Genomic DNA, 43,326 nt, shown 5'->3' on the forward strand with positions numbered 1-43,326 from the left:
AGCGGCGGGCATCTGTTTCGCATCGACGCGACGGTGGTCGCGCCCTTGCGCGCCGCGCGCAACGTTGCGTTGCCGACGGTCGCATCGATAGCCGAAGCGCTCGGCAAAAGGAGTCAGCGATGAGCCTTGCGCGGCTCAGGGGCGGCATCGTCTACGATCCCGCGAACGGCGTGAACGGCGAGCGCCGCGACGTGTATTTCCGCGACGGCCGCATCGTCGACAACGCGCAGAACGCACCCGTCGACGACGATTACGACGCCACCGGCATGATCGTGATGGCGGGCGGCATCGACCTGCATTCGCACATCGGCGGCGGAAAGACCAATCTCTCGCGCTTGCTACTGCCTGAAGATCATCGCAACGATCCCGCGCGCGAACGCGAGTCCGAAGGCAGCTATCTGCGGCTGCCGTCGTGCGGCGTCTGCACGCCGGGCACGCTCGCCACCGGCTACCGCTACGCCGAAATGGGCTACACGGCCGCCTTCGAGCCCGCGATGATGCCGTCCAACGCACGCCACACGCACCTCGAAATGGGCGACACGCCGATCATCGATCACGGCGCGTACGTCATGCTCGGCAACGACGAACTGCTGCTGCAGATGCTCGCCGCGCGCGACGGCTTCGAGCGGCTGCGCGACTACGTCGGCTGGACGATCAACGCGAGCAAGGCGCTCGGCGTGAAGGTGGTGAACCCCGGCGGCATCTCGGCGTTCAAGTTCAACCAGCGCTCGCTCGACGTGGACGAAGCGCATGTGCACTACGGCATCACGCCGCGTGACGTGCTGCGCACGTTGTCGCGTGCGCTGACCGAGTTGCGCGTGCCGCATCCGTTGCACGTTCACGCGAGCAACCTCGGCGTGCCCGGCAACATCGACTCGACGGTCGCGACGATGGACGCCGCCGACGGCCTGCCGATCCACCTCACGCATATCCAGTTCCACAGCTACGGCGTGGAAGGCCCGCGCAAGTTTTCATCCGGCGCGCGCACGATCGCCGAGGCGGTGAACGCGCGGCCGAACGTCTCGATCGATGTCGGGCAGATCATCTTCGGGCAGACCGTGACCGCGTCCGGCGACACGATGATGCAGTTCAAGAACGCACCGCTCGGCACGCCGCGCAAGTGGATCGTCGGCGATATCGAATGCGATGCGGGCTGCGGCGTCGTGCCGTTCCGCTATCGGGAGCAGAGTTACGTGAACGCGCTGCAATGGATCATCGGGCTCGAAATCTTCCTGCTCGTCGACGATCCGTGGCGCGTCTCGATGACGACCGATCATCCGAACGGCGGCCCGTTCACGAGTTATCCGCATCTGATTCGGCTGCTGATGGACAAGACGTTTCGCGACGAACAGCTCGACCGCCTGCATCCTGAGGCGAAGGTCGCGAGCGCGCTGCCTGAATTGAAGCGCGAACTGTCACTCTACGAGATCGCGATCATCACGCGCGCCGGTCCCGCGCGCCTGCTCGGCCTCAAGGATCGCGGGCAGTTGGGCGCGGGCGCGGCGGCAGATATCGCGGTGTATCGCGACGAGCCGGATCGCGAGCGCATGTTCACATCGCCCGCTTACGTGTTCAAGGACGGGCAACTCGTCGCGCGCGACGGGACGCTCGTCGCCACGCCCACAGGCGGCATCCACTTCGTATCGCCCGACTTCGATCGCGGCATCGAGAAGACGCTGCGCGCCTACAGCGACGCGAATCTCACCGGCAACTTCGCGCACGCCGCAATCAGCGACGACGAAATCTGCGCGTGCTGCCGGGGCGGCCGTCTGCTGCCGGTCGAATGCCTGACGACGACATGAGCGCCATGCAGATCAACGGCACGCTCATCGACGACACCTTCGCGGAAGCCTTTGCGATGAAGGCGACGCGCCTCGTCATCACCGCGCACACGCCGAAGTGGGCGCGCAACGCGGCGCTCTCGCTGACGGGCTTCGCGACCTCCGTGATCGATTGCGGCTGCGAGGCGGGCATCGAACGCGATCTTTCCGCCGATGAAACGCCCGACGGACGGCCCGGCATTGCGGTTCTGATGTTCGCGGTATCGTCGAAGGAATTGGCAAAGCAGGTCATCCGGCGCGTCGGCCAGTGCGTGCTCACATGCCCGACGACGGCGGTCTTCAGCGGCATCGACCCGGCGACGAGCCGCGCGCCACTTTCCGACAACGCGCCGCTCGGTGGCGGCCTGCGCTTCTTCGGCGACGGCTGGCAGATCTCGAAGATGATCGGCGACACGCGCTACTGGCGCGTCCCGGTGATGGACGGCGAGTTCCTCTGCGAGGAAAGCACGGTCACGGTGAAGGCGGTCGGCGGCGGCAACCTGCTCTTTCTCGCGACAGGCATCGACGCCGCGCTCGCCGCCGCCGAAGCCGCCGTCACCGCGATGCACGCGCTGCCGAACGTGATCACGCCGTTTCCGGGCGGCGTCGTGCGCTCGGGGTCGAAGATCGGCTCCAAGTACAAAGGCGCGACGGCTTCGACCAACGACGCGTTCTGCCCGACGCTCATCGGCTTGTCGCGCAAGAGTGAGTTGACGGCGGACGTCGCGTGCGTGCTGGAAATCGTGATCGACGGCCTCACCGACGCCGACGTCGGCGCCGCGATGACAGCGGGCATCTCGGCCGCGTGCGAACTTGGGCGCGCGGCGGGCGTGCTGCGCATTTCGGCAGGCAACTACGGCGGCAAGCTCGGGCCGTATCACTTTCATCTGCGCGAGTTGGCGGCCGGTGTCAGCGGGGGACGAGGATGAGCACGACCACGCTGCGGGTAAAAAATGCGCCCGGCTTTCGCGTCGATGCGTCGAAATTGCTGCCTGCGGCACTTGCTGCGCTATCGACTGACGATATCGCGCGACTGCGTCTTTCCGCAGGCAACGAAACGTGCGAAGCCGGTGATCTCTTCGACATCACGCGCTCGGATGGCGATGCCCTGGTGCTCATCATCGGAGGCGAAACTCGCTGGCTCGACCGCATCGGCGCGCAGATGGCCGAAGGTCGGCTTACCGTGCAGGGCATGGGCGGCGACTACGCGGGCCTTGGCATGTCGGGCGGCGAGTTGCACATCGATGGCGACGCGGGACGCTTCACCGGCTGCGAAATGCGCGGCGGACGGCTGACCATCGCCGGCAACTCGGGCGATTTCGCTGCCGGCGCCCTGCCCGGCGACATGGAAGGCATGACGGGCGGCACGCTTACGATCCACGGCCACGCTGGCGCGCGTCTTGCGGACAGAATGCGGCGGGGCCTCGTAATCGTGGGCGGCGATGCGGGCGATTTCGCGGCATCGCGGATCGTCGCGGGGACGGTCTGCGTGGCGGGGTGCGTCGGCGCACACTATGCGTACGGGATGCGGCGCGGCACGCTGCTGCTCGCGCGCGAACCAGACCACTTGCCGCCGACGTTCGTAGCAGGCGGCCACGGCTTTCAGGTCTTCTGGTCGCTGCTGGTTCGCTCGCTTGCACGCGAAATCGCACCCTTCTCGACGCTCGACACTCACGCGCTCCCTCGCCGCCACGCGGGCGATCTGGCGGTGGACGGACGAGGGGAATTGCTGATCGCGCAAAGCTAGCGGCGGGAGAAGAATGGAACAGGCGTCAGATTTAAGGACCCCCTTCAAAGGAGCCTGACATGAATGCTGCGCAGTCGCCCGACGCGATCCGCAATGCGCGGGAACGCCCCGCGCCGGGAACGCGCTTCGCGCTGCCGCTGATCGTGCTGCACTGGCTGATCGCGCTTTGCATCATCGCCATGCTCGGCATCGGCTTGTACATGGTCGGGCTGCCGAAGGGACTGCCCTTCAAGGCGACGGTAATCAACTTCCACAAGTCGCTGGGACTGACGGTTTTCCTGCTGGTGCTGATCCGCATCATGGTACGCATGGCTTACGGTGGACCGCCTCTGCCGCCGATGCAAACGTGGCAACGCGCCGCCGCGAGCACTACGCAGGCTCTTTTATATGTGTGTATGGTCGGTATGCCGTTGACCGGGTATCTCGGATCGTCATTCAACAAGTACGGGACGCGCTTTTGGGGAATCGATTTGCCTAAATGGGGCTGGGAAGATGCACAGTTGCGGCACCTGTTCTTTACCGCGCACGAGGTGATCGCCTGGACGATGATCGTGCTGATCGCGTTGCATTTCGCTGGCGCGATGAAGCATCAGTTCATCGATCGCGATGGGCTTTTGCGAAGGATGCTGCCATGAACGTTTCGCTCGAGCACGACAACCGGGACACATCCAACACATGAAAATCAAAGTCCTGGGATCTTCAGCCGGCGGCGGTTTCCCGCAGTGGAACTGCAACTGCCGCAATTGCGACGGCGTGCGCAAAGGCACGCTGAAGGCGACGCCGCGCACGCAATCGTCGATTGCTGTCAGCGATAACGGCACGGATTGGCTTTTGGTGAACGCCTCCCCCGATATCCTCACGCAGATCGCCGCGAACCGCGAACTCCAGCCCGCTCGCCGCCCGCGCGATTCAGGCATCGCCGCCGTGCTCACGATCGACGCGCAGATCGACCACGTCACCGGTCTCCTGATGCTGCGCGAGCGCGACACGCCCTTGCCGCTCTACGTCACCGATCCGGTTTGGCAGGACCTCTCGACAGGTTTTCCCATCACGTCGATCCTCGCGCACTATTGCAAAGTAGAGCGCCACCGCATCGCACTGGACGACGGACCGCTCGCGATCCCCGCGTTGCAAAAGACGCGCATCGAAGCGCTGCCGCTCACGAGCAAGGCGCCACCGTATTCACCGCATCGCGAGGCCCCAGAGCGCGGCGACAACATCGGCCTCGTCTTCACCGATACGGCGACGAACAAGCGCGTCTTCTACGCGCCTGGTTTAGGCGCAATGGAACCGCACGTGTACGAAGCGATGGCAAACGCCGACCTGATCCTCGTCGACGGCACCCTCTGGACCGACGATGAAATGATCCGCCTCGGCCTCTCGAAGAAGACTGGCGCCGACATGGGACACCTCGCGCAATCGGGCGCGGGCGGCATGATCGAAGTGCTCGATTCGATCGACCGGCCCGGCGCTCGCAAGGTCTTGATCCACATCAACAACACGAACCCGATCCTCGTCGAGGATGGCCCCGAGCGGCGCTTGCTGGCCGGGCACGGCATCGAGGTCGCCAGCGACGGCATGGCGTTCGAACTATGAGCATGCACGGAGATTCATCGATGAAGGAAGATGCGAAACCCGCCTGGACCCGCGAAGAATTCGAGGCGCAACTGCGCGCGAAGGGCACCGCGTACCACATTCATCATCCGTTCAACGTGAAGATGAATAGCGGCGGTTGCTCGCGCGAACAGATCCGCGGCTGGGTCGCGAACCGCTTCTACTATCAGATCAACATTCCGCTAAAGGACGGCGCGGTCATCTCGAACTGTCCCGATCGCGAGACACGCCGCCGCTGGGTGCTGCGCATCCTCGATCACGACGGCTACGGCGACCAGGAGGGCGGCATCGAAGCATGGGCGAGACTCGGCGATGCAGTCGGTCTCACGCGCGATGAACTGTGGTCCTTGAAGCACGTCGCGCCGGGCGTGCGCTTCGCCGTCGATGCGTACGTGAACTTCGCGCGCCGCGCGCCGTGGCAGGAAGCGGTGTGCTCGTCGCTGACCGAAATGTTCGCGCCGCAAATCCACAAGGACCGGCTATCGACGTGGCCCGAGCACTATCCGTGGATCGAACCGGTCGGTCTCGCGTATTTCCGCTCGCGCATCACGCTTGCGCAACGCGACGTCGAACACGGCCTCGAAGTGACGCTCGATCATTTCAAGCGACGCGAGCAGCAGGAGCGCGCGCTGGAAATCCTGCAATTCAAGCTCGATATCCTCTGGACCATGCTCGACTCCATCGAAAAGGCGTTCCCGGAATGACCGACGACAACGCGCTTCGCCCGAAGTTAAAAAGCCTTTTCCGCTTGCAGTGGGAACCGGTGCAGGACGCGCACGTCCTGCTGTATCCCGAAGGCATGGTGAAGCTGAACCAGAGCGCCGCGCAGATTCTCCTGCGCTGCGACGGCACGCGTGACGTGCCCGCGCTCGTCGCCGATCTCGAACAGGCGTTCAACACGAGCGGCCTCGATGCCGACGTGCGCGCGTTCATCGCCGGCGCGCAATCGCGCGGCTGGCTGGAGTGAGAGCATGACCGACTTATCGCAACCGCTGGCCCAAGCGAAGCCTGCTGCCATCGCGCCGCCGTTGTGGCTGCTCGCGGAACTGACGTACCGCTGTCCGCTGCACTGCGTGTTCTGCTACAACCCGGTGAACTACACGGATCACAAGAGCGAGCTCAGCACCGCGCAATGGGTGGATGTGTTGCGGCAAGCGCGCGCGCTCGGCGCCGCGCAACTCGGCTTCTCGGGCGGCGAACCGCTGTTGCGCGACGATCTGGAAGAACTCGTCGGTGAGGCGCGCAAGCTCGGGTTCTATACGAACCTCATCACGTCGGGCGTCGGACTGACCGACAAGCGGCTCGATGCGCTGAAGGATGCCGGCCTCGATCACATCCAGCTATCGTTTCAGGACTCGACGCAGGAGCTCAACGATTTTCTGAGCAGCACGCGCACGTTCGAACTGAAGAACCGCGTCGCACAGGCGATCAAGGCGCACGGCTTTCCGATGGTGCTCAACTGCGTGCTGCATCGCTATAACCTGCCACATGTGGACCGGATCATCGACATGGCGCTCGCGATGGGCGCCGAATATCTCGAGCTTGCGAACACGCAGTACTACGGCTGGGCGCATACGAATCGCGCGCAGTTGATGCCGACCGCCGAGCAGCTGCAGGAAGCGGAAGCGGTGGTCGAGCGCTATCGGCGCGAAATCGGCGACAAGTGCAAGATCTTCTTCGTCGTGCCCGATTATTTCGAGCGGCGTCCGAAGCGCTGCATGAACGGCTGGGGTTCGGTGTTCCTCGGCATCGCGCCCGATGGCGCCGCATTGCCGTGCCACACGGCGCGCTCGCTGCCGGGCCTCACGTTCCCGAACGTCACCGATACGCCGCTCAAGGACATCTGGTACGAGAGCGATGCGTTCAACCGCTTTCGCGGCTTCGACTGGATGAAGGAGCCGTGCCGCAGTTGCGACGAGAAGACGATCGACCTCGGCGGCTGCCGCTGCCAGGCGTATCTGCTCACGCAAGACCCCGCGAACGCCGATCCGGTTTGCGACAAGTCACCGCATCACGAGAGCGTCATCAAGGTCGTGCGCGCAGCGGCCGCGCGCGCGCCCGACGAGCACCCCGTCCTCTTTCGCAACGATGCCAATTCGCGGCGCCTCGCGGCATCGGGCGACGATGATCCTCCCACGCAAGGAGCCCCGACATGACGACCGCCGATATCTCCGTCCTGCTGGTCGACGATCACGCCGTCGTGCGCGAGGGCTATCGGCGGCTGCTCGAATTGAGCCCCGATGTGCGCGTCGCGGGCGAAGCCGCGAACGCCGGCGAGGCGTATCAGCGCTTCTGCGCGCTGCAGCCAGACGTCGTCGTGATGGATCTCGCGTTGCCGGGCGCGAGCGGCATCGAAGCGATGCGGCGCATGCTCGCGCGCGAATCCGATGCGCACGTGCTGATCTTCAGCGTTCACGAGGAAGCGATCTTCGTGCGCCGCGCACTCGATGCCGGCGCGCGCGGCTATGTGACGAAGGCGAGCGCGCCCGACGTGCTCGTCGAAGCGGTGCGCTCAGTCGCGCGGCGCGTGTGCTATCTCAGCGCCGACATCTCGCAGGCGCTCGCATTGCGCGCGACGTTCCAGGAAGGCCCGCCCGGACGACAACTTTCCGCGCGTGAGTTCGAAGTGCTGCGTCTGCTCGTGCAGGGCTACACGCTCCCGAGCATCGCGGAGAGGCTGGGCTTGAGCCAGAAGACGGTGGCGAACCACCAGTCAGTGATCCGGCAGAAATTCGGCGCCGATAACGGCGTTCAGCTCGCTCAGATGGCAACCCGCCTCGGCCTTCAGTTCTCCGACTTCGCCGGCTCGCTCGGTTCGGGATCGCCGGCCTGAGCGGGCACGCGCGCGCAGAAGAGAAAGCCATTGCCCGGCGTGCTCGCGATGTGAAACTCACCGCCGAGCGCCTCGACGCGTTCGCGCATGCCGATCAATCCCAGGCCTCGACGCGGTTTCGCGAGGTCCATGCCGGGACCATCGTCGGCCATCGTCACGACAATCTCGCCCGCGCGATTCCCTTCTTCCGGCGCGCGCACCAGATAAATCTCCACGCGTGAAGCGCGCGCGAACTTCGATACGTTGGTCAAGCCCTCCTGCACCAGCCGATAGAGCGTGATGTTCAGCGCATCGGTCAGTTCGGAGAAATCGCCGTCGACGGTCAGCGTGAAGCTCGCCTGAGGCAAGCGCTCGCGCCAGCTTTCGACGCAATGTTCGAGCGCGGTCGGCAAGCCAAACTCATCGAGCCCGATCGGCCGGAGGCGCCGAATCATCCCGCCGATCTCGCGATACACGTGATTCGCGCTTTGCATCAGCGCGAGCGCGAGCCGATGCACCTCGGGTTCGCGTTGCGCGGACAGATCGCGAATACGCCCCGCATCGAGCGAGATCGCGTTCAGGTACTGGCCAAGTTCATCGTGCAACTCGCGCGCAAGGTGGCGACGCTCTGCCTCCTGTGCGTCGAGAGCCTGCATCGCGAGACGCCGGTTGTCGGCGAGCAGCCGCTCGGCTTCCTCTTCCAGCGTGCGCCGCCGCGCGAGTTCCTGCTGCGACTCGCGATAGCGCCGCCACGCGAACCACGCGAAACCGGTCGCGAGCACGAAGAGCGTGCCGGGCAATTCGTCGAGCTGGAAGCGCTCGGCGCTGCGCGTCCAGTGATACGCGAACTCGCTGAAGTCGAAGCGCGCGAATAGCACGCCCGCAAGCGCGGTGATCGCGAGCACGCACAGCAGATCGCGCCGCACGGTGGCGTGCCGCGTTGGGTGCTTCGCGCGCAATGGGAGGGAGTCGGGTGGCATCACGGAATGCATTTTACGCAGGTGCCTCGTGTGCGTAGGGCTCATCGAACCGCATTTGGGAAGGCTTCCCCGCGCGATCGGGAGAACTTCCCGGGGCGCGGGGCGTTTGCTTGTGCGACGCTTACAGCAAAGGCCCAAGGCCATAAAAGAACGAGAGTAAGCGCTAAAGCGCTAACTCTCATCGACAGGAGACGACGATGAAGAGCATGACGCGCAAAACGCGGTCCGCGCATCCGTTCAAACCCCGATCGGCGTTGCGGCTTTGCTTCGGCAGCGCCCTCGCGGGCCTGACGGCGAGCGCGTGGGCGCAGGCGGAGCCCGCATCCGAAGCGGTGGTCACGAAGGAACTGCCATCGATCATCGTCGTCGGTACGACGCCGCTGCTGGGCGTCGGCACGCCGCTCGAAAAAGTGCCCGCGAACGTGCAGACGATCCGCGGACGCGACATCGAGCAACAGCATTCCCCCACGATCAGCGACTTCCTGTCGAACAACACGGTCAGCGTCACGACCAACGACGCGCAGGGCAATTCCTCGCAGACCGACATCAACTATCGCGGCTTCACAGCGTCGCCGTTGCTCGGCACCCCGCAGGGGCTGTCGGTGTTTCTCGACGGCGTGCGCGTCAACGAGCCGTTCGGCGACGTCGTGAACTGGGACCTGATCCCGCAGGCCGCGATCAATACGATCCAGCTAATCCCCGGCTCGAATCCGACGTTCGGCCTGAATACGCTAGGCGGCGCGGTTGTCGTATCGACGAAGAACGGCCGCAGCAATCCGGGCGGCAATGCCGAAGTGAGCTTCGGCTCGTTCGGGCGCAAGACGGCGCAGATCGAACAGGGCGGCGTGATCGGTAGCAACCTCGACTACTACTTCACTGCCAACGTCTCGAACGACAACGGCTGGGCCGACCACAACGCGAGCAAGTTGCGCCAGGCGTTCGGCAAGCTGCGCTACACCGACGCCGACACCACGATTTCCCTGTCGATGGGCGCCGCCGACAACACGCTCGACGGCTCGCAGACGATCCCGCGATCGTTCCTCGACAACCGCCATCAGGCGTACACGTTCCCCGATACGAACGAGAACCAGGTCGGCTACCTGACGCTTTCCGGCGACCACTACTTCTCGCCGAACGTGCAACTGAGCGGCAACCTGTACTACCGTCACTATCGCAACAAGAACACGAGCAGCAACGTCAACGACGACTTCGGCGAAGTCGGGGACGATGGCGTCATTGACGACATCCAGGCGTTCAACGATCAGTCGGTGATCGTGACCGACAGCTACGGCGGCAGCCTGCAACTCACGCTGCTCAACAAGCTCCTCGGGCACGACAACCAGCTTGTGATCGGCGCGGCCGGCGACTTCGCGAACTCGCACTACACGCAGGCCGCGCAGGAAGCGGCCTTTACCGATACGCGCGCGACGGTCGGCATCGGCGGCTTCGAGCCGCAGACCGATGCGAAGACGCGCAACGAGAACTGGGGCATCTACTTCGAGAACACGTTCTCGTTCAACGAACAATGGTCGATGACGCTCGCGGGGCGCTACAACTGGTCGAAGGCCGCGATCGGCGACGAGAGCGGCGTGCAACCGCTGCTCGACGGCAACCATACGTTCTCGCGTTTCAATCCGGCGATCGGCTTCAACTGGAATCCGACGCCCGCCTTCACCGCCTACGCAACTTATAACGAAGGCATGCGCTCGCCGACGGCGATCGAACTCGCGTGCGCCGATCCGGCCGCGCCGTGTTCGCTGCCGAACGACTTTATCGCGGACCCGGATCTCCAGCCCGTGATCTCGAAGACGTTCGAAGTGGGCGCGCGCGGACGTATCGGCAACGCGACGACGTGGAGCGCGGCGGTCTACAGCACGAATCTGAGTAACGACATTCAGTTCGTCAGCAGCCAGGGCGCGGCCAGCACGCTGGGGTATTTTCAGAACGTCGGGAAGACGCGGCGGCAAGGGCTCGAACTCGCAGGGCGCACGCAGTATGGGCCGCTGGGGATCGCGGCGAGCTATAGCTACGTGAACGCGACGTATCGATCGACGTGGACGGAAAGCAGCGCAAGCAATTCGAGCGCCGATGCGGACGGCAATATCACCGTGCACTCGGGCGATCGAATTCCTGGCATTCCGTCGAACACGATCAAATTGCGGCTGGATTATGCTGCTACGCCCAAGTGGAATGTCGGTACGAATCTGACCTATCGGAACAGTATCTTCGCTCGCGGTGATGAGGACAATCAGGATTCGAACGGCAAGATCGCGGGGTATTTCCTGATCGATCTCGATACGACTTATAACGTGACCAAGCAGTTGCAGGTGTTCGGGACTGTGAAGAATCTGCTCAACAAGAAGTATTCGACTTTCGGCATTCTTGGGGAGAATTTCTTCAACGGGCCGAATCACACGTTCGATAGCGGGGCTACTACGAATGAGCAGTTTTTGGGCTTGGGCGCGCCCAGAGGGGTTTGGGTGGGGATGAGGTATTCATGGCTGTGAGTTTGATGCGCCAAGGCTTCAGGTTTCAGCGAAGCCCTGGCGCCACCGATCACTTACTCCCAATCGACCCCGCACTAGCCGGATAAGTCACGATCCCCCATGCCAGCGGCAAATCCCCGATCTGCTTGATCGTTTGATAATTCGCGGCATCGAGCACATAGACCGCATTCGACCGCCCGCAGGCGAGCAGCAACTTCGCCCCATCGGGCGTGAAGCTGAAATGCCAGCACCGCTGCCCAACGGGCACGTCGCTCACATGCTCGTAAGTCTTGGCATCGAACACCTGCAGCGTCTTGTCTCGCGACGCCGCAACGAAGAGCCGCTTGCCCTGCGGATCGAACGCGACGCCATACGGCCCCGTCTTCGTATCCACTGTCTTGACGGTCTTCAAATCGCGCCCGTTCAACACGACGAACTTGTTCGCGTTCTCGAGCGTCACCACATACTGCTTGCCATCGGGCGATGCCTTAATCCCGCGCGGCCGCGAACCCTTCGCGAGCTTCACCGTGCGCAACGGCTTGCCGGTCCCCACGCGATACACCGACACCGTGTCGTCGCCTTCATTGGTCACGAGCAGTTCCTTGCCATCCGGAGAAAACTCGACGCCCTCGGTTTCATGCCCGCTCTTCACCGAATGCACGACCTTCAGGCTCTTCAAATCGACGATAGCGATTTCCGCCGGCGGCGAATTCTCGTCCTCGTGCTCCTCCTTCGGCGGCTCGCCCGGCGCGCCCGGAGGCCCGCCGCTTTCACCCGGTTCGTACGTCACGTACGCGTAGCCCTTGAACACGCGGACGAACTCGGGGTTCTGCCCGATCTTCGCGCGGCGCACGATCTTCCCCGTCGATGTATCGATCTCCGAGAGGTCGCCCGTCGCCTTGTTCGCCACATAGAGCTTCGTGCCGTCGGCGTTCAGGCTCAGCCCGCGCGGGCCGTCCTTGCCGAGCGAAATGGTCTGCTTGAGCGTCATCTGGTCGAGGTCGATCACGCCGACACCCGCCGTTTCGCTCGTCACGTAAGCCGTCGGCGTCGCCGCCTGCGTGAGGCTTGCAATGACCGTCATCGAAGCGACGCAGGCCGCCTTGTATCTGAAACGCATGTTCGTCTCCCGCGTATTGTTTTTACCGTTTTTCTGGCGACGCACGCGCCGTGTCCCGCGATGCGCGCCCCGACAGCCAAGTTAGCCCATCGGGCGTTCGCTTGACAATGGCGCACGGCGGGAGATTCTCCCGAATTCGGTCTGATCAGCGCGTGGCGTCGGCATCGGCGGCGAGCAGATCGACGAGCGATTTCACGCCGCGCTGCCACGAGAGATCCGTGTTGCCGCGAATATCGACGGAGCGCTGAAACACTGGCTTGCCGGTCGCGACATCCTCGACGCGCAGGTTGATGTTGAGAATCAGGTTGCTGATCTTCTGCACCCAGCACACCGCGACGCGCTCGACGCCGAGCTTGCGTCCCACCTGAAGCTCGCAGCCGTTGCACGCGTTCATGTCCTGCGACGCCTGCAGCCCCGCGATCAGGTCGCCCGCGGGCGCATTGTCGGCGACGCGAAAGAGGTCGCGCGCACTCAACTGATCGCGCAATTCGTCGCTGATCATGCCGAGACGCGCGTTCTGGATGCGCGTGACATCGGCGTCGTTGTAGGCGGCGTTATCGTCGATCAGCGCGCAGTTCACGACCGCAATCGACTTCTCCGCCGCCTGTACGTGCGATGCGACCAGGCACGCACAAACCGCTATCGCACCAACGACGTTCTGCCGGTTCATGAATCGCTCCTCGTAGAGAGATCGACGTTAGACCAACGCCGCGCGGAGCACAACGCTATTGCGTCGTCTCGGGGCCAACTCAATCGCGCGGCCTGTTCGATCGAATCCAACACCGGAGCGAAACCGCGCACGCGCGCGTGGCGCCGAGCCTTGTCGCACGGACCTCTGGTCAAATCACACGATTGGCACAAGGCTTGCAGAAACCTCGGTGAGCACACGTGGTGCTCGCAACCGATCTCAGGAGAATCGTCATGGAACGCGCCCTCATCATCAAGGACCTCCCCGTCACCGCCGAAGAAGCCACGCTCGCACCCGAGAAGATGAAACTGCTGCGAGGCGGCCGCGCCGTGCAAGTGACGGTCGATGGGCAGCGCCCCGGCACCGTCGACGACTGGCAGATGAACATCGCCATTTTCGAAGGCCGGATCAACGGGCCGTATATCGTTTGACGCTTCACGCATCATTTCGAGCCCTTCGGCCGAGCAGGCGAAGGGCCACAACATCGCCCCGCAGCAAATCCCCGTGGTAAACCCTCCGCGACGAATTCATTAAGCCGCACGTCGAATCCGGAAATTTTCCGATCCTGCGAGCTTCTACCATTTGCTCCATCGAATCCGCCAATCGACCAGGAGCCAGATGAAATGAGCCGTAACGACGCACCCTAGACCCCGAACGACCCGCAAGTCACCCAGCCAGGCCGACGAAGTGGCCCGAGAGCCGCCGCGCACCTACAGCAATCGCACGATTCATGTTTGGAGAGCACGAATGAGTTCAACGAAAGCGGTTTCCGGCCACGCCTCGGGCGCTGGCATTCAGGCGGGCGGCATCGCGCCGCCGCATCATGCAGCCCAGTCCGCCACCGACCCGCGCATCTTGAAGCGCGCCGCGATGGCGAGTTTCATCGGCAACTTCGTCGAGTGGTTCGACTACGCGTCGTACGGCTATCTCGCGACGATCATCGCCGTCGTCTTCTTTCCCCAGTCCGATGCCGCCACCGGCCTCCTCGCCGCTTACGCCGTGTTCGCGATCTCGTTCATCGTGCGGCCCCTCGGCGGCATTGTCTGGGGACATTTCGGCGACAAGATCGGACGGCGCACCGCGCTCTCGCTGTCGATTTTGATCATGTCGTGCTCGACGTTCCTCATCGCGTTCCTGCCGACCTACGCGCAAGTCGGCATCGTCGCGCCGATCCTGCTGCTCGTCGTGCGGCTCGTGCAGGGCTTCTCGGCCTCGGGCGAATATGCGGGCGCCTCGGCCTTCCTCGCGGAGTACGCGCCGGAGGGCAAGCGCGGCATCTATACGAGCATCGTGCCGGCGAGCACGGCAGCGGGCCTGCTGTTCGGCTCGATCTTCGTCGCCGTGATGCACGCGGTGCTCACGTCCGACCAGTTGCACTCGTTCGGCTGGCGTCTGCCCTTTTTGCTCGCCGCGCCGTTCGGTTTGATCGGCCGCTATATCCGCGTGCGTCTCGAAGAGTCGCCGACCTTCAAGGCGCTCGAATCGTCGCATCAGGTGGCACGCGCGCCGGTCCGTGAACTGCTCTCGATGCATCGCGGCAAGATGCTGATCGCGTTCGGCGTGACGTGTCTCAACGCCGTCGCGTTCTATCTCGTCCTGAGCTACATGCCGACGTATCTGTCGACCGAAATGGGCGTGAGCGAAACGATGTCGTTCATTGCGGCGACTATCTCGCTCACCGCGTACATCGGCTTCGTGTTCATCATGGGCGCGCTGTCGGACCGCGTCGGGCGCAAGACGATGCTGATCGGCGCCTCGATCCTCTTCGCCGCGCTGACGGTGCCGCTCTTCAAGGGGCTGGTGGGCGCGAGCTTCATGACGATCGTGCTGATCCAGATCGCGTTCGGCGCGCTTCTCACGATGAACGACGGCACGCTGCCGTGCTTTCTCTCGGAGATCTTTCCGACGCGCGTTCGCTACAGCGGCTTCGCGTTCTGCTTCAACGCGGCGAACGCGATCTTCGGCGGCACGGCGCCGTTCATCGCGACGTGGCTGATCGGGGCGACCGGCAACAAGCTGGCGCCGGCATGGTATCTCGTCGGGGCATCGGCGGTTGCGCTGGTGGCGATGCTCGCTAGCCGGGAGACGGCGCGCAAGCCGCTCGACAATAGCTAAACCTGACGAAGCCGGTCTCGCGACCGGCTTCTTCTTTTACTCAGCAGCGGTCACAGTCGTCGCAGACTGCGCGAGCGCGCCATGCCGGCTCAAAGCTCCTAAAGCGAATGCAGCAACCAACGCGGGCACCGCAAGAAACGTGAACACCGCGCTGAACTGCAAGCCCATGCTCATCATCAAACCGCCCGTCATCGCACCGGCCACCGCGCCCATCCGTCCGATGCCGAGCATCCACGCGACGCCGGTCGCACGGCTGCGCGTCGGATAGAACGCTGCGGCGAGCGCGGACATCGACGTCACCGCGCTCGTGACCGCCGTCCCCGTGAGGAAGATCAGGACGCTGAGCCACACCTGATCGCCGATGCCGCGTCCGATCGTCAGCACGAGTGCCGCTGCGAGCACGAAAGCGCACGCATTGACGCGCCGCGCGTTGAATCGGTCCATGATCCAGCCCAGACACAGGTTGCCGAGAATGCCGCCGAGCGGAAAGAGCGACGTCGTGAGCGCCGCGCGTTCGGCGCTGAAGCCGGCGTCCTTGAAGAGCGTCGGCAGCCAGTTCGTCAGCAGGTAGAAGATCATCAGGCCCATGAAATACGCGAGCCACAGCATCGCCGTGCCGAACCGGTAAGGCCGCGACACAACGAGCGACAGCGCGGATTTATCGGCGACGCTGTCGCGCGGATCGGCTGCGGTGAATGCGCAGTTCGCAAGACGCGGATCGGCGGCGATGCGGCGCAGAACCCGCGCGATGCGATCCCCGGCGCGCTTTCGCACCACCATGAATTGCGCCGATTCCGGCAGCAGCAAGACGAGCAGCACGCTCAAGACGAGCGGCCCGACGCCGCCCGCGACCAGCACGCTCGGCCAGCCGAAGTGCGGGATCATCCACGCCGCGCACAATCCGCCGATCGAGAGGCCGACGGAGAACCCGCAAAACATCGTGTTCACCACGACCGAGCGGATGCGCGACGGCGCATATTCCGACATCAGCGTGACGGCGTTGGGCATCGCGGCGCCGAGACCGAGTCCGGTGAGAAAGCGCAGCGCGGTCAGCGATTCGATCGATCCCGCATACGCCGACGCGAGGCTCCACGCGCCGAAGAAAAACACTGAAAGCACGAGCACCGTCTTGCGCCCGAGCCGGTCCGCGACAGGACCCGCCGCAAGCGCGCCGATGCCGAGCCCGACGAGCGCGGCGCTCATCACCGGCCCGAGCGCCGCGCGGCTCACGCCCCAGTCGCCGATCAGCGACGGCGCGATGAAACCGACGGCGGCGGTATCGAAGCCATCGGCCGCGACGACCAGAAAGCACAGCACCAAAATCGTCCATTGATACGGCGAGAAACGCTGTTCGTCGATGAAAGTCTGCACGTCGAGCGTGGGGGCAAGCGGGTTCATGTCGGTTGTCTCCGTGTGTTTGATGTATGCGTGCGATAGCTTCTGCGTCTATCGCACGGCAGCCGAAAGGCTCTTGAACGTCACGCGCCGGATGATCCGGCTCTCCTGCGCGGTAATCAGATGCGCCGATGCCTGCAAATAAGCGGGCCATTCGGGATCGGCATCGCGGGCGGTGCGGCGCTCGTCGTAATCGGCGATGCTCTCGTAGCCCCACAGATGCACCACCTGATTGAGCGCGCCGATATCGCTCATGTAGAAGCCGACCGGCGCACCGAGATACTTCAACTGAATCGGCATCGCGAGGCGATCGAACACGTCGATGAACTCGGCCATGCCGCGCGGACGGATCGTGTAGATGCGGTGATCGACGAAGGGTTTCGTGCTCATGCTGCGCTCCTCAATTCGTCTTGCTGCTGCGTTTGCGCTTTCCCGGCGATATGCAGCGCGGTGAGATAACCGAAGGTCATGATCGGCCCGAGCGTGATGCCCGCGCCCGGATAGTTGCCGCCCATGATGCTGGCGCGGTCGTTGCCGACGGCGTAGAGGCCGGGCACCGGATCGTCGCCCTTGAGCACTTGACCGGCGGTGTTGGTCGCGATGCCGTCGAAAGTGCCGAGATCGCCCATCACCACTTTCAGCGCGTAGTACGGGCCATTGCCGATCGGCGCGACGCACGGATTGGGTGTGTGCGACGCATCGCCGAGATAGCGGTTGAACGATGTCGTGCCGCGTCCGAACTGCGCGTCCTCGTTGCGTTGCGCTCCGGCGTTGTACTCGCGCACGGTGGCTTCGAGCGCGGCGTCATCGATACCTGCGTGGCGCGCGAGTTCCGCGAGCGTGCGGCCCTTCACGAGATACCCGCTGCGCAGATGTGCGCCAAGCGGCAACGGAGCGGGCTTCGCGAAGCCGAGGCCGTACTTGCGGATCGTCGCGTGATCGCAGACTAGCCACATCGCCGTCTCGCGTTCGTTCTTGCACGCGTCGATCATCGCGGCGCCCACGTCGTGATACGAGTTCGCTTCGTTGGTGAAGCGGCGGCCGTTGCGCGTTACGCCGATGATGCCCGGCTTGTAGCGGTCGAGCAGATGCGGGAACACGCCGAACCTGCCGTCCTTGAGTGGCACGCGCGATACCGGCATCCACGCGGCAGGCTGCGGATAGCGGATCGGCACGCGGCCGCCGACGCCCTCGGCCATCTTCGCGCCGTCGCCGGTGTTGCCGGGCGGCACGGGCGAAACGTGCTCGCCGCCCCGTTGCAGATGCGGATACGCCGCCGCAATGCGCGCAATATCGTGCGAGAAGCCACCGCATGCGAGCACCACCGCACGGCGCGCCGTAATGCGCATCTCGCCTTGCGCGCCGCTTACGATTGCACCGCATACGCGCCCTTTCTCGACGATCAGTTCCTTCGCGCCCGTGTTCGTGTGGATCGGGATGCCGAGATCGAGCGCCGATTTCGCGAGGCGCGCGGCGAGTGCGTTTCCGCTCGTCACCTGCACGCCGCGACGATAAAGCGCGAGTTCCTTGAGATGGCTCGCGAGGCGCTTGGCGACGTACCACGCGGAAGCGACCGACTTCGTCGCGTTGAAGAAGTGCTTGAGATCCGCGCTCGACGAGTTGAACATCATGCCGATGAACGTGATCGTCTTGAGCGGCGGACGCAATCGCGCGAGATCGGCGCCGAGCGCGGTCGCATCGAACGGCGCCGCGACGATCGAGCGGCCCACATCGACGCCGCCCGGCGCATCCGGGTGATAGTCGGGATAGAGCGTAGGCAGGAATTTGACGTCGGTCTCGCGCTCGAAGAAATCGACCATGCGCGGGCCCGCATCGAGGAACGCTTCGACCGCGTTCGCGTCGTATTGCGCGCCGGTCTCGTGGCGCATGTAGGTGCGCGCGGCTTCGAGGTCGTCGGCGATGCCCGCGTCCTTCGCATGCCGGTTGCCCGGAATCCACAGCACGCCGCCCGAAAACGCGGTCGTGCCGCCAAAAAACGCTTCCTTCTCGACGACGATCACGTCGAGCCCCTGTGTCTTCGCTGTGATGGCAGTCGATAAACCGCCTGCCCCCGAGCCGATCACGAGCAGATCGCAAGCGACATCGGACGACCGCGTTACGCTAGTCATGGTGAAACTCCTTTGAGCTTTGAAAGGGCCGAAAATGGCCTCAGGCGGCCTTGGCGGGCGCTTCGAAACCGGGTCGCGGCACGAGGTCCATCAGCATGCTTTCGAGCCCGCCATCGACCACGATTTCAGCGCCGTTCACATACGCGGCACGCTCGCTTGCGAGGAACGCGGCGACGTTTGCGATATCGTCCGGGCGTCCGATGCGGCGGCTCGCCGTCATCGCGCTGCGGCGCGCTTCGACATCGCCTTGCGCGTAGAACGCCTGCGAGAGCGGCGTGCGGATCATGCCGGGGCACACCGTGTTGCTGCGCACGCCGCGCGGGCCCCATTCGGCGGCGATCTGGCGCGAGAGCATCGCGATGGCGGCCTTGCTCGGGCTGTACGCGCCGCTATAGGTTTGCGGATGGTGCGCGGCCACCGATGCCACGTGCACGATGCTGCCCGAGCCGCGCGCGAGCATGCCGCGCGCGAACGCCTGCGAGCAGAGCATGTAGCCGGTGAGATTGACGGCGAGCATCGCGTTCCAGGCATCGAGTCCGATGTCTTCGATGCCGCCCGCGCGCAGGAGGCCCGCGTTGTTGACGAGCACGTCGGCGGGGCCGAACTTGCGTTCCACTTGCGCGGCCGCTTGGTTGACGCTCGATGGATCGCTGATGTCGCAGACGATGGCGATCGCTTCAATGCCGCATATACGCAGCGCTTGAGCGGCGTCGTGGCAGCCGGCTTCATCGCGATCGAGCAGCGCGAGCCGCGCACCGGCTGCCGCAAACGTCTCGCCGATCGCCCGGCCGATACCGCCCGCCGCGCCCGTCACCACGCAAACGCGCGAATCGAGGCTGAGCCAATGAGTGTTGTCTTTAGTCATATGTCGTCTCCTTTGTCGATCCAGAGTTAGCGCTTTAGCGCTTGCTCTATTCCCATGCAACGCAGTTGCAACGTCCCTTTGATGTGAAGCCAGTCTATCGACGGAGCCACATGAAAAATTGGACAAAGACCGCAGACGACAGGACAATTCGTACGCGAGGAGGCGCGACGACATGAGGAAAATCCCTAACTACAGCCTGTATGGCGAGTCGGCGCGGCCGCCCTGGTACGACGCGTTCAACTTCGAGTGGATTCCCGAGCGCAGCCGTCCGAACGACTGGCACATCGACGCGCACCGCCACGACGCCCTCCTGCAATTTCTGTACATTCGCGGCGGCAGCGGGCAGGTGGTGATCGAGAACGCGAAGATCGCGATCGAGCCGCCCTGTATCGTGCTTTTGCCCGCGCAGACGGTGCATGGCTTCGTCTTTTCGCCCGACGTCGACGGCCTCGTGATCACGGCGGCGCAGCGTTCGCTCGAATCGATATCGAGCGTCGTTTCGCCCGGGCTGATTCCGGTATTGCAGCGCGCGGCGGTCATTCCTCTCACGGCGCAAGCTGTCGACGAGAGCGCGCTCATGTCGCTCTTCGGTTTGCTGGAGCGCGAATTCCGCACAAGCGATCGTGGTCACATGGCAGCCGGCATGTCTTTGCTGATTGCACTTTTCGTGCATGTCGCGCGCTTCAGCGAGCGCGCGGCCACGGCGCCCGCAGTCGCCACGACTGAGCGGCGCGGCGCGCAGATCAAGCGCTTTCGCGAACTCGTGGCCGCGCATTTCCGCGAGCATCGGCCGGTCGAGTTCTACGCGGAAAAACTCGGAACGACGGCCGCGCAACTCGGGCGCATCTGTCGCGAGGAACTGGCGAGTTCGCCGCTTGCGATCATCAACGAGCATCTCGTGCGCGAGGCGCAGCGCGACCTCGTGTATTCGGGCATGTCGATCAAGCAGATCGCGCACGGACTCGGCTTCTCCGACATCGCCTATTTCAGCCGCTACTTCCGCAAGCAGACCGGCGTCACGCCGACCGACTTCCAGACCGAGGCGCACAAGACGCTCGCACTCGAATAGGTGTTTTTGTGCGGCGCGGCAGCGCAGGACTCGTGCCCGAAGCGATGGTTGCGAAGGGCATCGCGCTCGTGCGAAGCTTGGCGCCGATGCCGCACAGAGCGCCCGATCGAGGCGTCGACGTGAGCGAGCCCAGTCCGGTTCATCAACCCCTTGCGAGGAAGAGAAGACATGGTCGTGTCGACGAAACATCGCGTGAATCTCCGTGCCGTTGCCCGCGCGCTCGGCGCACTGCTGCTCATAGGCGCCGCCACGAGCGCCGCCTACGCCGACATTCAGGTCGGCCAGACGTTGCCGCCGCCGCCGAGCGTGCTCTACAAGGATCTCTTCGTCGCCGTGCAGACGGGGCAGATCTACCCCGACCAGAAGACGTTCGTCGATGCGACCCCCGACGCCGAGCCCGCCGCCATCCTCCAGCTCTACGAGCAGCAGAAGAACAACCCGGGTTTCTCGCTCAAGAACTTCGTCGCGCGGTGGTTCACGCCCCCGGTCGATCAAGTCATCACGCCGCCGCCGAACCAGTCGCTGCGCGAGCACATCGACTGGCTCTGGCCGAAACTCACGCGCATGAGCATGAGCGTGCCGCCCAACAGCTCGCTGATCCCGATGCCGAAGCCCTACGTCGTGCCGGGCGGACGCTTTCGCGAGGGCTACTACTGGGACACGTATTTCACGATGCTGGGTCTGCAGGAAGCCGGCCGCGAAGATCTCGTCGACGACATGCTCGACAACTTCGCCTATCTGATCGATACCATCGGCCACATTCCGAACGGCAACCGCACGTACTACGTGAGCCGCTCGCAGCCGCCGTTCTTTTCCTACATGGTCGAACTCGCGGCGCAAAAGGAAGGCGGGCGCGTCTATCAGAAGTACCTGCCGCAGATGCGCCGCGAACACGCGTACTGGATGCAGGGCGCAGGCGCGCTCAAGCCCGGCGACGCCGTTCGCAATTCAGTGATGCTGCCGGACCGCACGGTGCTCAACCGCTACTGGGACGCATCGGACACGCCGCGCGACGAGTCGTATCTGGAAGACGTCAACACGGCGAAGCTCGTGCCGAATCGCGCGCCGAACGAGGTCTATCGCGACCTGCGCGCGGCGGCGGAAAGCGGCTGGGACTTCAGTTCGCGCTGGTTCGGCGACAACCAGACGCTCGCATCGATCCGCACGACGTCGATCATCCCCGTCGATCTGAACAGCCTCCTGTTCCACCTCGAAACGACGATCGCGCGCGGTTGCGGCGAGGCACGCGACTTCGGCTGCGTCGCCGAGTACATCGGACACGCGGCGAAGCGCGCCTATGGCATCAACAAGTATCTCTGGAACAAGAACGGCTACTACGGCGACTACGACTGGCAGCTCGGCAAGCCACGCGACAACTTATCGGCGGCGGCGCTCTATCCGCTCTTCGCGAATGCGGCGTGGCCGGAACGCGCGCATCGGACGGCGCGCACGATCGAGGCGCAGTTGCTCAAGCCTGGCGGCCTCGCGACTACCACGTTCAACACGACGCAGCAGTGGGACGCGCCGAACGGCTGGGCGCCGCTGCACTGGATCGCGGTCGAGGGGCTCAAGCGCTATGGCCGCGCCGAACTCGCGCAGCCGATCGGCACGCGCTTTCTCGCCGACGTGAAAAACGTCTACGCGAAACAGCAGAAGCTCGTCGAGAAGTACATCGTGGAAGGCACGGGGACGGGCGGCGGAGGCGGCGGCGAATATCCGCTGCAGGACGGCTTCGGCTGGACCAACGGCGTGACGCTCAAATTCCTCGACCTTTACGGCGGCGGCGAGTGAGCAGCGACGATCGTCTCGACCGCGCATCGAGGCGCGCCGTGCGGCGCCTCGCGTGGCACTTCGCGCAGCGTCACTGGGGGCTGCATTTGCCGGCTGTCGTGTGGATCATGCTTGTGTTCGTTCATACGCGCTATGGCGTGCTGCCCGACCGGCGCGAATATCTCGCCGTCACGGTCGTGCTGTTCGTGATCGCGGTCGTCAATATCCGGCTGCATATCCGGCGACAGCTTCCCGCGGCGCGCGCTGTGTTCGATCGGCTCGGTATCGACGGCGTGCGGCGCATGACCGGCCGCTAGGGCTGTCGCGGAACTGCATTTTTCGCGTGTTACGATGACCCGCGATGTCAACACGGGTCCCACGCAACGATGGCAACGCTATACGAAACGCTGGGCGTGCACGAGCACGCCACCGACGAAGAAATCAAACGCGCCTACCGCAAGGCCGCGATGCGGTCTCATCCGGACCGCAACGTCGGCCGCGAAGACAGCGCGCGCGCCGCGTTCCTGGAGATCAAGGAGGCGTACGCGATCCTCTCCGACCCGGCGCAGCGCCACGTCTACGATTCGATCTTCGCCGAAGAGATGCGTCGCTTCGAAGAGCGCAGGCAGCAGGAAGCTGCCGAGGAAGCGGAGCGTGAAGCGGCGGTTCGCGCGGCGGCGGAGGCGGAATATGCGCAACGTGTCGCGCTCGCGATGCGTTTTGCGACGCAAGAATACAACCGCGATGTAGTTTTCGGGGTGCTGCTCGGGCAGCAATGCGATGCGCTGACCGCCGGCCAGATCGCCGACAGCGCGATCGCACTGCACACGTCACGGCAAGCGGAACTCGCGAGGGATGCGGAAGTGGAGGAAAAGAAGGAGGAGCCTCTTGCGTCGAAAGAAGCGGCTGAAACTTCCGCTTCTCCGCACGGGCATCATCTGGGCGCGTTGTGGTTTCAGTTCCTCAACGGCCTGAAATTCTAAATCAGGCAGCCAGCCTTTCGACGCGTATCTTCGCGCGGTCCGTCGCAGGCGGGAACACACACCAATAGCCGTCGTCGTGACGAAAGAAGAAAAGCGCTCGACGACCATCCGGTTGCGACGTCTCGACGCGCACATAACGCCTGTGCCCCGAGCGCGTACGGCTGAATTCGGTGACGTGGACCCGTGCGGCCGATCCAGGTGACAGCCATTTCTCAACCTGGTATCGAAGGGACCGCTCGCTCGTGCTTTTCATTTCGACTCTCCATCTCGCCGGTTCTGCGGTATGGCGGAGAACAGCGCTCCGCCGATCGGAACCGCCTACCGCGACGCATCACACTCTTCAGAAAGCACTTTAACTTTACGCCCTGATCGAACTTGCTGTGTGCGCTTTGGCGAAATAGCAACAGTTGGTTCAGGCGTGCTTCAAGGATGGATGCGGTCGCGTTTCGGGTCTGTGCGGCATCGGTCATATGAATCGCGATCAATGCCTTGCTACCCGTACAGGAGAATAAGCGAAACTCGCGCCGGAGTTATGCGTCGTCAGAAATTGGATGCGCGAAGCTGAGTTCGTGTCCGTCGGGATCGGTGACGTGGAAGTAGCGCTCGCGCCACGGCGCATCGCGCGGGGCGAACTCGGGCGTGATGCCGGCCGCCAGCATGTTGCGATACAGCGCGTCCACGTCTGACACGTAGATGATCACGCGCCCCCACCACGCAATGGGACCGCGCGTCTCCGCGATGATGTTGAGAAATGACCCGCCAACCGCGAACGACGTGAACGCCTCATGCGCACCGCCGTGCAGCAGCCTGAAGCCGAGCGTCTGGTAGAAGCGCACCGCGCGCTGCATGTCGCGGGTGGCGAGCGTGATCGCGCTCAGGCTTTCGAAGCTCGGTTCGGTCAGCGGGTTCATCGCTTGGGTGTCAGCCGTGGTGGTGGTGCGCCGACACGAGCGGCAGCACGGAAAGATCCGGATGCGTCCCGTCGATGATGCTTCGCCCGACGTGCCGCGCGTCGTCGATGGCATCAGCGGCGGTCTTGAACTCGTCGTCGCCGTCGGCGTGGAAGTGGACGGCTTCGCCGGGGGCGTGCGCGTTCGCGCCGTGCCGGCAGACATGCCCGATGTACACGAAGCGCTCGCTCGTGCGCGGCGGCGCGTGCTCGGGCGCCGTCTTGATCTGCGGCAGCACGTGGATTTCGAAGCCTTCGTATTCAAACACGTGCCATTGAGACTCTGCGGGTTCGCCGGGCATGGCCGCCTCCTTTTTCGTGATGTGAGGATCGAACGCGTGTGAGTCAACGTTACTCCACTTGCTGCCGCGAAGCCATCTACCGCTGCTCGATCGAAACGAGCCGCGCGTTCAGGCGTCGCGCGAGCGCGAGACCGCCTTCGTGCATGATCGCATCGTGATTCCAGCGAAAGAGCGGACGCGCGAGCGGCGCGAGGAGGTTCATCCACCAACGTCGCGTGCGAACGTGCCAGTCGTAGCGGACCTGCGTGCCGTTTTCGAGCGGCGTGAAGTGCCAGCAGCCGATGCCTTCGACCATGCCGCTCGCCTCGCCTTCGAGCGTGGTCATCGGCTCAACGCGGGTGACGCGCATGTCGAGCACGACGCGGTACGGCAGCACGCCCTTCCACACGTAGCGATGCACGGCGCCGATGCCATCGCGATCGCCTTTGCTCAGTTCCACGGTGCGCTCGACGTTCTTCCACCATTCGGGCCACGTTCTTGCATCGTGGATGGCGTCCCAGACGCGGTCCAATGGCGCGTCGACGCACCAGATGGTGGAGAAGCGGTATTCGGTCATGGTCGGCACGATTCGCTCCCTGGGTTCGCGAGCGCATCGTGCGCGCAAATCACGATGCGCCCCGCCGATGCGCTTCCTATACTTTAAGTCGCCATGTCATCGAGGGCGCCCGTTTGGCGTCTCATCGCGTAGCCCCCGAGTTTCATTCGTACGACGCAAGCCAGGACTTGCGCGAGCGCGTCGACGTGGCGAATGCAGTGCAGTCCGGCCCGTGCATCACGCGATGTTGCACGGATCAAGGTTTGTCAGGAGGAGGGCAGCATGGCTACGTATATCGAGCTGGTCAACTGGACCGATCAGGGTGCGCGCACCGCGAAGGACACGATCAAGCGCGCGAAGGCGTTCGCGGAAACCGCGCAGTCGATGGGTATTACCGTTTCGAGCTTGAAGTGGACGCTCGGCGCGTATGACCTCGTGATCACCGTCGATGCACCCGATGATGAGACCGTCACGCGCATGGGGCTCATGCTCGCGCAGCAGGGCAATGTGCGCACGGTGACGATGCGGGCGTTCGGGGAGGAGGAGATGGCGCGGATTTTAGGGGGATTGGGGTGAGGTGAAGGACTTCGCCGGGTGGGGGTTTTAGGGGCTTTAACCGTACGATGCGCTAAAGCTTCTGGGAACTTGTTTTCCCGGCGGTTTAGTTTAGTAGCGTTGCCCCGGTTCGGCGCGGTCGCGGTTTTCTCGCTGTCGCTTTAGGAGGCTTCCGTACCGCTGTTCGATGCGCCCAGGCTTAAACCTTTCTGCACCCCCGCCAGCCCCGCCCCCACCGCGAGCAAAATCGACGAATACAGAAGCCCCCGCGCGAGTCCGGCGCCATCGGAGATATACCCGATGACCATCGGCCCGACGATCTGCCCGAACGCGAACACGATCGTAAAAGCGCTGATCCCTTGAGCCCACCGCGCGGGAGGAAAGTTGTGCCGCACAAAAGCCGTCGTCGATGCCACCGCCGACAAAAACGTCGCCCCGAACAGCGCTCCGGATAAAAACGCAACCGTTGTCGACGCAAACACCACCGGCATCACCGTCGCGAACGCGAGCAGTCCGTTGAGCACAGCAAGCGCCTGTCCGCCGCGCATGCGGTTCAGCAGCCCCGACCAGAGCCGCGCCGAGACCACCGTCGCGAGTCCGAGCAGAACATAGAACGCCGTCACGACCGAAGCGCTCATCCCTCCGTTGCGCAAGAGCGCGATGATGAACGTCATGTAGCCGATATACCCGACGCCAAAGAAGAAGTACCCGCCGAGCGCAAAGGCGAAGCGCGGCCACGTCGGAGCATCCACCGCACCGGCTCGCGCGGGTTCTGCACTCGCCTGCATCTGCGCGCCACCACGTTCGATCCGCCGCGCAGCGACAATCGCTGCCACCGAAAGCACCGCACACGCCGCAGCCAGCGCAAGCCACGCCCACTGCCACCCGTGCACGCCGCCACCAATGCTGAACGGCACGAGCAATGCCGACACGACGATGCCCCACCCCGCGCCGCCGTAGTACAAGCCGAGCACGAGCCCGGCATCGCGCGGATGCGAGGAAGCCAGCCGCGCCGCCAGCACGCCTCCGCCGATGAAGATGAACGCGCTGCTGACCCCGGTCGCGACGCGCTGTGCAAGCAGCGCAGCGGTATCGGAGATCATGCCGCTCACCGCCATCACGAGCGCAGTCACCACGCACCCCGCGACGAAACACGTTCCCGCCGGCCAGCGTCGCGCGCACAGAGGAAACACGAGCGCGCCGAGCAGATACCCGAACGCGTTCGCCGTATTCATCGCGCCCGCCTGGGCGAAGGTCCAGCCGAGATCGGCCTTCATCGAGGGAAGCAGCAACGCGTACGCGAAGCGCGTAAGCCCGAGCGCGATCGCGCTGCCTAGAGATAGACTCGCCGCGAGCGTGAGCGTCTGCGCGCGGGTAAGCGATGGTGTCCCCGTTCCTGTGTCGTCCGTCATCGTTTTTATTGAGCGCCGGTGGCGCTCCGCCGCGTCGCGCAGCGGAGCATCGGCGTATGGTATCGCGAGCCTTCGCGACCTTAAACCCCCGCGTACACCGGATACCGCGCACACAGCCTCGACACCTCCTCCCGCACGCGCGCCTGCACATGCTCGTTGCCGATATCGTCGAGCACGTCGCAGATGAGCTTTGCCGTGAGCGATGCGTCGGCCTCTGTGAAGCCGCGCGTCGTGATCGCCGGCGTGCCGATGCGAATGCCGCTCGTCACGAACGGCGACTGCGGATCGTTCGGCACCGTGTTCTTGTTGACCGTGATGTGTGACCGGCCGAGCGCGGCATCCGCGTCCTTGCCCGTGATGCCACGCGCGACGAGACTCACGAGGAACAGATGATCGTCCGTGCCGCCCGATACCACGTCGTATTCGCGCTCGATGAACACCTTTACCATCGCGCGCGCGTTCGCGAGGGTCGCCTTCTGGTAATCGACGAACTCTGCGCCAAGCGCCTCCTTGAACGCGACGGCCTTCGCCGCGATCACGTGCATCAACGGTCCGCCTTGCGTGCCGGGGAAGACCATCGCGTTGAGCTTCTTCTCGATGTCTTCCTTCGACCGGGCGAGAATCAACCCGCCGCGCGGTCCGCGCAAAGTCTTGTGCGTGGTCGTCGTGACGACGTCGGCGAACGGCACCGGGTTCGGATACAGCCCTGCCGCGACGAGACCCGCGACATGCGCCATATCGACGAACAAATACGCGCCGACGCTATCCGCAATCGCCCGAAAGCGCGCGAAGTCGAGCACGCGCGAATACGCCGAGAAGCCCGCGACGATCATCTTCGGCTTGTGTTCGAGCGCGAGCCGCGCGAGATCGTCGTAGTCGATCAGCCCGCTCGCCGTATCGACGCCATATTGCACCGCGCGATACAGCTTGCCGGAAAACGACACCTTTGCGCCGTGCGTCAAGTGCCCGCCGTGCGCGAGGCTCATGCCGAGGATCGTGTCGCCGGGCGCGAGCAGCGCCATGTAGACCGCCGCGTTCGCCTGCGATCCGCTGTGCGGCTGGACGTTCGCGTAATCGGCGGCGAAGAGGCGCTTCGCTCGCGCGATCGCGAGCGATTCGACCACGTCCACATGCTCGCAGCCGCCGTAATAGCGCTTGCCCGGATAGCCTTCCGCGTACTTGTTGGTCAGCACCGAGCCCTGCGCTTCGAGCACGCGCGGACTCGCGTAATTCTCGGACGCGATCAGCTCGATGTGGTCCTCCTGTCGATGCCGCTCCTGACGCATCGCATCGGCCAGTTCGGGATCGAAGCCCGCGATGGTTTGTGCCGCTGAAAACATGGATTCTCCTGCGTGTGTTTCGTCTTGCGACCTACGCGGCCGCAAGACTGGTTCGTTCGAGAAGCGTCAGGCCGCGATGATGTTTTTCTCAGGACCGTAAGGGAAGCCCGTGATGTTGGTCGCGTCCTTCTTGCCGATCACGAGAATATCGTGTTCGCGATAGCCGCCCGCACCGGGCAGCCCTTGCGGCAGCATGATCATCGGTTCCATCGAAACGACCATGTTCTCTTCCAGCACCGTATCGATGTCCTCGCGCAGTTCGAGCCCCGCCTCGCGGCCGTAGTAGTGCGAGAGCACGCCAAACGAATGGCCGTAGCCGAACGTGCGGTATTTCAGCAGGCCGTACTCGGCGTAGATCTTGTTCAGCTCGTGCGCGATATCGCTGCAGCGCGCGCCCGGCTTGATCAGCTTAAGCCCCGCCTCGTGCACCTCGACGTTGATCTTCCACAGGCGCAGATGCTCATCGGAACAATGATCGAAGAACATCGTGCGTTCGAGCGCCGTGTAGTAGCCCGCGATCATCGAGAAGCAGTTCAGGCTCAGGATGTCGCCCTCTTGCACCTTGCGCGTGGTGACGGGGTTGTGCGCGCCGTCGGTGTTGATGCCGGACTGGAACCACGTCCATGTGTCCATCAGTTCCGAATGCGGATAGCGGCGAGCGATCTCGCGCACCATCGCCTGCGTGGAGGCCAGCGCGACTTCGTGTTCGGGCACGCCTGCATGCACCGCAGCCGCAAGCGCTGCGCCGCCCACGTCGCACACCGCCGCGCCATTTTTGATGACCTCGATCTCTTCCGCTGACTTGATCATGCGCATGCGCATCGTCTGGGCGCTGATATCGACGAACTCGGCATCGGGTAACGCGGCTTTCAACTTCGCGAGCACGTCGACCGGCATCTGGTCGAACTCGACGCCCACGCGTCCTTTGTTCTCGATCTCGCCCTGCACAGCGCGAAAGAAGTTGTCGCGCTGCCAGTCGGTGTAGACGACGTTGTAGTCGCCGACCGTGCGCCGCCACGGCTGCCCGCCATCGATATTCGCGCTGATCGACACCACCTTCTTCTGCGTCACGACGACTCCGTACTTGCGCCCGAACGAGCAGTACAGGAAGTCCGTGTAGTAGTTGATGTTGTGATAGGACGTGAACAGCACGGCGTCGACGTTCTCACGCGCCATCAGATCACGCAGCTTCGCCTGACGGTTAGCGTATTCGGCATCCGAGAACGTGTGCTGCACTTTTTCGCCGTTCTCGATGCGGATCAGGTTTTCCAGTTTCATTCGCTCGCTCCTTGTTGGAAAGTGATTTCACTGGAGCCATGGTAGGAGTTCGGCGAATCCGAACATTTCCGGATTCGACGCCGTCCTTTGCGAATTCGTCGGCGAGGGTTTTTACCGAGGAGCGCCTAAAGCGCGTTTTGATAGCGCCGGCGGTCGGCGCTCGGGGAAATCTGGAACTGCGCCTTATAGCGCGTGGCGAAGTGCGTCGTCGATGCAAAGCCGGTGCGCGCGCACACCTCTTCGAGCGGCTTCGACGTCCGATACAGCAACTGCCGCGCGCGCAGCAATCGAATTTCGATGTATGCCTGCGCGGGCGTCTTGCCGAGCCGCTCCTGGAACCAGCGTTCGAGCTGCCGTTGCGATACCTCAAGATACGCGGCGATCTCGGCCACCGACAGCGCCTCTTCGACATTGCTCTCCATGTACTGCAGCGCTTCCTCGAGCTTCGCGTGCTCGGCGCCCATGTACTGGCGCAGCGACGTGCGCTGCCGCTGCTCGTGGCTGCGCCTTTCCGCGACGAGCAATTCGAGCACACGCGCCGCCAGCGACCGGCTGCCGGGCGGGGCGCCGAGCAGGTGCACCATCAGGTCGAGCGGCGCGATGCCGCCGCTGCACGTATAGCGGTCGCGATCGACTTCGTATAAACGGTTCGAGACCGTCAGGCGCGGAAACTGCTCGACGAGGGCGTCCTGATCTTCCCAGTGGATCGTGCACCGATAGCCGTTCAAGAGCCCCGCGCGCGCGAGAAAGTAGCTGCCCGTATCGAGTCCGCCGAGCGCCACGCCGTGTCGCGCCTGCAAGCGCAGCCAGTCGAGCACCGCGCCGATGCCCTTCTTCGGAATCGGATTCGGACCCACGACGAAGACCGCATCGTATGCGCCGCCATCGGCCATCGCGGTATCGGGCACGACGCGGATGCCGTCGCTCGAACGCGTGACTTCGTGATCGACGCCGATCAGCTCGTACTCGTACACCTTGCGTCCGACGATCATGTTCGCGATGCGCAACGGATCGACCGCCGCTGCGAGCGCGATCAGCGAGAAGTCGTTGACCAGCAGGAAGCCGTAGCGCGTCACGCGCAGGTCGTGCATGCCATCGGTCGTCGGCGGGGTGTCGGGCGCTCGCGGCATGGCGGGACGTGTCGTGTCGTTCAGGCAAAAAGGTTCAGGCATTCTAGTACGGCTCGCTTTAGACTGGCCGTCTTCCCGGAAAGACCAGACGCGTGAAAACCCAAGGAAACTTTCGCCTCACCGCCGCCGTCGTCGCGAGCGCGCTCTTCATGCAGAACATGGACGGCACGATCGTCGCGACGGCCATCCCGTCGATGGCACGCGATCTCGGCGTCGATCCCGTACATCTGAGCAGCGCGATCACCGCGTACCTCGTCGCGCTGACGGTGTTCATCCCGGCGAGCGGCTGGGTCGCCGACCGCTTCGGCGCGCGACGCGTCTTCATGTGGGCGATCGCCACGTTTACGGTCGCATCGATCGCGTGCGCGGCATCGACGAGCCTCGCGACGCTGATCGCCGCGCGCATCGTGCAGGGCCTCGGCGGCGCGATGATGGTGCCCGTCGGACGGCTGATCCTCTTTCGCGGCGTGCGGCGCGAGGAGCTGGTCCAAGCGACGACCTGGCTCACGATGCCCGCGCTGATCGGCCCATTGCTAGGCCCGCCGCTCGGCGGCTTCCTGACCGACGCGCTCTCGTGGCGCGCGATCTTCTGGGTGAACGTGCCGGTCGGCATCGTCGGGATGCTGCTGACGTGGCGCCTGCTGCCGCCCTCGGAGCCCGAGCCCGCGACGCCGCCCGACGTGCACGGCATGCTGCTCGTCGGCGTGTCGCTGAGTCTCTTCATGATCGGCATCGAAAGCGGCGGACGCGGCGTGCTGCCCGATGGCCTGCCGTGGATGAGCGTCGCGTGCGGCGCACTGCTCTTCTGGCTCGCGGTGCGGCATTGCCAGCGCGTGGAGAACCCGGCCGTCGACTTTTCGCTGCTCGCGATTCCTACCTTCCATGCCGCGACGATCGCGGGCAGCCTGTTTCGCGCGGGCGCCGGGGCGCTGCCGTTTCTCGTGCCGCTGACCTTGCAGGCGGGCTTCGGCTACAGCGCGACGTCGAGCGGCCTCATCACGTTCGCGAGCGCGCTCGGCTCGTTCTGCATGCGGCCGATGACATCGCTCGCGCTGCGCCACTTCTCCGTGCGCGCGGTGTTGTGCGCGGGGAGCGTGTCGTTCGCGGTGGTGCTCGCGGTCTGCTCGACGATGTCGCAGGCGTGGCCCGCCGCCGCGATCTTCCTGCTGCTACTTCTGGGCGGCCTCAGCCGCTCGCTCTCCTTCGCAACGATGGGCGCGCTCGCCTTCGCCGACGTACCGCGCCCGAGACTCGCCGCCGCGACGTCGTTTCAGGGCACGGCGCAGCAGTTGATGAAGGCGGTCGGCGTGACGGTCGCGGCGGGAACGATCCAAGTCACGATGCTGCTATCCGGCAACGCGCACGCGGAACGCTGGCAACTGGCCTGCGGGTTCCTCGTGACCGCCGCCGTCGTGCTCGGCTCGTGGCCGATGTTCGCCCGCCTCTCGCCGGAAGCGGGAGCGGGCATCTCGGCCTCGGGACGCAAGGCCGCGAGTCAGACCGAAGCGCGCTAGTTACATCGCTGCTTTATTTCGATGCCGCAGGCGCGCTCGCGCCGCCTTGCGCTTTCTTCTCGGCTGCCTGGACGTCGTTCGGATATTGCGGATCGGACGCCTTGGGCTTATAGCCGTTCTGTTCGAGGTTCTTCAAGTCGGCTTTGGTTTCGGCGCGCGTCGTGGTGCTGCCGTTCGACGGCGTGCCGGCCGTTTGCGCCTGAGCGCTGACAGCGCTCGCGGCGAGCAAGGCAGCCATCGACAAACGGACTGTAGCGAGGCGGATCTTCGACATGGTTATTCTCCATGGATGTGTGGTGAATCACATCGAGCATCGCGCATACCCGTTGTCCGCTTACTTCAACTTATCGCGACGATTCGCGGCAAACTCATGATTTGCAAGGAATTTTTATTGTCTGTACAATGCGGTTTCTGCCAAAACCGCTCACCGACATGCGCCGAATCCTCCTTCTGCCGCTTCTTTCGCTCGCCCTGACGCAGGGCGCGGGCGCGCAGGAGGCCGCGCAAGCCGCTCCGGCGGACGAGCAAACCGGCCATCAGATCTCGCGCGTCATCTCGCAGAAGTTCGGCGTCGCGCGCGAAAAGGCCGAGCAGATTTCCGCGGCGGTGATGTCGTCGGCATCGAAATATTCTTTGCCTCCCGCGCTGCTCCTCGCGATCATTTCCATCGAATCGCGCTTCAAGGAAAGGGCCAAGGGCGCGAACGGCGCGACTGGCCTGATGCAGGTCGTGCCGGCCGCGCACAAGCAGCTCGTACGCAACGTCGATTTGACGGACCCGGAGGCGAACATCGAAACGGGTTCGGCGATCCTGCACGGCTATCTCAAGTCTGCGCAGGGCGATGTCGACGTCGCGCTGAAGAACTACGGCGGATCGTCGGCTTATGCGGAGAAAGTCAGCCTGCGCGCGAAGGGCTTCGAACCGATTGCGCCTTCCAGCGACGGTAAGTAGGCGCCGCAGGCCCAAAAAAAGCGCGCCCGGATCGAACGATCCGGGCGCGCCCGTTTCAAGCCTCGAAAACTTCAAGCGTCTAATAAGCCTTCTTCATGCCGCTGCCGGAGCTTGTGCCCGAGTCATTCGGCGCTTTCCGCTGCATCGTCCCTTGCGACGAATCGTTGTTCATGTCATTGGACATGCCGCTCTTGCCCGAACCCATCCCGGCCGATCCATCGGGTGCGCCGCCCATGCCCTGGTTCTTACCGGTGCCTTGGTTCAAGCCGCCGCCCGAGTTCATGCCGCCGCCCTGACCCATGCCCGCGGCCGGCGCTGCCGTGCTGCCCGAATTTCCGCCGCCGGCCCCACCCATGCCCGCTCCACCGCCCCCGCCGCCCGCCTGCGCATACGCGCCGCCGGACAGGCCCAACACCATCGCTGTAATCAGAATGTTCTTCGTGGTCGCTTTCATTGCAGTCTCCATCAGAGTGTGCCGATCGCGCGTGGCAACCAAGCCGTCGCAACGCCCGTATCGACAAGATCGCAATCAGCGTGCCGCGTCGCCACTCTCAGAGGTAGACGCGATCACCAGCCCGGCGCGTAGCCCGGTTGCGGCGCAGGACCACAAGCTACGTACGCGCGACGATAGTTATCGAAGCAATATCCCGGCGGCGGCGGCGCGGGTTGCGCATACACCGGCTGCGCATACGCGGGCGCGGCATAGACGGGCTGCGCATAGACAGGCGCCGGTTCGGCATACACAGGCGCCGAGTTCGCCACCGATCCGACGAGCGCTCCCAGCACCGCGCCGCCGATGAGCGCGCCCACGATCGCGCCGCCGTCGCTTCCCCCGCCGCCGTGGCCGTGCGCGGACGCTTGTCCTGCCATCGCCAGACTGCCGGCTATCACCACCACAAGTGCTGCGCGTTTCATGAGTTTCTCCAGATCCCGATCGAATCGTCGGGACATGGAGCGGATGTTAAGCGGCTCGCGAAGAAATATCTGCTGCAGTTGGTAACGGCACATTTCAGCGGAAACATTTGGACGTTCGGCACGAATGCCGCTTAGTCGCCGGCGCGCTTTAAAGCATTAAGCCGCGCCGATAAATCTTTGCCATCCAAACTATTCCTAAAGTACTCATCGCATTGCAGCAAACACGGTACTTATGACGCGCTAAAACACGGTAAGCCCTTTCACTCCCAAGAGGGTTTCATTTGGTCGCGACTGGTTACTGTTTGTCACCAGATAAGAGTCAACGCTTGTCATCCACGCAGCGTTGTTACGGGCAGCACTGACCAATGCAGTGCACTTTCAAAGGAGTCTATAACCATGAAGAAAATCGTCGCCGCTCTCGCATCCGCAATGCTCGTTACCACGGTATTCGCTCAAACAGCCGCGCCTGCGACGGAAGCCACCAAGGCTCAGTTGAAGGCGAACAGCGAAAGTCAGGAAGCACAAGCCACGGCCAACAAGAAGAAGGCCGAGGCACACAGCGACGCCGTCAAGGCACAGGCGTCGGCGAATGAAGACAAGGCATCGGCACAGTCCGACGCAGACAAGAAAGCTGCAAAGGTAGCGAAGGCGACCACGCCTGCGGAAGCATCCGACGCTCGCGGCGATGCTGCCAAAGCGCAAACCAAGGCGAACAAGAAGAAGCACGATGCTCAGGTCAAGGCCGACAAGAAGAAGCACGATGCCGCCGAAGATGCCAACGTAGCGCAAGCGAAGGCCGACAAGCAAAAAGTCGAGGCTCAGAACGATGCTAACAAGACGGCCGCCGATGCGAAGATCGACGCTGCAAAGAAGCAATAAAGCAAGCGTCACGCGCATCGCGCACATCGATTTCTGATGTGCGCTTGTAGGGCGAGCCTTCGGACTCGCCCTTTTTGCTTTAGCGTCTGCCTAAAGCGGCTTTAAGCGTCTTTAGTCTTTGGCAAATACCGCTTTCTCTAAAGAATCGAGATCGAATGGCTTGGGCAACAACGCGACGTTAGCCATATCGGCATCGATTTCAGATGCGATGTTCAACCCGTAGCCCGACGCGAAAACCACACGCAACTCAGGCCGCAAGCGCTTGGCCTCGCGCGCCAGTTCGATGCCGGACATGCCGGGCATCCGCACGTCGGTGAGGAGGACGTCGAACGCGTGGGTGTCGAAGAGCGCGAGCGCGGCCTTCCCGTGATCCGCCGCCGACACCTCCGCGCCGAGCAGTTGCAGCAGCTCGCGCGTGGCATCGCGCGTGTTCACGTCGTCTTCCACGATCAGCACGCGCAGCGCCTTTGCCTCTTGCATCTCGGCGCGCGGCGCTTTCTTGTCGCGGAACATCGCGCGGATCTTGCGCGCGAGCGCATCCCGCCGATACGGCTTGCTGATCAGCACGAGCCCTGGATCGAGCCGTCCCTTGTGCACGATCACGTCCTCGGTATAGCCCGACGTGAAGAGCACTTCGATCGACGGAATCATCTCCTTCGCGCGCCGCGCCAGTTCGACGCTGCGCACCGGCCCCGGCATCACGACGTCGGTAAAGAGCATGTCGATGTGCGCACCGCTGTCCAGCACGATCAACGCGCTTTGTGCATCGGAGGTCTGTAACACGCGATAGCCAAGCTGCGCCAGCATCTCGACGACGGTCGCGCGCACGTCCGGATCGTCCTCGACGACGAGAATCGTCTCGTCGCCGCCGGTCACGGGCTCGCTCGCCGTATCGATGCATGGCGCCTCTTCGTCCAGCGTGCGCGGCAGGTGCAGCGTGACCGTCGTGCCGCGTTCGATCTCGCTTTGCAGGCTGATCGCGCCTCCCGTCTGCCGCAGGAAACCGTACGCCATGCTCAGGCCGAGACCGGTGCCGCGCCCGTCGGACTTGGTCGTGAAGAAAGGTTCGAACGCGCGATCGAGTACGGCGGGGGTCATGCCGTAGCCAGTGTCCGACACGGTGATTCGCACGTATTCGCCGCCCGCGACGAGTTCGTCGTCGCGCGAGTAATCGGTGGTGAGCAGCGTGTTCGCGGCTTCGATGGTCAGCCGTCCGGCGCTGTCCATCGCTTCACGCGCGTTGACCACGAGATTGACAAGCACGCTCTGCAGGTGATGCCGGTCGACGAGCGTGTTCCAAAGCCCTTCGGCGATCACGAGGTCGAGTTCGATCGTCCCGCCTAGCGTGCGCTTCAACGCATCGGCGCTCGCATTGAGGAGCTTGCCGACATCGATGGCGACGGGTTCCAGCGGCTGCCGGCGCGCGAACGCGAGCAATTGCGACGACAGCATCGCGCCACGCTCGACGGCTTCATGCGCGCTCTCGAGACGCCGCAGCAGCGTTTCGTCGTCGTGGGCGTGTTGCGAGGCGAGTTGCAGGTTGCCGCCGATCACTTGCAGCACGTTGTTGAAGTCGTGCGCGACGCCGCCCGTCAGCTTGCCGATCGCCTCCATCTTCTCCGACTGCGCGAGCGCCGCCTGCGCGCCGCCGTGCGTCGCGCGCTCCTGCCGCGCGGCATCGAGCGAGCGCTCGGCGAGCACGCGCGGCGTGATGTCACGCGACACCGACACCATCCACTCGACGCCATCGGCCGCATCCTGCACCGGCGACACCGTCACTTCCCAGTGCCTGACCGTGCCGCGCGCGGTCGGACAGGCCGCTTCGAAATGCGCGTGCTGGCCCGCGAGCGCGGCATCGACGGCATGCGTCGCCCGCTCGCGCGCCTCCTCCGGCCAGAGCGAAATCCACGACTTGCCGCGCATCGGCGTGAAGTCGTCGATTTCCCTCAGTTCGACGCCGTGGGCATTGATGAAGTCGACCGTGCCGTCGTGCCTCAGCACTTCGATACAGTCGGTGCTGCCGTCGAGGAGACTGCGGAAGAACGCGTCAAAAGCAGGATGCGGCGCGGGAAGGCGAGCGTCGGCCGGGGAAAGGCGGGTCACGACGCCTTCGTCCAGAGGCAGCGCGGGCAGTGGAAAATCGAGCGAGTCCGCGTCGTCGAGACGCGCCATCGCGGGTTCGGGAGTGGACGAGTCGGTCATTCAATCGGCAAAAGCAAGGTGAGACGGCATGCGGCGCACGACTATTACGATCACGCGCGGCGGACGTGACCGTTGGTTCAAGCAATCATCGCGCCAGGTGCGTCAAACGCCCGCCCAGCGGGGCTGACGCGTTCGCGTGAGTCGCCGAGCACGATCGATGCAGGAAAAAGGCGGAAGCGGAATGTAAAAACGCGCTGTCCTTAATCCACCTTCTCGACTTGCTCCACACCGCTCTCGTGTTCGGCGCTTGCGTGCTGTTCCGTCATCGGCAACACGCGTCGCTCCGCGCGCTCAAGCCGTTCGCGCTTGACGAGCCGCACGCTATGCACGGCCGTCAGCGCGACGGAGATCCAGATCGGCACATAGGTGCCGATCTGCTGCATCGAAAACGGCTCGCCGAGCAGCAGCACCGCGACGCCCACCAGCAACACCGGCTCCACGTACCCGAGGATGCCGAAGAGCGCGAGCGGCAGATAACGGCTCGACCGCAAATACGAGCCGAGCGCGATCGTGCTCAACGTGCCGAGTCCGGGCAGCAGCAGCCACAGCACCGGCCGCGCCTCGACGACCGCGAGCGAATCGCGCATGACGAGCATCGCGAGCGCGAACGGCGCGATCAGCATCATCTCGACGGCGAACGACACGAGCGGATCGGCGTTCAAGCGCCTGCGCAGCATGAAATACGGCGGATAGCCGAGCGCGACGACGAGCGTCGGCCACGAAAACGCGCGCGTCACGAGAAGTTCATGCAGAACGCCGACAGTAGCGAACGCAACGCCCGCCCACTGCAACCCGTCGAGTGGCTCGCGATAGTGAAAGCGGCCGATCAGCACCATCACGAGCGGCAGCAGGAAATACCCAAGGGACACGTCGAGCGCACGGCCATGCAGCGGCGCCCAGAGGAAGATCCACAACTGCACGCCGAGCAGCGCCGCCGCGACGGCGAACCCGGCGAGCACGCGCGGCGTTCGGGCAAGCTTGGCGAGAAGCGCGCATAGTTGCGGCCAGCGGCTTCGCCACGCGACGAGCGCGACAGCGCCGGGCAAGGTCCAGACGATGCGCCACGCGAAGATGTCGAGGCCGTCGAGCGGCGTGAGCCAGGTCGTGTAGCCCGACATCAGGGCGAATAGCGCGGAAGCGGCCACCGACAGGGCGATGCCGCGCCCGAGGACGTGTTGATTCATGGCGCGTTGCAGGGCCGGAAGGTGGTCGGAGGGTGCATCATTTTAAACGTTCTCTTCATTCGGCCCTTTGCGTCGTGCCCGCTTCTTGCTTCATCGCTTGTCTTTTGCTGCCTGCAGCAACGGCAGATAGCGCTTCACGCAAAAGCGCTTGCGTCTGAACACCCAACCTCGTCGCGCCGCACGCTGTGTCCCGCCGGCCGAATAAAAACGCTGCCCCGATGGAGACGTCATGACCCAGCCCGCACTCTCTCCCCGTTTCGCCAACGCCTTTGCTGAAGCCGTTCACGCCGGTCTGTCGCATCGCCCGCAGAAGGAACTGCCGTCGATGTATCTGTACGACGAAGTGGGCTCCGCGCTCTTCGAAGTGATCACCGCGCTGCCCGAATACGGCGTCACGCGCGCCGAGGAACGCGTGCTGACGGCGCACGCCGCTGACATCGTCGCAGCGTTGCCAAAACATGTACAGGTCGCCGAACTCGGCAGCGGCAGCGGACGCAAGACGCGCCGGATCCTCGAAGCGCTTTGTAAAAAGCAGCCCACCGATTACTACCCGATTGAAATTTCGCGCACCGCCTTGCAGTTGTGCCGCCGCGAACTCGGCGACATCGAGCGGATTTCGATCGTCGGCTACGAACGCGATTATCTGGCCGGTCTCGCCGAAGTGAGCGCGAAGCGGCGCGACGGCGAAGTGCTGCTCGTACTCTTTCTCGGCAGCACGATCGGCAATTTCTCGCGCCTCGCGGCGACGAAATTCCTGCAGTCGATCCGCGGCATGCTCAAGCCCGGCGACGCGCTCCTGCTCGGCACTGACCTGCTGAAGCCGCTGCCGACACTGATCGCCGCTTACGACGACGCGATCGGCGTCACGGCCGCGTTCAATCTGAATCTGCTCGCGCGGATCAATCGCGAACTGGGCGGCGACTTCCCGATCGACGCGTTCGAACACGTCGCGCGCTTCAATCCGGACGCGCGCAGCATCGAGATGCATTTGCGCGCGAAACGCCCGTTGACAGTAACCGTGCGCGCGACGGATTTGCGCGTGGAGTTCAGGGAAGGCGAGACGATCTGGACGGAGAGCAGCCACAAGTACGCGGCGGAAGAAGTCGCGCCGATTGCCGCCGATGCGGGCTTCGGCTGCGCGCATCAATGGCGCGATGACGCCTGGGGATTCGCGGAGAGCCTGCTGGTCGCGCGATGAAGCGGTAGGCTCAGTGCTGCTCGAAGCGCTCGAAGCGCTTGTCGAGGAAGCGCTCCTCGCTGAAAAAATCGGTGACGCGGGCGTGCGGCGGCCCCCGCCGCAGCCATTCGAGCATCCGGTCGACCTGATTTGCCGCGCCCTGCACCATTACTTCGACCGAACCGTCGTCGATATTCGCGACCCAGCCGCGCACGCCCAGCTCATGCGCGCGCCTGACCGTGTAATGCCGGAATCCGACGCCCTGCACGACACCTCGCACGCGCACGTAATACGTTTCGATTTTTTCATCCAGATCGGGGCCGGGCATCTTGCTTCTCCTGAGTCGTTGCTTGATCGCGTTCAGCGCGCATTCTAGTCAAGGTCGGCGATCCGCGCGCAACGGCCCCGCTTTCAACTGAAGCTTTCAACTGAGTCGAAACGGCTGCGCCGGCTCCGCGCGTCCCGGTCGCGGTCGCAACGCGCGCGGCAGCCGGACTTCGAAGGTCGTGCCGGCCTCGACCGTCGAGCGCACCTGCACGTTGCCGCCGTGCATCTGCGCGATCTCGTGCGTGATGTAGAGGCCGAGGCCCAGCCCGCCCGATTCCTGCGGCGGCCGTCCCGAGCGATATGGCGCGAAGATCGTCGGCAGCACGTCGGGCGGGATTTCGCCTGCGTTCTGTACGCAGATCGCGACTTCGTCGGCGGAGGCGCCGTCGAGCCGCACCTGGATGGCCGAGCCTTCGCGGCCGTGCTGCAACGCGTTGCCGATCAGGTTCGACAGTACCTGCGAGAGCAGATCGCCATCGCCTTGCAGGACCGTATCGCCGTCGCGGAAGATGAAGATGCGCCCCTTGCCGACGCGCGCCTCGTATTCATCGACGATATTGCGCGCGAGCGTCATCATTTCCACCGAACGCGGCTGTAACGTCACGCGCCCGCCGCGCAGCCGCGCGAGGTTCAGCAACTGATCGACCATGCGCACCATGCGCATGCCGCTCGACTTGATCCGCGTACCGATATTCGCGACGTTCTCGTCCTGCACGAAACGCGACAGATATTCCGCCGACGCGATTACCGCCGAAAGCGGCGTGCGCAGGTCGTGGCCGAGCACGGCCATCAGCATTTCGTTGGCATCGAGCAGTTGCTGCACGGTCGCGAGTTGCGTCGCGAGCTGCTGCTTCTGGCGCTCGATCTGGATGAAGACATCGACCTTCGAATTGAGGATGCGCGAATCGAACGGCTTATACAGAAAGTCCACCGCGCCCGCTTCGTAGCCGCGAAACGTGCGGCCGGTGTCCTGCGCGGTCGCCGTCAGGAAGATGATCGGCACGTGCGCCGTGCGCGGGCTGCCGCGCATGAGTTCAGCGAGTTCGAAGCCGTCCATGCCAGGCATGTTCACGTCGAGAATCGCGAGCGCCACTTCGTGCTTCAGCAGCAGCTCGAGCGCGGCCGGTCCCGATTCGGCCTTCAGCACCGACAAATCCGGCCGTGCCAGCGACGCTTCCAGCGCGGTGATGTTGTTCCGGATGTCGTCGACGATCAGAACATGAATGGGTTGCGTCATCTGTTGGCTCCAATTCGCTTGCGTCCGATGCCGGCGGCGAAGCGCGCCGCCATGTCATCGAGCGTCAGTATTTCGTGTGCCGCGCCGTTCGCGATGGCGCCGCGCGGCATCGCGGTGGCGCCCGCCGTCGCGGGGTCCTGCACCCAGCAGTGGCCGCCCGCCTCGCGGATCGCGAGCGCACCGCGCGCGCCGTCGTCGTTCGCACCCGAGAGCACGACGCCAAGCAGCCTCTCGCGATACGCGAGCGCCGCCGATTCAAACAGCACGTCCACCGACGGCCGCGAAAAGCGCACCGGCGGATCGATCGACAGCGCGATCGACCGGTCGGGCTCGACCAGCATGTGATAGCCGGGCGGCGCCAGGTGGATCGTGCCGGGCGTGATCTCGTCCTTGTCGTTCGGCTCGACGACGGGCAGCCGGCAGCGCGCGCCGAAGAGTTCCGGCAGGAGGCTCGGCACGTCCGGGCGCATGTGGACGACGATCAGCACGGCCGCGCCGAAGTCGTCGGGCAGTTCGGGCAGCAGCCGGTTGAGCGCCTCGATGCCGCCCGCCGACGCGCCGATCACGACCGCCTCGATCGAGGCAGCATCAAAGTCAGGTGTTTCAGGCGCGGTGCTCATTGCTACACCTTCTGGTAGAGACGTTCGCGGGCGTTGAATTCCGTGAAGCTGCCCGCGTGTTTCGAAAAGCGCAGGCTTTCCTTGCTGCCAAGACCGAGAAAGCCGCGCCGCACGAGCGAATCGCTGAAGAGGCCGAGCGCGCGGTCTTGCAGGGCGCGATCGAAATAGATCAGCACGTTGCGGCACGAGACGAGGTGCGCTTCGAGGAAGACGCTGTCGGTGGCTAGGCTGTGGTCGGCGAACACGACGCGCGACTTTAGCGTCTGCGAGAACTTCGCCGCGCCGTAGGCTGCGTGATAGTAGTCCGAGAGCGAGCGCTTGCCGCCTGCCGCGAGGTAGTTCTGGCTGAAGCTCGCCATGCGTTCGAGGGAATAGATGCCGTTTTGGGCCTGGCGCAGGGCGTCGGCGTTGATGTCAGTCGCGTAGAGGACGGTGCGGTCGGCGATCTTTTCCTCGGCGAAGAGGACCGCCAGCGACCAGAGTTCCTCGCCGCTGCTGCAGCCCGCGATCCAGACTTTGATCGACGGATACGTCTGCAGGATCGGCACGACCTGTTCGCGGATCGCGCGGAAGTACTGCGGGTCGCGGAACATTTCGCTCACTTGGACGGTGAGGTACTGGAACAGGCGCGCGAAGAGGGCCGGGTCGCGGAGGATGCGCTCTTGTAGCTGCGAGAGCGTCGGGATCGACAGGTCCGAGAGGGCTTGCGTCAGGCGGCGCCGCAGCGAGCTTACCGAATAGTGGCGGAAATCGTGCTGGTAACGCAGGTAAATCGCCTCCAGCACGAGCTTCAACTCGATATCGAAGGTGAGGGATTCGCTGGCGCTCAAGGGCGTGGGCGTAGGCGTAGGCGTAGGCGTAGGGGCTACCATAGGGGGCGTTATTCGCTGGCGCTGGGGGCGAGTTGGTTTGGGTTACACCGTTCGACGGTTTGACGCTGGCGCGTTAGGGCTTGAATTCATTTGATGCGCTTGGGCCTCTATGGAACTTGTATTGGTGTCGGTCTATTTGCTCTGCCCCTGTCCGGGGCGGGACTCACTTTCTTTGCTGCTGCAAAGAAAGTAAGCAAAGAAAGCAGCTTCCAACCGCTAGTACAAACGAACCCTCACTCGCGTAAAAGCGGATTGGCGCTGGAGAGTAAGTGTCGCCCTCACGGCGGAACTGGGCTTGGCTCGCGGACCCACTGTGGCAACGCGCACTTGCTCTGAGTGGTATGCGCTCCGTTT

The 43,326-nt window shown here is 64.1% G+C and carries 46 protein-coding genes (1 of these 46 only partly in view); 22 read left to right on the forward strand and 24 right to left on the reverse strand.

Features of this window, described 5'->3' with window-relative positions:
• The 10 genes in view from AWB67_RS01595 to AWB67_RS01640 are tightly spaced (at most 59 nt apart) and all read left to right on the forward strand, a layout consistent with a single transcriptional unit that may run on beyond the window.
• Positions 1-123, forward strand: the final stretch of a protein-coding gene (locus AWB67_RS01595) for a molybdopterin-binding domain-containing protein (protein ID WP_087654464.1). The gene continues 1,212 nt to the left of window position 1, outside the view; 123 of the gene's 1,335 nt are visible here — the last part of the coding sequence; its start codon lies off the left edge, out of view; the stop codon is at positions 121-123.
• The gene (locus AWB67_RS01600) at positions 120-1,802 is read left to right on the forward strand and encodes a formylmethanofuran dehydrogenase subunit A (RefSeq protein ID WP_087654465.1); all 1,683 of its coding nucleotides are present in this window, start codon (positions 120-122) and stop codon (positions 1,800-1,802) included. Before AWB67_RS01595 ends, AWB67_RS01600 begins: the two co-directional genes overlap by 4 nt.
• Before the next feature lie 5 nt (positions 1,803-1,807).
• Positions 1,808-2,749 carry a formylmethanofuran--tetrahydromethanopterin N-formyltransferase gene (fhcD, locus tag AWB67_RS01605; RefSeq protein WP_200822149.1) on the forward strand — a complete coding sequence of 314 codons (942 nt, stop codon included), beginning with the start codon at positions 1,808-1,810 and terminating at the stop codon, positions 2,747-2,749.
• On the forward strand, positions 2,746-3,567 hold the full coding sequence (locus AWB67_RS01610) for a formylmethanofuran dehydrogenase subunit C (RefSeq protein ID WP_087654467.1): 822 nt from the start codon (positions 2,746-2,748) through the stop codon (positions 3,565-3,567). Before fhcD ends, AWB67_RS01610 begins: the two co-directional genes overlap by 4 nt.
• Positions 3,568-3,626: 59 nt before the next feature.
• Positions 3,627-4,202: a cytochrome b gene (locus tag AWB67_RS01615; protein WP_087654468.1), complete on the forward strand. Its 576-nt coding sequence runs from the start codon at positions 3,627-3,629 to the stop codon at positions 4,200-4,202.
• A gap of 40 nt (positions 4,203-4,242) precedes the next feature.
• Positions 4,243-5,163 (forward strand): pyrroloquinoline quinone biosynthesis protein PqqB, encoded by a 921-nt coding sequence (pqqB, locus tag AWB67_RS01620; RefSeq protein WP_087654469.1) that lies wholly within the window; start codon positions 4,243-4,245, stop codon positions 5,161-5,163.
• Between the two features lie 20 nt (positions 5,164-5,183).
• Positions 5,184-5,885, forward strand: coding sequence for a pyrroloquinoline-quinone synthase PqqC (pqqC, locus tag AWB67_RS01625; protein ID WP_125477529.1), 702 nt, complete (start codon positions 5,184-5,186; stop codon positions 5,883-5,885).
• Positions 5,882-6,148 carry a pyrroloquinoline quinone biosynthesis peptide chaperone PqqD gene (gene pqqD, locus AWB67_RS01630; protein WP_087654471.1) on the forward strand — a complete coding sequence of 89 codons (267 nt, stop codon included), beginning with the start codon at positions 5,882-5,884 and terminating at the stop codon, positions 6,146-6,148. The genes pqqC and pqqD overlap by 4 nt, the downstream gene beginning before the upstream one ends.
• Before the next feature lie 4 nt (positions 6,149-6,152).
• The gene (pqqE, locus tag AWB67_RS01635) at positions 6,153-7,337 is read left to right on the forward strand and encodes a pyrroloquinoline quinone biosynthesis protein PqqE (protein ID WP_087654472.1); all 1,185 of its coding nucleotides are present in this window, start codon (positions 6,153-6,155) and stop codon (positions 7,335-7,337) included.
• A complete protein-coding gene (locus AWB67_RS01640) occupies positions 7,334-8,014 on the forward strand; it encodes a response regulator (protein WP_087654473.1) in 681 nt (226 codons plus the stop codon). Before pqqE ends, AWB67_RS01640 begins: the two co-directional genes overlap by 4 nt.
• Here the strand turns inward: AWB67_RS01640 and AWB67_RS01645 are convergent.
• Positions 7,966-8,973, reverse strand: coding sequence for a histidine kinase (locus AWB67_RS01645; RefSeq protein ID WP_087654539.1), 1,008 nt, complete (start codon positions 8,971-8,973; stop codon positions 7,966-7,968). The two genes, AWB67_RS01640 and AWB67_RS01645, sit on opposite strands and share 49 nt — an antisense overlap.
• 197 nt (positions 8,974-9,170) lie before the next feature.
• Between AWB67_RS01645 and AWB67_RS01650 the strand changes: the two genes are divergently transcribed.
• Entirely contained in the window at positions 9,171-11,480 is a 2,310-nt protein-coding gene (locus AWB67_RS01650) for a TonB-dependent receptor (protein ID WP_087654474.1), read from the forward strand.
• 49 nt (positions 11,481-11,529) lie between these two features.
• Here the strand turns inward: AWB67_RS01650 and AWB67_RS01655 are convergent, their stop codons facing one another.
• Together AWB67_RS01655 and AWB67_RS01660 are read right to left on the reverse strand one after the other, a co-directional pair.
• Positions 11,530-12,579, reverse strand: a complete 1,050-nt coding sequence (locus AWB67_RS01655) for a beta-propeller fold lactonase family protein (RefSeq protein WP_087654475.1) — start codon at positions 12,577-12,579, stop codon at positions 11,530-11,532.
• A gap of 145 nt (positions 12,580-12,724) precedes the next feature.
• On the reverse strand, positions 12,725-13,249 hold the full coding sequence (locus tag AWB67_RS01660; RefSeq protein WP_087654476.1) for a DUF3280 domain-containing protein: 525 nt from the start codon (positions 13,247-13,249) through the stop codon (positions 12,725-12,727).
• Positions 13,250-13,500: 251 nt separating this feature from the next.
• Here AWB67_RS01660 and AWB67_RS01665 point away from each other — a divergent pair, with 251 nt between their 5' ends.
• Together AWB67_RS01665 and AWB67_RS01670 are read left to right on the forward strand one after the other, a co-directional pair.
• On the forward strand, positions 13,501-13,698 hold the full coding sequence (locus AWB67_RS01665; protein WP_087654477.1) for a hypothetical protein: 198 nt from the start codon (positions 13,501-13,503) through the stop codon (positions 13,696-13,698).
• 439 nt (positions 13,699-14,137) lie between these two features.
• Entirely contained in the window at positions 14,138-15,382 is a 1,245-nt protein-coding gene (locus AWB67_RS01670) for an MFS transporter (RefSeq protein WP_235007502.1), read from the forward strand.
• 36 nt (positions 15,383-15,418) lie between these two features.
• On the opposite strand, the gene AWB67_RS01675 is transcribed toward AWB67_RS01670, so the two are convergent.
• From AWB67_RS01675 to AWB67_RS01690, 4 genes are read right to left on the reverse strand one after another with little or no spacing between them, the layout of a single operon-like run.
• Complete coding sequence (locus AWB67_RS01675; RefSeq protein WP_087654479.1) at positions 15,419-16,780, reverse strand: MFS transporter; 1,362 nt, start codon at positions 16,778-16,780, stop codon at positions 15,419-15,421.
• A gap of 48 nt (positions 16,781-16,828) precedes the next feature.
• Positions 16,829-17,167 (reverse strand): NIPSNAP family protein, encoded by a 339-nt coding sequence (locus tag AWB67_RS01680; protein WP_087654480.1) that lies wholly within the window; start codon positions 17,165-17,167, stop codon positions 16,829-16,831.
• On the reverse strand, positions 17,164-18,906 hold the full coding sequence (locus AWB67_RS01685) for an FAD-dependent oxidoreductase (RefSeq protein ID WP_087654481.1): 1,743 nt from the start codon (positions 18,904-18,906) through the stop codon (positions 17,164-17,166). The genes AWB67_RS01680 and AWB67_RS01685 overlap by 4 nt, the downstream gene beginning before the upstream one ends.
• 40 nt (positions 18,907-18,946) lie before the next feature.
• Complete coding sequence (locus AWB67_RS01690) at positions 18,947-19,771, reverse strand: SDR family NAD(P)-dependent oxidoreductase (protein ID WP_087654482.1); 825 nt, start codon at positions 19,769-19,771, stop codon at positions 18,947-18,949.
• Positions 19,772-19,943: 172 nt separating this feature from the next.
• Here AWB67_RS01690 and AWB67_RS01695 point away from each other — a divergent pair, with 172 nt between their 5' ends.
• The 4 genes from AWB67_RS01695 (at position 19,944) to AWB67_RS01710 (ending at position 23,593) form a co-directional block, all read left to right on the forward strand.
• Positions 19,944-20,840 (forward strand): helix-turn-helix domain-containing protein, encoded by an 897-nt coding sequence (locus tag AWB67_RS01695; RefSeq protein ID WP_087654483.1) that lies wholly within the window; start codon positions 19,944-19,946, stop codon positions 20,838-20,840.
• Positions 20,841-21,008: 168 nt separating this feature from the next.
• Positions 21,009-22,631: an alpha,alpha-trehalase TreA gene (gene treA / locus AWB67_RS01700; protein ID WP_087654484.1), complete on the forward strand. Its 1,623-nt coding sequence runs from the start codon at positions 21,009-21,011 to the stop codon at positions 22,629-22,631.
• Positions 22,628-22,927 carry a hypothetical protein gene (locus AWB67_RS01705; RefSeq protein WP_200822148.1) on the forward strand — a complete coding sequence of 100 codons (300 nt, stop codon included), beginning with the start codon at positions 22,628-22,630 and terminating at the stop codon, positions 22,925-22,927. The genes treA and AWB67_RS01705 overlap by 4 nt, the downstream gene beginning before the upstream one ends.
• Positions 22,928-22,996: 69 nt before the next feature.
• Positions 22,997-23,593 carry a J domain-containing protein gene (locus AWB67_RS01710; RefSeq protein ID WP_087654485.1) on the forward strand — a complete coding sequence of 199 codons (597 nt, stop codon included), beginning with the start codon at positions 22,997-22,999 and terminating at the stop codon, positions 23,591-23,593.
• A gap of 1 nt (position 23,594) precedes the next feature.
• Here the strand turns inward: AWB67_RS01710 and AWB67_RS41685 are convergent, their stop codons facing one another.
• The 4 genes from AWB67_RS41685 to AWB67_RS01730 all read right to left on the reverse strand — a co-directional run bounded on the left by AWB67_RS41685 (position 23,595) and on the right by AWB67_RS01730 (position 25,400).
• Positions 23,595-23,846, reverse strand: a complete 252-nt coding sequence (locus AWB67_RS41685; protein WP_087654486.1) for a hypothetical protein — start codon at positions 23,844-23,846, stop codon at positions 23,595-23,597.
• 277 nt (positions 23,847-24,123) lie between these two features.
• Complete coding sequence (locus AWB67_RS01720; RefSeq protein ID WP_087654487.1) at positions 24,124-24,504, reverse strand: VOC family protein; 381 nt, start codon at positions 24,502-24,504, stop codon at positions 24,124-24,126.
• 10 nt (positions 24,505-24,514) lie between these two features.
• Entirely contained in the window at positions 24,515-24,844 is a 330-nt protein-coding gene (locus AWB67_RS01725; protein ID WP_087654488.1) for a hypothetical protein, read from the reverse strand.
• A gap of 76 nt (positions 24,845-24,920) precedes the next feature.
• On the reverse strand, positions 24,921-25,400 hold the full coding sequence (locus AWB67_RS01730; protein ID WP_087654489.1) for an SRPBCC family protein: 480 nt from the start codon (positions 25,398-25,400) through the stop codon (positions 24,921-24,923).
• A gap of 261 nt (positions 25,401-25,661) precedes the next feature.
• Here AWB67_RS01730 and AWB67_RS01735 point away from each other — a divergent pair, with 261 nt between their 5' ends.
• Positions 25,662-25,955, forward strand: a complete 294-nt coding sequence (locus AWB67_RS01735) for a GYD domain-containing protein (RefSeq protein WP_087654490.1) — start codon at positions 25,662-25,664, stop codon at positions 25,953-25,955.
• A gap of 140 nt (positions 25,956-26,095) precedes the next feature.
• Here AWB67_RS01735 and AWB67_RS01740 read toward each other — a convergent pair whose 3' ends face one another.
• The 4 genes from AWB67_RS01740 to AWB67_RS01755 all read right to left on the reverse strand — a co-directional run bounded on the left by AWB67_RS01740 (position 26,096) and on the right by AWB67_RS01755 (position 31,055).
• Positions 26,096-27,346, reverse strand: a complete 1,251-nt coding sequence (locus tag AWB67_RS01740; RefSeq protein WP_087654491.1) for a YbfB/YjiJ family MFS transporter — start codon at positions 27,344-27,346, stop codon at positions 26,096-26,098.
• An 80-nt stretch (positions 27,347-27,426) separates the two neighbouring features.
• Complete coding sequence (glyA, locus tag AWB67_RS01745; RefSeq protein WP_087654492.1) at positions 27,427-28,686, reverse strand: serine hydroxymethyltransferase; 1,260 nt, start codon at positions 28,684-28,686, stop codon at positions 27,427-27,429.
• Between the two features lie 66 nt (positions 28,687-28,752).
• Positions 28,753-29,964: an aminopeptidase P family protein gene (locus AWB67_RS01750; protein WP_087654493.1), complete on the reverse strand. Its 1,212-nt coding sequence runs from the start codon at positions 29,962-29,964 to the stop codon at positions 28,753-28,755.
• Between the two features lie 125 nt (positions 29,965-30,089).
• Positions 30,090-31,055, reverse strand: a complete 966-nt coding sequence (locus tag AWB67_RS01755) for a GlxA family transcriptional regulator (RefSeq protein WP_374729792.1) — start codon at positions 31,053-31,055, stop codon at positions 30,090-30,092.
• Between the two features lie 131 nt (positions 31,056-31,186).
• Between AWB67_RS01755 and AWB67_RS01760 the strand changes: the two genes are divergently transcribed.
• Positions 31,187-32,608: a DHA2 family efflux MFS transporter permease subunit gene (locus tag AWB67_RS01760; protein ID WP_087654495.1), complete on the forward strand. Its 1,422-nt coding sequence runs from the start codon at positions 31,187-31,189 to the stop codon at positions 32,606-32,608.
• A 13-nt stretch (positions 32,609-32,621) separates the two neighbouring features.
• Here AWB67_RS01760 and AWB67_RS01765 read toward each other — a convergent pair whose 3' ends face one another.
• Positions 32,622-32,882, reverse strand: a complete 261-nt coding sequence (locus AWB67_RS01765) for a DUF4148 domain-containing protein (protein WP_087654496.1) — start codon at positions 32,880-32,882, stop codon at positions 32,622-32,624.
• A gap of 158 nt (positions 32,883-33,040) precedes the next feature.
• Here AWB67_RS01765 and AWB67_RS01770 point away from each other — a divergent pair, with 158 nt between their 5' ends.
• Positions 33,041-33,559: a transglycosylase SLT domain-containing protein gene (locus AWB67_RS01770; protein ID WP_087654540.1), complete on the forward strand. Its 519-nt coding sequence runs from the start codon at positions 33,041-33,043 to the stop codon at positions 33,557-33,559.
• A gap of 79 nt (positions 33,560-33,638) precedes the next feature.
• Here AWB67_RS01770 and AWB67_RS01775 read toward each other — a convergent pair whose 3' ends face one another.
• Positions 33,639-34,013, reverse strand: a complete 375-nt coding sequence (locus AWB67_RS01775; RefSeq protein ID WP_087654497.1) for a hypothetical protein — start codon at positions 34,011-34,013, stop codon at positions 33,639-33,641.
• A gap of 113 nt (positions 34,014-34,126) precedes the next feature.
• Positions 34,127-34,474 (reverse strand): hypothetical protein, encoded by a 348-nt coding sequence (locus tag AWB67_RS01780; protein WP_087654498.1) that lies wholly within the window; start codon positions 34,472-34,474, stop codon positions 34,127-34,129.
• Positions 34,475-34,651: 177 nt separating this feature from the next.
• On the opposite strand from AWB67_RS01780, the gene AWB67_RS01785 reads away from it, so the two are divergent.
• Complete coding sequence (locus AWB67_RS01785) at positions 34,652-35,353, forward strand: hypothetical protein (RefSeq protein ID WP_235025000.1); 702 nt, start codon at positions 34,652-34,654, stop codon at positions 35,351-35,353.
• A 111-nt stretch (positions 35,354-35,464) separates the two neighbouring features.
• Here the strand turns inward: AWB67_RS01785 and AWB67_RS01790 are convergent, their stop codons facing one another.
• Positions 35,465-37,555, reverse strand: a complete 2,091-nt coding sequence (locus AWB67_RS01790; protein WP_087654500.1) for a response regulator — start codon at positions 37,553-37,555, stop codon at positions 35,465-35,467.
• A 200-nt stretch (positions 37,556-37,755) separates the two neighbouring features.
• Positions 37,756-38,739 (reverse strand): EamA family transporter RarD, encoded by a 984-nt coding sequence (gene rarD, locus AWB67_RS01795; protein ID WP_087654501.1) that lies wholly within the window; start codon positions 38,737-38,739, stop codon positions 37,756-37,758.
• A 229-nt stretch (positions 38,740-38,968) separates the two neighbouring features.
• Here rarD and egtD point away from each other — a divergent pair, with 229 nt between their 5' ends.
• Positions 38,969-39,937, forward strand: coding sequence for an L-histidine N(alpha)-methyltransferase (egtD, locus tag AWB67_RS01800; protein WP_087654502.1), 969 nt, complete (start codon positions 38,969-38,971; stop codon positions 39,935-39,937).
• 10 nt (positions 39,938-39,947) lie between these two features.
• On the opposite strand, the gene AWB67_RS01805 is transcribed toward egtD, so the two are convergent.
• The 4 genes from AWB67_RS01805 to AWB67_RS01820 all read right to left on the reverse strand — a co-directional run bounded on the left by AWB67_RS01805 (position 39,948) and on the right by AWB67_RS01820 (position 42,972).
• The gene (locus AWB67_RS01805; RefSeq protein ID WP_087654503.1) at positions 39,948-40,244 is read right to left on the reverse strand and encodes an acylphosphatase; all 297 of its coding nucleotides are present in this window, start codon (positions 40,242-40,244) and stop codon (positions 39,948-39,950) included.
• A gap of 96 nt (positions 40,245-40,340) precedes the next feature.
• On the reverse strand, positions 40,341-41,480 hold the full coding sequence (locus AWB67_RS01810; RefSeq protein WP_087654504.1) for a hybrid sensor histidine kinase/response regulator: 1,140 nt from the start codon (positions 41,478-41,480) through the stop codon (positions 40,341-40,343).
• On the reverse strand, positions 41,477-42,100 hold the full coding sequence (locus AWB67_RS01815) for a chemotaxis protein CheB (protein ID WP_087654505.1): 624 nt from the start codon (positions 42,098-42,100) through the stop codon (positions 41,477-41,479). Before AWB67_RS01815 ends, AWB67_RS01810 begins: the two co-directional genes overlap by 4 nt.
• 2 nt (positions 42,101-42,102) lie before the next feature.
• The gene (locus AWB67_RS01820; RefSeq protein ID WP_374729790.1) at positions 42,103-42,972 is read right to left on the reverse strand and encodes a CheR family methyltransferase; all 870 of its coding nucleotides are present in this window, start codon (positions 42,970-42,972) and stop codon (positions 42,103-42,105) included.
• Positions 42,973-43,326 lie beyond the last annotated feature (354 nt).

It is taken from the genome of Caballeronia terrestris (genome assembly GCF_001544515.1).
GTDB lineage: Bacteria > Pseudomonadota > Gammaproteobacteria > Burkholderiales > Burkholderiaceae > Caballeronia > Caballeronia terrestris.

Coding starts and splice junctions, on each gene's coding strand:
- AWB67_RS01680 (WP_087654480.1), bottom strand. CDS start 17,167: ATGAGCACGAAACCCTTCGTCGATCACCGCATCTACACGATCCGTCCG.
- AWB67_RS01675 (WP_087654479.1), bottom strand. CDS start 16,780: ATGAACCCGCTTGCCCCCACGCTCGACGTGCAGACTTTCATCGACGAA.
- AWB67_RS01810 (WP_087654504.1), bottom strand. CDS start 41,480: ATGACGCAACCCATTCATGTTCTGATCGTCGACGACATCCGGAACAAC.
- egtD (WP_087654502.1), top strand. CDS start 38,969: ATGACCCAGCCCGCACTCTCTCCCCGTTTCGCCAACGCCTTTGCTGAA.
- AWB67_RS01660 (WP_087654476.1), bottom strand. CDS start 13,249: ATGAACCGGCAGAACGTCGTTGGTGCGATAGCGGTTTGTGCGTGCCTG.
- AWB67_RS01720 (WP_087654487.1), bottom strand. CDS start 24,504: ATGAACCCGCTGACCGAACCGAGCTTCGAAAGCCTGAGCGCGATCACG.
- AWB67_RS01790 (WP_087654500.1), bottom strand. CDS start 37,555: ATGACCGACTCGTCCACTCCCGAACCCGCGATGGCGCGTCTCGACGAC.
- AWB67_RS01645 (WP_087654539.1), bottom strand. CDS start 8,973: ATGCCACCCGACTCCCTCCCATTGCGCGCGAAGCACCCAACGCGGCAC.
- AWB67_RS01735 (WP_087654490.1), top strand. CDS start 25,662: ATGGCTACGTATATCGAGCTGGTCAACTGGACCGATCAGGGTGCGCGC.
- AWB67_RS01780 (WP_087654498.1), bottom strand. CDS start 34,474: ATGAAACGCGCAGCACTTGTGGTGGTGATAGCCGGCAGTCTGGCGATG.
- AWB67_RS01730 (WP_087654489.1), bottom strand. CDS start 25,400: ATGACCGAATACCGCTTCTCCACCATCTGGTGCGTCGACGCGCCATTG.
- pqqE (WP_087654472.1), top strand. CDS start 6,153: ATGACCGACTTATCGCAACCGCTGGCCCAAGCGAAGCCTGCTGCCATC.
- AWB67_RS01750 (WP_087654493.1), bottom strand. CDS start 29,964: ATGAAACTGGAAAACCTGATCCGCATCGAGAACGGCGAAAAAGTGCAG.
- AWB67_RS01685 (WP_087654481.1), bottom strand. CDS start 18,906: ATGACTAGCGTAACGCGGTCGTCCGATGTCGCTTGCGATCTGCTCGTG.
- AWB67_RS01710 (WP_087654485.1), top strand. CDS start 22,997: ATGGCAACGCTATACGAAACGCTGGGCGTGCACGAGCACGCCACCGAC.
- AWB67_RS01725 (WP_087654488.1), bottom strand. CDS start 24,844: ATGCCCGGCGAACCCGCAGAGTCTCAATGGCACGTGTTTGAATACGAA.
- fhcD (WP_200822149.1), top strand. CDS start 1,808: ATGCAGATCAACGGCACGCTCATCGACGACACCTTCGCGGAAGCCTTT.
- AWB67_RS01775 (WP_087654497.1), bottom strand. CDS start 34,013: ATGAAAGCGACCACGAAGAACATTCTGATTACAGCGATGGTGTTGGGC.
- AWB67_RS01655 (WP_087654475.1), bottom strand. CDS start 12,579: ATGCGTTTCAGATACAAGGCGGCCTGCGTCGCTTCGATGACGGTCATT.
- glyA (WP_087654492.1), bottom strand. CDS start 28,686: ATGTTTTCAGCGGCACAAACCATCGCGGGCTTCGATCCCGAACTGGCC.
- AWB67_RS01615 (WP_087654468.1), top strand. CDS start 3,627: ATGAATGCTGCGCAGTCGCCCGACGCGATCCGCAATGCGCGGGAACGC.
- pqqD (WP_087654471.1), top strand. CDS start 5,882: ATGACCGACGACAACGCGCTTCGCCCGAAGTTAAAAAGCCTTTTCCGC.
- AWB67_RS01740 (WP_087654491.1), bottom strand. CDS start 27,346: ATGACGGACGACACAGGAACGGGGACACCATCGCTTACCCGCGCGCAG.
- AWB67_RS01640 (WP_087654473.1), top strand. CDS start 7,334: ATGACGACCGCCGATATCTCCGTCCTGCTGGTCGACGATCACGCCGTC.
- rarD (WP_087654501.1), bottom strand. CDS start 38,739: ATGAATCAACACGTCCTCGGGCGCGGCATCGCCCTGTCGGTGGCCGCT.
- AWB67_RS01805 (WP_087654503.1), bottom strand. CDS start 40,244: ATGCCCGGCCCCGATCTGGATGAAAAAATCGAAACGTATTACGTGCGC.
- pqqC (WP_125477529.1), top strand. CDS start 5,184: ATGAAGGAAGATGCGAAACCCGCCTGGACCCGCGAAGAATTCGAGGCG.
- AWB67_RS01770 (WP_087654540.1), top strand. CDS start 33,041: ATGCGCCGAATCCTCCTTCTGCCGCTTCTTTCGCTCGCCCTGACGCAG.
- AWB67_RS01755 (WP_374729792.1), bottom strand. CDS start 31,055: ATGCACGACCTGCGCGTGACGCGCTACGGCTTCCTGCTGGTCAACGAC.
- AWB67_RS01695 (WP_087654483.1), top strand. CDS start 19,944: ATGAGGAAAATCCCTAACTACAGCCTGTATGGCGAGTCGGCGCGGCCG.
- AWB67_RS01610 (WP_087654467.1), top strand. CDS start 2,746: ATGAGCACGACCACGCTGCGGGTAAAAAATGCGCCCGGCTTTCGCGTC.
- AWB67_RS01670 (WP_235007502.1), top strand. CDS start 14,138: ATGGCGAGTTTCATCGGCAACTTCGTCGAGTGGTTCGACTACGCGTCG.
- AWB67_RS01820 (WP_374729790.1), bottom strand. CDS start 42,972: ATGGTAGCCCCTACGCCTACGCCTACGCCTACGCCCACGCCCTTGAGC.
- AWB67_RS01600 (WP_087654465.1), top strand. CDS start 120: ATGAGCCTTGCGCGGCTCAGGGGCGGCATCGTCTACGATCCCGCGAAC.
- treA (WP_087654484.1), top strand. CDS start 21,009: ATGGTCGTGTCGACGAAACATCGCGTGAATCTCCGTGCCGTTGCCCGC.
- AWB67_RS01650 (WP_087654474.1), top strand. CDS start 9,171: ATGAAGAGCATGACGCGCAAAACGCGGTCCGCGCATCCGTTCAAACCC.
- AWB67_RS01665 (WP_087654477.1), top strand. CDS start 13,501: ATGGAACGCGCCCTCATCATCAAGGACCTCCCCGTCACCGCCGAAGAA.
- pqqB (WP_087654469.1), top strand. CDS start 4,243: ATGAAAATCAAAGTCCTGGGATCTTCAGCCGGCGGCGGTTTCCCGCAG.
- AWB67_RS01765 (WP_087654496.1), bottom strand. CDS start 32,882: ATGTCGAAGATCCGCCTCGCTACAGTCCGTTTGTCGATGGCTGCCTTG.
- AWB67_RS41685 (WP_087654486.1), bottom strand. CDS start 23,846: ATGAAAAGCACGAGCGAGCGGTCCCTTCGATACCAGGTTGAGAAATGG.
- AWB67_RS01690 (WP_087654482.1), bottom strand. CDS start 19,771: ATGACTAAAGACAACACTCATTGGCTCAGCCTCGATTCGCGCGTTTGC.
- AWB67_RS01815 (WP_087654505.1), bottom strand. CDS start 42,100: ATGAGCACCGCGCCTGAAACACCTGACTTTGATGCTGCCTCGATCGAG.